The sequence below is a fragment of the Spirilliplanes yamanashiensis genome (assembly GCF_016863475.1).
Taxonomy (GTDB): Bacteria; Actinomycetota; Actinomycetes; order Mycobacteriales; family Micromonosporaceae; genus Spirilliplanes; species Spirilliplanes yamanashiensis.
This window is the reverse complement of the sequence record NZ_BOOY01000010.1, coordinates 1-57,244: the sequence shown is the minus strand read 5'-3', so window position 1 is coordinate 57,244 and position 57,244 is coordinate 1. Positions and strand designations below refer to the sequence as shown.

Sequence of the window (57,244 nt, the reverse complement as noted above, 5' to 3'; positions counted from 1 at the left end):
ATCGTCCGGGTCGTCCGGCTCGTCGGTCAGCGTGCGCAGTCCCGCGAACAGCTGGGCGGCGGCGAACAGCGCGACGACGGCCAGGCCCAGCGGCAGGTAGTCCCGCTCGTGCAGCCACACCACCGGCAGGCCCACCAGGGGCACCCGCAGCCGGGCGATGCCGGTGACGTTCGCCGGCGGCACCGGCGCGGTGTCCTCCGACCGGTTCGCGTCGCCGCGGGTCACGTACGTGCCGTCCTCGTTCACCCGCACCACCCGGTGCAGCAGGTACCGCGACGGCCGGGACGGGTCGACGAAGCGCAGCACGTGCCCCGGCGCCGCCTGCTCGCCCTCGTCCAGCGGGGCGGCCACGACGATGTCGCCCGGCTGGATCGACGGCAGCATCGACCCGGTCAGCACCACCGACGGCGACCAGCCCACCGCCAGCGGCAGCAGCGTCCAGACGAACAGGCTCAGCACGGCGGTGCTGGCCGTCAGCACCGCCGCGGACAGCACCAGCCGCACGGTGAGCACGGCCGTCTCACCGCGCGTCAGGACGGGTCCGCGCGGCGCGGCGTGCCGGGCCACGTACCGGGGCCGCTGCTGCGCACGGGTCACGTCGTCCTCTTCGACCGTTTCGGCGCCGGATTGAGTGCCGGCGTGCCGCGCGCCACATTCCTTGAGGTCGGCCGCCAGGTGCCGATGGACAGGGCACAGATCCGACGTGGTGCCGAACACGGCCCGGTAAGCAGGAGGAGGCGAGAGATGGCAGGCAGGAAGAAGGGCCGGATCGGCGGCTGGATGGTGCCGACCGCGGTCGTCGCCGTGCTGGCCGGCGTGCTCGGCAGCGGCGTGATGGTGTGGAAGGCGTCCGAGGCGGCGTTCACCGCCACCACGGCGAACCCCACGAACAACTGGGCGGCGGGCTCCGTGGCGCTGGTCGACGACGACTCCGAGGCGGCCATGTTCAACGTCTCCGGGCTCACCCCCACCGGCGTCAGCACCGGCGAGAAGTGCATCGCCGTCACCTACAACGGCAGCGCCACCGCCCCGGTGAAGCTGTACGGCGCCGTCCCCGGCGGCACCGGTCTCGCCGGCTACCTGCGCCTGAAGGTCGAGATGGGCACCGGCGGCGGCTTCGGCAGCTGCACCGGCTGGACCGAGACCGTCGCGGACATCTTCCCGGACGCGCTCATGAGCACCTGGACCGCGACCGGCTGGGCGAACGGCCTGACCACGTGGACCCCGACCGGCACCGGCCAGACGCGGGTCTTCAAGTTCACCTACACGCTGGTCGACAACAACGCCGCCAACGGCAAGACGGCGTCGATGCCGTTCACGTGGGAGGCCCAGGCCTGATCGGGCCGACGGACGGTAGGGGCGCGCCGGTCACGGCGCGCCCCTCGCCGCGCGATTGCGACGGGGCGAGCGGGGTAACGGTCACCGACCGTCCCGCCATCTGGAGGAGGATCCCGCATGAGCCTGGACCGCGAGCTCGCCCCGGACCCGTACGACATCCTGCCGGCCGTCCCGTCGTTCACCCTGGACAGCACGGACGTCCACGACGGCGAGCCGCTCGACGAGCTGTTCGTGCACGGTAGCGCCGGCGGCAAGAACACGTCGCCGCAGCTGTCCTGGTCCGGCTTCCCGGAGCGCACCCGCGGCTTCGCCGTGACGTGCTTCGACCCGGACGCCCCCACGGGCAGCGGGTTCTGGCACTGGTCGCTGGTCAACCTGCCGGCGTCGGTGACCTCACTGGAGCGCGGCGCGGGCGACCTGCCGGGCGGCGCGTTCTGCGTGCGCAACGACTACGGCGACGCCGCGTACGGCGGGGCCGCGCCGCCGCCCGGCGACCGGGTGCACCGGTACGTCTTCGCGGTGCACGCGCTGGACGTCGACGCCCTCGACGTGACGCCGGACGCGTCGCCGGCGTACGTCGGCTTCAACCTGACGTTCCACACGCTGGCGCGGGCGACGTTGCGGCCGACGTTCCAGGTGCGGGCGTGAGAAAGCAGAACCCCGGCGGCCGCGTGGCGGCCGCCGGGGTGACGATTCGCTGTGAATCAGCTGGGGGTGCGCGCGACCACGAAGACCGACTGGCCGAACGGCGGCCGGACGACCTTCTCCATCGCCTTCGTCACCGGGAGCACGGTGGTGTCGTAGATCTTCACCATCGGCCCCTCCTTCGGGGCCAGCTTGAAGACGCTCGTGGCCATGTAGTAGCCGATGAGGCCGAGCGCGTTCGCGTAGTGCAGCTTCTCGATCTCCAGGCCGGCCTCGGTCATGGCCGCCCGCATCGTCTTCTTCGTGTAGCGGCGGACGTGGCCCGTCGCGATGTCGACCTGGCTCATGGCGAACATGAAGGCCGGGACGATGAGGATGATGCGGCCGCCGGGGCGGACCAGCTGCGCCATGCTGCGCAGCGCACCGACGTGGTCCTCGATGTGCTCGAGCACGTTGTACGACACGAGGGCGCTGTGGTCGGCCGTCTCGGTGGTCGGCAGGAGCATCTGCCGCACCTCGATCTTCGGCTCGGCAGCCATCCGCTCCTTGAGCAGGACGAGCCGGTCGGGGTCGGCCTCGGTCGCGGTGAACCGGGGGACGTGCGGAGCCCACTCGAGGGCGTAGTCGCCGAGGCCACTGCCGATCTCGATCGGGTTCTCACCGAGATAGGGGACGGCGAGCTCGATGAACCAGCGCCGGTGGTTGACGGCCGTCGCCAGGCCCTCGAGCACTTCGGACTGGATCCGCTGGTCTCCAGTGATGTCTGCCATAGGTGGGTTCCTCGTCTTGCCGATCTGGTGACAGGCGGGACCGCAAGAGTTAACCACTCGCCGCTGTGAACCGCGAGTTGACCAAGGTCGTCCCGTCAATCCTTGGCCTGATTGATACCTACGTGCACCGATCCGGATCGTTGACCCGGTGCGGGTTCGGCCGACCATGAAACTTGTTCGTCTCGGCTCGATCACGCTGCGGTCGCTCGTCACGTTCACGTTACCAACCTCGGTTAGGCTCGCCGGTGCTATGACGATTACGGGTATTGACACGACAGGCGCATCGGTCGGTGGGGCTGCACCCCATCCTCGCGACAGCAGTGCGGTGGACGACCTCGACGCCGAACTGCGCACGCTGTCCACGACTGTCGACCGGCCGCTCGCCACCGAGCCGGACGTCGACCCGGAACCGCAGGTCAAGCAGCCGCTGTGGCGCTCGCTGACGCGCGTGGACGTCGCCGCGATGCTCAGCATGGTCGCGATGGCGCTGTTCCTCACGAGCCCGCTGTGGCTCAACCTCGATCACGAGTTGCGTGAGGATCCGCAAGATCAGGCATTCTTCGAGTGGATGCTGGCGCACGGTGCGCGCGTGCTCACCGACGGAGTGTCACCGTTCTTCTCCGACCGGCTGAATTACCCCGACGGGATGAACATGATGGCCAACACATCGGTGTTGGCCATCTCGTTACCGTTGACGCCCGTCACTCTCCTGTTCGGCCCGCACGTCGCGTTCAACGTGTTCCTCACACTCGCCTTGGCCGTCACCGGTATCGCGTGGTACCTGGTGCTTTCCCGGAAGTTTGTGACGTCGCGCACAGCGGCGTGGGTGGGCGCGATCTTCGCGACCTTCGCGCCGAGCATGGTGTCGCACGCCGGCGGCCACCCCAACATCGTCTCGCAGTTCCTGGTGCCCGTGCTCATCTGGCGCACCCTCGAACTGCGCCGCCCCGGCCGGGCCGTGCGCAACGGCGCCATCCTCGCCGGCGTCGTGGTGTGGCAGGCGTTCATCAACCTCGAGGTGCTGTTCATGACGGCCGTCGGGGTGGGCCTGTTCTGCGGCGTGATGGCGATCCAGCGCCGCCGCGACACCGCCGAGCGGGCCACCGTCCTCAAGGGCCTCGGGGTCACCGCCGCCATCTCGCTGGCCGCCCTCGCGTACCCGTTGTACGTGCAGTTCTTCGGGCCGCAGGCGTACCACGGGCTGTCGGAGTTCGTCCGCTACTTCGGCGCCGACCTGGGCTCGTTCACCGCGTACGCCCGCCGGTCCATCGCCGGCGACGACGCCACCGCCTCCCGGCTGGCGCAGAACGCCGCCGAGGAGAACGCGTTCTTCGGCTGGGGCCTGGTCATCCTCTTCGCCGGCCTGGTCGTGTGGATGCGGCGCAGCGTCGCCGTGCTCGCCGCCGCCGGGGTCGCCGTGTTCTTCGCGGCCATGTCCCTCGGCCCGCAGATCTACCTGAACGGCCGCCCGACCGGCGTCGCCGGCCTGTGGGCGTACCTGCACAGCGTGCCGGTGCTCAACTCGGCGGTGCCGACCCGGTGGGCGATGGCCATCGCGCCCGTCATCGCGATCGTGCTCGCCCTGGGCTGCCAGCGCGCCGTCGAGCTGGGCCGCCGCCAGCCCGCCGCCCGCGGCCCGCTGCGCCTGGCCATCTGCACCGCCGTCGCGATGGCCCTGGTGCCGCTGTTCCCGACGCCGCTGCCGAGCCGCCCGATGGACCCGGTGCCCTCGTTCATCACCTCGGACCAGTGGCGCGGCTACGTCGACGACCAGCACTCGCTCGTGGCCCTGCCGCTGCCCAACAGCTCCTACCCGGATCCGCTGCGGTGGGCGGCGTACACGAAGAACGACCTGCGCATCGCCCGCGGGTACGGCCTGTTCCCGGCGCAGAACCCGATGAACCCGAGCGACCGCACCGGCCAGTTCGAGGGGGGCTGGCGGCCGACCAGCGGCCTGTTCGCGTCCATCAAGGCCGGTTACCCGACCCCGCAGCTGACCGACGCGCGGCGCGAGATGACCCTCGCCGACCTGCGCTTCTGGAAGGCGGGCGTGGTCGTGCTGACCCCGCAGGACCGCGACATCGAGATGCGGCGGGCGATGAGCGAGATCATCGGCTTCCAGCCGACCTGGACGGGCGACGTGTGGATGTGGGACGTGCGCGCCCTCGTCGACGACCCGTCGGCCAGCATCACGACCGCCAGCCCGTAGCGACGACGACAGGAAGGCCGGGCCCCGTCGGGGTCCGGCCTTCGTCGTGTCGGGGTGCGGGGGTCAGGCGGTGCGGATGCAGCAGCCGGTGCAGACCTTCGGCTTCGGCAGGGTGAACGCCAGGCAGCACGTCCGGCGCTGCACGGTGAGCTGGCCGCCGGGGCCCGGCACCAGCTCGACGAGGTCGTCGACGCCGAGCGTGGCCAGCAGGGTGTGGATGGTCTGGGCGGTGGAGCCGGGCACCACGTCGGCGGAGCGCAGCACCGCGTGCGCGACGCCGGAGGCCAGGGAGCCGAGCAGGGTGCGCGCGCCCAGGCGGACCCGGTGGGCGTGCAGCGCGTCGAGCATCGGCTCGAGGTGGGCGGTGAGCAGGCTCGCGCGCAGCTCGGCCAGCAGCGCCGCCTCGTCGGCCACCACGCGCACGTTGGGTAGGGCGAGGGCGGCGATCGGGTCGGACGGCAGGACGGCGACGGTGATGTCGCGGTCGAGGCCGAGGGTGACCAGCGGGCGGTGGTCCTCGAAGTGGACGAGCACGTCCTCGGCGCGCAGCAGCGGCACCCGGCGGGCGGACGCCCAGCCGAGCACGGCGGGCAGCGCCAGCCAGTAGGTGTAGGTCTTCCACGCCAGGGCGGCGGCCGCGTGCGGCTGGGCGTCCCAGCGGCGTTCGGCGGCGCGCAGCAGCTCGGGCAGGTGGCAGGCGATGAGGTCGCTCGCGGTGCGCCAGCCGGCCCGGTCGTGCACGGTGAGGCCGGGGGCCAGGCCGGGCAGGTCGGTGGCGGTGCCGAACATGGCGCGCAGCGTGGCGGTGACGGGGGCGAGGGGCTGGGCGGCGGCGGCGCCGCGGTCGAGTGCGGTGGTCATCGCCGGGCCGGTCACCTCCCTCTGCACGTGGCTCCACTCCGAGCCGGACGCGTCAGCCTAGCTCCCTAAGGCAAGCCTAACCATAGGCTCGGGGGATCATCACACCGACCGTCCGTTTCCCGGCCGTGAAGATCACCGGAGAGTGACTGACCGGGGTCAGTGTGACCTAACCCGTGGATACGGGGTTGGGGAATCGTCAAGCCATCTGTCGGCAACGCGCTAGTCGGTTAGCGGCGTGGACCACGGGAACGGAGACTGGGAATTCCCGGCACGAAGGGGACAACCGTGATGACCACCTCGCCCGTCGAGCGAGCCGCTGAGACGTTCGCGGCCCTGCTCGCGCAGTGGCGGGTCGATCGCGGCATGACCAAGAAGCAGCTCGCCGCGCTGATGGGCTTCGACCCGTCGTACGTCAGCCACGTGGAGGGGCGCCGGCACCGCCCCACCGAGGACTTCGCCCGCCGCGCCGAGGCCGTCCTCGGCGCCGGCGGCGCCATCTGGCAGAAGTTCCAGGAGTACGACGAGCTGCGGCACTCCCGCAACTCCGTGCACCGCGACCCGCCCGTGCCCGAGCAGTGGATGCCGCCCGGCACCGGGCTCATCGTCGACCAGGAGATCGCCGAGCTGACGTACACCGACGGCGTGTACCGGTGCAAGGTGCGCCGCGACCTCTACAACGCCGGCAACGAGCCCGTCACCCGCTACCTGGTGCGGATCGCCGTCGACCGGTACCCGCAGGACTCCGAGCGCTCCAACCGGCACCACCGCGACCACCCGCTCACCTACGCGGAGCTCGACATCCAGGCCCGCTGCGAGGACGAGCGGATGGAGTGGCGCAGCAAGCAGGACCGGGACAACTTCAAGGAGGTCTGGCTGCTGTTCGAGAACGAACGCGGCCGCTTCCCGCTCTACCCGGGCGAGCGCACCACCATCGAGTACGAGTACACCGTCGGGCAGGAGAAGTGGGGGCAGTGGTTCCAGCGGGCCGTCCGCCTGCCCACCCGGCACCTCACCGTCCGGCTCAGCTTCCCGCTGGAGTTCGAGGCCCAGGTGTGGGGCGTCGAGGACTCCCTCGCCGCCGAGGCGCCCGTCCGCACCCCGCTGGAGCGGCACGCCGACGCCGAACGGTCCACGTTCGAGTGGCACACCGACACCCCCGCCCTCAACGCGCGGTACCGGCTCGAATGGCGCTTCCGCGGCAGCGCCGCCGCCACCGCCGCGCCCTCGGAGGGCCGGGCCAGCGCCCGGATGGCCGACGCCGGCATCGTGCAGCGCGGCGACGACCTGCTGCGCCGCCGCGCCCGGCCGTACGACCTGCCGCGCGAGGAGGCCGCCGCGCGCGACGCCGCCGTGCGGCTGCGCGCCACCCTCGACAAGCTCGACGAGCTGCACGTGTTCCGCAAGGGCGTCGGGCTGGCCGCGCCGCAGATCGGCCTGCCGTCCGCGATCGCCGTCGTGCGGCCGCCCGAGCGCGGCGCCGACAGCATCGTCCTGGTCAACCCGCGCGTCGTCGGCGAGAGCGACGCCACCGACGAGCGCTACGAGGGCTGCCTGTCCTTCTTCGACCACCGCGGCCTGGTCAGCCGGCCGCTGCGGATCGAGGTCGAGCACTCCCGGTACGACGGCACCCGCGTCATCACGTTCTTCGAACGGGCCATGGCCCGGCTCGTCGCCCACGAGATCGACCACCTGGAGGGCCGGCTGTACGTCGACCGGATGCCCGCCGGCGAACCCCTGCTGCCGGTCGAGGAGTACCGGCAGACCGGCAGCCCCTGGGCGTACTAGTTGAAGGTGTCGTAGCGGATGCGCATCGACGGCACCTGCAGCTCCGCCAGCGTGCGCAGCGTCGCCTTCACCATCGTGCCCGAACCGGAGACGAAGAAGTCGTGCTCCGACCACGGCCCGTACCGGGCCACCACCTCGGAGATCAGCCCCTGCTCACCGGGGAACGTCTCGTCCTCGCTGCACGCCGGCACCAGCGACAGCCACGGGTAGCGGGCCGCCAGCTTGTTCAGCTCCGCCAGGTCGTACAGGTCGTCGCGGTTGCGGGCGCCGAAGAACACGTGCACCCAGCGGGTCCGGTTGTACCGGGTCAGCTCCTCCACCAGCGCCTTGATCGGCGCCAGGCCCGTGCCGCCCGCCACGAACACCACGTCGCGGGTCGACCGGCGGTCCAGCGTCATCGAGCCCATCGGCGCGGCCAGCCGCACCATGTCGCCCGGCTTCAACCGGCGCACCAGCGCGCTCGACACCCAGCCCGCGCCGATCGCGCGCACGTGGAAGTCCAGGGTGTTGTCCTTGCGCGGGGCGTTCGCCGGCGAGTACGTGCGCCACATCCGCGGCTGGTACTTCGGCACCTCCACCGACAGGTACTGGCCCGCCCGGTAGTCGATCGGCTGCATCGGCGCCACCGTGAACGTGGCGATGTCGGTGCTGCGCCGCTCGTGCGCGATCACCTCCGCGTGCCAGTACGGCGGGTTCGTGTCCGCGTCCGCGCCGGCCAGCATCTTCGCGGCGATCACGCCGTACGCGTCCGCCCACGCCTGGTCGTACTCGATGCTCCACTGCTCGCCCGCGAACGCCCGCATCGCCTCGATCAGCGCGCCGCCCACCACGTCGTAGTGCTCGGGGCTGACGTGGAACTTGCGGTGGTCGCGGCCCAGCGCCTTCAGGTACTCGTCGAAGACCTCCGGGTCCTCGAGCGTCTGCACCGCCGTGACGATCGCGTTGAGCAGGCGGGCGCGCTGCACGTCCATCTGCACCGGGAACAGGTCCCGCAGGTCCGGGTGGGACAGGAACATCCTCGCGTAGAAGTAGCCGGCGACCTTGTCCTGCTGGTCCTCGACGAGAGTCCAGCTCTCCTTCAACAGCCGTGCGAGGTTACCCATCGAGGCCTCTCCGGAAGTGGCGGACGGTGTACGTCTGACCAATTCACGGTGCCCGCCCCGCACTGACCGCCGTCGCACCAACTGTGCGACAACCATCCATCACGCTCTGTGTCTGAGTGCGGCGGCGGTCGATGACCTGCGCGGACGGCCCCGAGTGCGACATTCGCCGCACCCGCGTGGCGGTGCGTCGCTCACCCGATCGCCTTCGGTACGGCGGCCCCCGGATGGCACAGTGGTCGGGTGGCAGCCGACGCATCGCCCTCCCCGCCGGTCCTACCCGGCTGGGCCCGCCCGCCCGCCGGCCGCGGCGCCGTGCACGCCGAGATCCTGCTCGTGCTCGGCCTGTCGCTCGGCCAGTCCGCCGTCTACGCGATCGTCTCGCTCACCGCGAAACTCACCGCCGAACAGCGCCTCGGCGACCAGACCGTCGCCATGAACACGTCCGCCTCACCGCGGCCCTGGCTCGACCTCACCTACCAGCTCCTCGGCATCGCCTTCGCGATCGTGCCGGTGCTGCTCGCCGTCCACCTGCTGCGCCGCGACCACCCCACCCTGTCGCTCGGCATCGACCGCCGCACCCCGATGCAGGACCTGGCCCGCGGCGCCGCCCTGGCCGCCCTCATCGGGCTGCCCGGCCTGGCCCTGGTGTACGTCGCCGGCCTGCTCGGCATCAACGCCAACCTGGTGCCCGCCGCCCTGCCCGACCTGTGGTGGGCCGTGCCCGTGCTCATCCTCGCCGCCGCCGAGAACGCCATCCTCGAAGAGGTCATCGTCGTCGGCTACCTCATGACCCGGCTGCGCGACCTCGCCTACCGCACCCCGGTGATCATCGCCGTGTCCGCCGCCCTGCGCGGCTCGTACCACCTCTACCAGGGCTTCGGCGCGTTCGTCGGCAACGCCGTCATGGGCGTCGTCTTCGCCCTGTTCTTCCTCCGGACGAAGCGGGTGCTGCCGCTGATCCTCGCGCACCTGCTGCTCGACGTGTTCGCGTTCGTCGGCTACACCCTGCTGCCGAAGGAGTGGCTGTCCTGGGTCTAGCGGTAGTGCGCCACCGCCTTGGCCCCCAGCTTCTCCACCGACGCCCGCGCCCCCAGCGTCGCCGCGACGAGCGCCGCCCCCGGCAGCAGCCGGTTCACGGTCCGCAGCGCGAACCACGTCACCGCCTGCCCGACCAGCGGCATCGCCAGCCGCTCCACCGGCCCGTCCGACTCCGGCCGCACCCCGGTGAGCCGCACCAACTCCGCGACCCGCTCCGGCGCCGCCGGATCGTGCCCGTAAGCGGCCGCCACCGACAGGACCAGCAAGGATTGGGCGTACGCGCTCGCGGCCGCCCCGGTCAACACCGCCGCCCCGCCGGACAGCGCCGCGACCGCCCCACCGACGGCCCCGTGCCGCCGAGCCCGCTCGACAGCCAGCCGCGCGACCGCATCCTGGTCCGCGTGCGGATACGCCTCCCGCGTCACCCGCACCCACGCGGCCGCCTTCGGCCCGAGCGCGGCCACGGCCGCCTCGGCGAGGGTCTCGGGGGCGTGCGCGGGATCGGCGGCGAGCCGCCCCCACAGCCCGCCGTTGGCGCTCTCGGCCGGCTGCGCGCTCAGGGTGGCGTGCCGGCGGGGCACCGGGTCGGTGCGCTCGGCGGGGGGCTTGGGGCGCTGGTCGGCGAGGGTCTTCGGGTGCTTGAGGGTCGCCTGCCCGGTCGTGGCGGTCTCCGCCGCCTGCGGCGCCGGCTGCTGGGGGCCGGCCGGGGTGACGGGGTCGTCCTTGCCGACGGGGGCCTGGCGGGCGGCGGGGCGCTGCTCGGCCGGGGATTGCTTGGCCGCGGTGGTGGGCTGGACCTGCGGAAGCGGGGGGACCGCTAGCGGGCGGCCGGCCTTGGCGGCCTTGGCGGGCTTTGCGGCCTTTGCCGGGGGCGTGGGCTTGGCGTCGCCGGCGGGGGCCACAGCCTCCGACGGGGTGACCGTGGCCTCGAGCGGCGTGGCCTGGGTCGGTGCCTTCGGCGGGGTGGTCCCCTGCTGCGTGGCCTTGGTCGGCGCGGCCGGGGCCGCGGCGCCCGTCGGGCCTGCCTTGGGCTCGGCCGCCTTAGTCGGGTCGGCCTTGGTCAGGTCGGCCTTGGTCGGCGCGGCCGGAATCGTGGCCTCCGTCGGGCCTGCCTTGGGCTCGGCCGCCTTCGGCGGGTTGGCCTTGGCCGGCGCGGCCTGAGCCGCGGCCTCCAGCGGGGCTGCCTTGGGCGGGGCGGTCTGGGCCGCGGCCTCGAGCGAGGCTGCCTTGGATGGAGTGGTCTGAGCCGCTGCCTTCAGCGGTGTGGCCTGGGCCGGGGTGGCCTTCCGCGGGGCGGCCTTGGGCTGGGTGGCCTTCGGCGGTGCCGCCTTGGGCGGAGTGGTCTTCGGCGGTGCGGCCTGGGGGGCGGGGCCGGTCGCCTCGGGCGCCGCCGCCGGTGTGGCCGCTGCGGCAGTGGGTCCGGCCGAGGGCTCCGGGGCCGGGGGCTGGGGCTTCGCCTTCTTCGGCGGGGTGGGCTTGGGGCGCTGCTGCTTGGCGGGCGCCTGCTTGGCCGGTGCCTTCGGCCGCGGTGGCTTGCCGGACGGCGCCGCCGTCGCCCCGGGCTGCGGGGCTCCGGTGGTGGGGCGGGCGGCGGGCTTCGGCTCGGGGCCGTCGGGCGAGGAAACGTCAGAAGTGCCCGGAGCGCCCGTAGCGTCGCGGTTGTGAGGTTGCCGGAAGGCGACCGCCGGCGGCCGGGCCGGGGGGCCCGGGCGGTCGTCGCCTGCCGTGGGTTCCGCGCTGCTGAACGTGGCCTTCGGGGTGCGGGAACGGGGCACCTCGCGCCGGTTCTCGGCGCGGCTGTCGTCCGTGGACCGGTCTGCCTCCATGCCGACGGAGCCTAGCCCGGAGATCGCCGTTCTTCCTGTTGAAAGCCCTCGGGTCGCCGACATCGGTGATCTCGGCGACCGCAGGTGGGTGACCCTGCGCGGACGGTGACATCGACGGGCGGCCGGGTCCCGGCATCGCCGGGCGCGGGAGCGCGCAACGTAGCAGCTCACCACGCCGACGACGCCCCCGTCACCGATCTTCGGGAGCAGGAGGTTAGTCTCTTTGCTGACGGTGTGGGGGGCACGGTATCCTCAACCGTCGGTGGTCCCTGGGCCGCCGGGGAGACTTCGCCTAGTCCGGTCTATGGCGCCGCACTGCTAATGCGGTTGGGGTCTTACAGCCCCTCCCGGGTTCGAATCCCGGAGTCTCCGCGTGTCGAGCCGGTGTGTATGCTGGCGGAGCACTGAGCGCCCGTAGCTCAATGGATAGAGCATCTGACTACGGATCAGAAGGTTAGGGGTTCGAGTCCCTTCGGGCGCACAGCAGGTCAAAGGCCGGTCTCCCGTTTCGGGTGACCGGCCTTCGTGCATCTGGACCCCACAGCTGAGCCGGACCGATCCGCGGCGTTTCGATGCACGCCGAGTGGCTTACGGCTGGATCGACGTGATGTTCGTGGGATTGGTGTGTCCAAGCGCGCCGTCGATGCGTTCTACCGAACCCCCTCTGGTCGTAGAGCGGCCGCGGCGATCACCTGATCACTGTCGGAGGTGACCATTACGGTGCGCTGCATGACGGCGAGATCAAGCGGGTGACAGCCGGGAGCCAACCACTGTTTGGCGGTGGGAAGCAGTACCAGCTGCACGCTGTCCCAAGGCATCCCGCCTGGGTCAGCTACTACGGCGCCAGCACGCCCGACCGTGACGGCTACGGGGCATGGGCCGCCGCGATGCGGCAGTGGCAGCGCCGTTGGGGTGCCGAACTGGTCGCCGCCTGGGGCACGATGCTGCAGTTCGTGGTCAGTCGGCAACCACCGCCAGGCGAGCGGGCGTGGGAACTGGCCGGCCAGCACATGGCGCTCGGGCAGAGCCTCATGATGGGCCTGACACAGTGGCAGCTCGCGTTCGCCCTGGCGACCGGTGACGCCTGGTTCCTGCACAGCCGGCCATGACTCGAGTGGCGCGGCGGAATGAACCCAAGCGGCCTGATGGATGCGGCTGGTGCTGATTCGTGGCCGGGCCGGCGGCGTACCGTTTGGCGTATGGGCGGAGGCGATGGGGCAGCGGTGCCGGGCCGGGGCGGACCGGGCCCGCACGATGCGCACCTCGACCGCGAGCAGGTCGCTGACCTGCGGGATGAGGCCGCCGACGAGCGGGACCGGTTGCCGACCGGCGGGAGCGGATCGCCGATGAGCGGGACCGGATCGCCGACGAGCGGGATCTGCTGGCGGACGAGCGGGATCGGGTCGCCGACGAGCGGGACCGGATCTCCCATGATCGGGACGCCGAGGCCGGGCGGCGGGAGGAGCGCCTGGACTCCCTGGAACAGCGGCTCTACATGCGGGGGCGGTCGCTGGGGGCGCGGGTCGCCGACCGGGTCGCCGAGACGTCCGAGGCCATCGAGCGGGGGCGGGAGGCCGTCGACCGGTCGCGGGCCAAGGTGGATCGCAGTGCCGCGTCGTTGACGGACACCGGGCGGGGGTTCGAGCGGGATCAGGCGCACGTCGACCGCGAGGCCGCCCGCAGCGAGCGCGACCGGGGGCGGCCCGCGCGGGCCGATTGAGGCGGTCCGGCAATGAGACCGGGAAGCGGGCCGGGAATCGGCGTCTGTCCGGATAGGTCACCCTGCTCATCCACTGTGAAAGGATCAGCGGCGCGATCGGTGCCGCCTTCCCAGGCATTCGCAACGGTGGTTAGCTCACACGTGACTCAGCGTCGCACCGATCGTCGCTGAACGCTTCTCACGCACCCTCCAGACCGCAGCGCCGACGTCGTCGCGGTCCGCCCTTTCGCGGGCCGGGAAGGAGATGCTCATGTTCACCGATCACACCGACGGGCCGCTCAGCCGCCGCGCGCTCCTGCGTTCCGGTGCCGTGGTGGCCGCGGCCGCCGGCACCGCGGGCGTCATCGCCACGCCGGCCGAGGCCGCGCCGGACGACCGGTCCGGGTCTCCGGGCCGGCGGCGGGTGCCGGTCGACCGGATCAGCATTCAGCTGTACACCGTGCGGGACGTGCTCGCGGCCGACCCGGCCGGCACGATCGCGGCGCTGGCGCGCATCGGGTACCGGCGGGTGGAGCTGGCCGGGACGGCCGGGCTGACGGCGGCCGCGTTCCGGGCGCTGCTCGACGCGAACGGGATCCGCGCCACCTCGGGGCACTTCTCGATTCCGCAGCCGTTCGACGAGGCCGCGTGGCGGGCGACGCTCGCCGACGCCCGTACCCTGGGCTGCCAGTATGTGGTGCACCCGTTCTTCGGCGCGGGTCAGGGCGGGCCGATCCGCGACGCCGCCGTGTGGCGGGCGTTCGCGCAGGACCTGAACCGGGCCGGTGCCATGGCCCGGCAGGCGGGGTTCCGGTTCGGGTACCACAACCACCAGCTCGAGTTCCTGCCGCTGGCCGACGGGTCGGGGCGGACCGCGTTCGACCTGCTCATGGCGGTCGCCGACCGGCGTCTCGTTCACCTGGAGCTCGATCTGTACTGGTCGTGGCGCGGCGCCGCCGACCCGGTGGACGTGATCCGCGCGCACTGCGGCCGGGTGCTGCAGTTCCACTGCAAGGACATGAACGTCGACAGCGGGTTCGCCGACCTGGGCACCGGGCTGATCGACTTCCGGCGCATCTTCGCGCACTCCCGGACGGCCGGGGTGCAGGAGTACATCGTCGAGCGCGACGACGCCGGCACCGGTGACCGGGAGCCGGAGGACGCCCTGGACACCGCCGCCGTCGGGTACCGGTTCTTACGTTCCATCCGGTTCTAGGCGACGGCCATGGCCGACCGCCGAACCACGCGGCGCCGCACCACCGTCGCCGTGCTGACCGCCACGTTCGCCGGGCTCGCGGGCCTGACGCCCGCGCCCGCCGGCGCACACCCCGGCCACGAGCCGGCGCCGGTGCCCGCCGACCAGTCGCCGTTCCAGAAGGTGACCCTGAACGACCGGCCGGGCGAACCGATGAGCCTGGCCGTGCTGCCCGACCTGCGGGTGCTGCACACCGCCCGCACCGGCCAGGTGCGGATCAACGACCCGCGGACGGGGCTGAACCCGCTCGCCGCCGACGTCCCCATCTACCAGCACGACGAGGAGGGGCTCCAGGGCGTCGCGATCGACCCCGACTTCCGGCGCAACAACTGGGTCTACCTGTACTACTCGCCGCCGGGCAGCACCCCGGTCGACGACCCGGACACCCCCGACGTGAACGAGGGCGACGCGCCGGTCACCGGCACCCAGGCCGACTGGGACCGGTTCCGGGGCGTGCTGCGGCTGTCCCGGTTCAAGCTGCGTGGCAACACCCTCGACCTGCGCACCGAGCAGCGGATCATCGACGTGCCGGTGGACCGCGGCATCTGCTGCCACGTCGGCGGGCAGATCGACTTCGACAGCCGGGGCAACCTGTACCTGTCGACCGGTGACGACACCAACCCGTTCGAGTCGGACGGGTACACGCCGCTGGACGACCGCCCCGGCCGCAACCCGGCGTTCGACGCGCGCCGCAGCTCCGGCAACACCAACGACCTGCGCGGCAAGCTGCTGCGCATCAGGGTCAGGCCCGGCGGCGGGTACACGATCCCGCGCGGCAACCTGTTCGCGCCCGGCACGCCCCGGACCCGGCCCGAGATCTACGCGATGGGGCTGCGCAACCCGTTCCGCTTCGACGTCGACCCCCGGACCGACCGGGTCTACCTGGCCGACTACTCGCCGGACGCCGACCACCCCGACCCGGAGCGCGGGCCGGCGGGCCACGGCCGCTGGATGGTCATCGACGAACCCGGCAACTACGGCTGGCCGTTCTGCGTCACCCCGGACATGCCGTACCGCGACTACGACTTCGCCACCGAGACGTCGGGGCCGGCGTTCGACTGCGCCGCACCGGTGAACGACTCCCGCCACAACACCGGCCGCCGGGTGCTGCCGCCGGTGGAGCAGCCCGAGGTCTACTACTCGTACGACGAGTCCCCGCAGTTCCCCGAGCTGGACGCCGAGGGCGGCATCGGCCCGATGGCCGGCCCGGCGTACGACTGGTCGGCGCGCAACCGGTCGCGGGTCAAGTGGCCGCGGCAGTTCGAGGGCAAACCGCTGTTCTACGAGTGGACCCGCGACTACATCAAGGCGTTCACCCTGACACACGGCGAGGTCACCCGCATCGAGGACGTCGCACCGGACATCGTGTTCGACAACCCGATGGACATGGAGTTCGGCCCCGACGGGGCGCTCTACCTGCTGGAGTACGGCACCGGCTACTTCGCCGAACTGCCCGAGGCGCAACTGGCGCGGATCGACTGGACCCGCGGCAACCGCACCCCGGTGCCGGTCGTGGCGGCGGACACCGAGGCCGGCCTGGCCCCGCTCACCGTGCGGTTCTCCAGCGCGGGAACGGCGGACGCCGACGGCGACGCCCTGCGGTACGCGTGGGACTTCGACGCCGACGGCCGGATCGACTCCCGGGCGCAGAACCCGTCGTTCACGTACACCGAGAACGGCGTCTACGAGGCCACCCTGATCGTCACCGACGCCACCGGCCGGCGCGCGTGGGCGTCCGTGCGGATCGTCGTGGGCAACACCATCCCGGTGGTGACGCTCACCGCCGAGCCCGCGGGCGGCACGTTCCAGTTCGGCGACGTCGTCACGTACACGGTGACGGTCCAGGACGACGCCCCGGTCGACTGCGCGCGGGTCACCGTCGCCTACGTCCTCGGCCACGACGAACACGGGCACCCGCTCAGCTCCACGGCGGGCTGCTCCGGCACCATCCAGACCTTCGTGGACACCGGCCACGCCGGCGCGAGCAACCTGCGCGGCGTCTTCGTCGCCAGCTACACCGACGAGCCGGAGGGCGGGCTGCCGCCGCTCAGCGGCTCCGACGAGGTGGTGCTGGTGCCCACCGCCCCGATGCCGATGGGCTGACGGGCAGGGGCAGCGGGGCGCCGTCCGGTGGGCGGCGCCCCGCTGCTCAGAGCAGGCCGCCGTGGGTGAACGTCATGCCGATCGACATCGGGTCGTCCTTGACCGGGCGGCGCGACGCGAGCACCGCGCCGGCGGCCGGGTTGGGCCAGCGCATGTGCAGCACCTCCCAGTAGCCGACGTTGTACATGTAGTTCGGGGTCGCGGCCGGGTCCTTCCGGTACGGGTACGTCGCCGGGTCGTGCACCCAGCCGGCGATGCGGTCGAAGGCCAGCCGGAGGGTGCGGCCGTTCGGCGCGCGGTAGTCGTACAGGTCGAGGCCGTTGGCGCGCATGATCTCGGCGGCCAGGGTCTGCGGGTGCAGCGCGAAGTTGGAGTAGAGGATGCCGGACAGGCCGTCGGCCCGGTGGACCTCCAGCGGAAGGTGGCCGTCGGCGGCGATCTGCTGCTCGACGAACTGCTTCCACCGGGTGGCGGCGCGGTCGAACAGCATGCGGTCACCGAGGTAGGCGGCCGTCGAGACCTCCAGCACCAGGCCCCAGTTGCCCCAGTTGTTCTGGTGGCTCATCGTGCTCATGCCGAGCGCCCGGGTGCGGAGGAACTGCGCGAACGCCTCCTGGGTGGCGGCCGGGAAGGACGGCGACGACCTCAGCAGGTGCGCCGCGAACGTCATCAGCGGGAACGAGTTCGAGAACGCCAGCGTGGAGTCCTCCGCGGTGCTGTACGTGCGGACCCCGTCGATCCACGTGGTGATCTGCCGTGCGGCCGCGGCGGCGTAGCGCTCGTCGCCCGTGATGCGGTGGACCAGGGCGAGCCGGTAGGCGGCGTTGGCCTGGCCGCGCAGCATCCCGAGCATCGCGTTGTGGCCGGCCGGGTCGTCGTAGTACCAGGGCACCAGCCACGTCCCGGGCACGGTCGGCTCACGGTCCAGGTCCTTGTCCGCGGCCGCCAGCAGGGCGTTCCATCCGGCCCGGGTCGGTTGCGTGCCGGCGGCCACCCGCTCCTTCAGCGCGGCGATCCGGCTGTTGGTGAGGAACACGGCCGAGCCGAACTCGGCCGACGGCGGGTACTCCAGCTGCGCCGACGCGACGAAGGCGTTGCGGTCGCAGGTCTTCGTCATGTGGTCGTTGACGAACGCGATGCGGACGGTGTGCCGGCCGGGGCCCACCGCGGGACCGACGGTGTGGGCGCCGTACTGCGTCGGGTGCTCGACCGAGACGGTGCCGAGGACCGTGCCGTCCACGGTGACGCGCAGCTTCGGCCAGCCCTCGCAGTGCGAGCCGGTCGCGCCGATGACGACCCGGCCGGAGCCCTCGACCGTGGTGGTCGCGACGCTCGTGTTGCGCACCAGCGCCGCGTGCCGGCCGGACGGCGGCACCGGCGTGCCCGTCGCCGGCTGGGACGCCGCGGACTCCAGGGTGAACGGGAACGGCGCGTCGGCGTGTGCCTGCCGGGGCCGGGCGACGCCGCCCGCCAGAGCCGTCACGACTGCCGTCGCCGCGACGGCGGCGACCGTGACCGTCCTCATGCGCACCCGGAGATCCTTCACGGCCGGGATCGTATCGGGGCAGGCAGTGGCGCGCTGCCCCGTGCGGGCGGCGCCGGGCGGGGCGGTGGGCACGGGCGCACGGCCACTACTATCCACACCCGAGAAGTTTTCGGGGGAGGCACGGGAATGCAGTCGGTCGGTCCGTACCGCGTCGTCCGGGCGCTCGGCTCGTGCCAGGTGGGCACCGTCTGGTGGGCCACCGACGAGCTGGGCCGCGGTCTCACCGTCGCCACGCTCGACCCGCGGGTCGCCGTCGACCCGCAGTGGCGCGACGGGTTCGCATCGACCGCGGCCGCGATGGCCGGGCCCGAGGGCGGCAGCATCCCGTACCACGCGGCCGACTTCGCGGCGCCCGCGCCGTGGGTGGCGTACGTGCCGTCGGCCGGTCCCGGCGCGGAGGGCGTGTTCCGCCGGCTGGGCATGGACTACCAGCCCGTGTCGGGCGACCCCGCGGCGGAGCCGTCGTCCTTCCCGTCCTCGCCGGCGGGGCCGGGTGACGGCGCCCTGGCGTGGCCGGAGCCGACGTCCGCGGCGCCGGACCCGCGGCAGTCGTCCGCCCCGCCGGACCAGCAGTGGGCCGCGGCGCCGGACATGTTCCAGGTCTCGGGCCCGCCGGACCAGTCGCCGTTCGCGCGGCGCATCCCGCCGTCGCCGCCGCCCAAGCGCCGCACCGGCCTGCTCGTGGGCATCGGCGCGCTCGTCGTCGTGCTGCTCGCCGTGGGCGGGCTCGTCGTGTGGCGGTTCCTCCCCGGCGGCGACGACCCGGTGGTGGCGCCGACGCCCGGCCCCACCGGCGTCCCGTCGGCGCCCGCCACCGTGGCGCTGCCCGCCGCGCCGCCGTCCCAGCCGGGCGCGGAGCCGCCGAAGGCGGGCGAGTGGCCCCGGCAGTGGGTGTCGTTCGTGCCGTCCGACAACATCAGCACCCTCACGGACCTCCCCGGCCTCGGCTTCACCGTCAAGGTGCCGCACGACTGGAAGTGCGCCCCGGCCGGTCAGTCGCCGGGCTTCGCCAAGTACACGTGCGGCATGTCGCCGGCCGGCGACGTCGAGGCCGGCGGCGAGCTGATCGTCCGGGACTGCGCCCAGCCGTGCCACGGCCAGCGCCAGGCGGAGATGCGCCGGGCCGAGGAGGCGTGGGGGCTGCGGTGGTCGAAGGCGGGTCCCAGCTCGTTCATCGTCGAGAGCAACGCCGTCCAGGTCGACGGCCGCACCATGTACGGGCTGGTGGTCGTCGCGTACTACCGCAGCGGCGCCGCCGGCACGATCGATCGGCAGCTGGTCCTGCGGATGACGGCGCACCCCGACAAGGCGAACACCGTGCGCCGGGTGGCGAACTACCTGCGGGACACGCTCATCTTCTGAGCGGCGCCGGCCCGCGCCGCCGGATCGGCCGCGGTGTCGTACGCGAGCCGGGCCAGTACGAACAGCGGCAGCCAGGCCAGGTACCCGGCCAGGGTGGTGGCGAGGTGCGAGGCCTCCAGCCAGGAGGTCCAGGCGAGCGCGACGAGGAACAGCGCGCCGGGCAGCCAGCCGTCGCGGGCCGCGCGCACCGCTCCGCGCCACACCACCGCGGCCAGGACGGCGAACAGGACGGTCGCGCACACGCCGCCGGTGACGAGGAACTGCACCAGGCCGTTGTGCGCGTGCCCGAACTGTCCACCCAGGTCGGCCGCCAGGCCGGGGTCCTGGAACAGGTCCGGGCCGTGGCCGAGCACCGGCCGGTCGGCGAACCGGTCCAGCAGCGCCTCCCAGATCTGGCCCCGCCGCGTGAACGCCGCCGGGTCGGTGGTCAGCAGCGGCGTGAGGACCAGCAGCACCACCCCGGCCGCGGCCGGGGCGGCCAGCAGGAGCTGCTGGGTGCGGCCCCACGCGCGGCGGTCGCCCTGCAGCCGGCGCCAGGTGCGCGACAGCCGCACCAGCGCGTACGTGCCGAGCACGGCCGCGCCGGCGAACTGCGCGGTCCGCGACCCGGTCCAGAACAGGGCGGCGAGGATCAGCACGAGGGCGGCGCGCCGCACCAGCACGCGGCGGACGCAGAAGACGAACGGCAGGCTCAGCGCCAGGACGATGCCCAGCACGTTGGAGTGCAGGAACGGGCCGGCGAGCAGCCCGCCCAGGAACACCGCCTTCGCGCCCGCGCTGTCGCCGGTCAGCATCCCGACCTCGGGCCACACCACCGCGAGCAGCATGGACACCGCCGCCGTGATCCCGCCGAGGACGCCGGCCGTGCCGAGCACGTCGCGCCGCGGCGGCTGCAGCCAGACCGCCACGGCGGCCAGCGGCAGCGCGACCGAGACCAGCCCCGGCATGCGGCCGCCGACGACCCCGGCCACCTCCAGCGCCAGCAGCGGGGCGAGCGCGAGGGCGAGCCAGGGCAGCCCCGCCCGCTCCCGGCGCAGCACGCCGCGGACGGCCAGCGCCGCCGCCACCAGCAGGAACCCGAGGCTGAGCGCGTCGCCGAGCAGCTCGCTCACCGGCGGGGCCACGTCCTCGCGGGAGTTGAACTCCGGCCGGCCCGTGCTGAACAGCTGGATGAGCTGGGGCAGCTGCAGCCGCAGCCAGGCGAGCACGAACAGCAGGCTCACGGCCGCCGTGGCGAGGCCGTCGCCGGTCCAGCGGGCCACGGCGGCGGCGACGCGGTCGGCGACGCTCTCCGGGCGCCGGTGGCCGGTGGCGGGCGCGCGCCCCTGAGCGGGCCGGGCGAGGACCTCGGTGGGCGGCTCGTCCGGGGTGCCGCCCCGCTTGCGGCGCAGCCGGGCCCGCAGGGCCGCGACGTCGTCGCGGTAGAGCACCGTCAGCATCCGCACGCTCCACGGGCCCGCCATCCGGCGGACCGCCGCGGCGCACATCGCCGCCGACACCGCGTAACCGGCGAGGCTGGCGCACGCGGCGCCCACCGCACCCCAGCGGGCCAGCAGGAACAGCAGCCCGATCGACACGACGCTGCCGGTCACCAGGGCCCGGGACGAGGCGCCGGCGCGGCCGTCGGCCAGCAGCGCGGCACTGAGGATGACCATGGCGGTGAACAGCACCGTGGCCAGGCACAGGATGACGGTGGGCCGCACCGCCGGGGCGAACGGCGCACCGAACACCAGCGGCACCGCGACCGGCGCTGCGGCGGCCAGCAGCCCGCAGACGACGACGGACCCGGCGACCGCCAGCCGGCCCGGGGCCGCGCTGCGGCGCGGGTCACCGGTGTCCGGCCGGCCCATGAGCACGCTGCGCGCCGCCGTGGCGACCACCATCGGGATCTCGGCGACGCTGACCGCGACGGCGTAGTAGCCGAGCTGCTCCAGGCCGATGACGGGCGCCCCGATCATCTGGTCGAGGCGGGCGCTGGAGATGGCGGCCAGCACGCCCGGCAGGCAGACCAGCGAGTACCGGACCAGCGACCGCACGGGCGCTCCTTCGACCGGCTCCGCCTCCGGCGCGGGGCGGCGGCGGAGCCGGACCAGGCCGACGACGACGGCCAGGCTCAGCGAGGCGAGGAACAGCCCGGCGGCGGCGTACGCGCTGAGGTCGAACAGCAGGCAGGCGGCGATGACCACGGCCGTGCGCAGCAGCGCGGGGACGACCTTGACCAGGTTCAGCCCGGTGATGTCCGACGACCCGGTGAGCACGCCGATGAACAGGTTGGCCAGGATGTGCAGCGGCGCCAGCAGGCTGAGCAGCACGAACTCGCGATAGTGGTCGGGGGGCACGACGACCAGGCCCGCCGGCACCAGCACGCCCACGCCGACCAGGCCGAGCGGCACGGTCGCGGCGAGGCTCACCTTGGCGGCGGTCCACCGGGTCAGCCGGTGGTGGCGCAGGTGGTAGCTCAGCGAGTCCTGCAGCCCGAAGGTGCCGAACCAGCCGCAGATCACGATCGGCAGGGTCAGCGCGGCGTACAGGCCGCGGCCGTCCGGGCCCAGCTCGCGGGACAGGAACGGGCTGACGAGCAGCCCGCTGATCGGGATCAGCAGGTTCGCCGCGGACGCCGAGACCAGCCTGCGGGCGGACATCAGCTGCCCGCGCGGGTGCCGTCGGGATCGAGGTAGCCGTGCCGCGCCAGCGCCCCGATCATGGCGCTGCCGAAGCGGGCCGCCGAGAACTGCTCCGCGACCAGCCGGTGCGCGACCGCGGCGCGCCGGTCCAGCTCGGCGCCGGACGTGTCGAGGATCTGCCGCGCCATCGCCGCCGGGGTGTCCGCCACGGCCACCGCGTCGGTGGGCGGCACCCCCTCGGCGCCGACCGGGGTGCTGAAGACGGGCACGGAGTGCGCGAGCAGCGTCAGTGTCTTGAGCTTCACGCCGGCGCCGCTCCACAGTGGCACGACCCCGGCCCGGGCGCTGGCCAGCACCGGCCGCAGGTCGTCGGCGAACCCCAGCACCTCCAGGCCGTCGTACGCCGCCAGCCGCGCCCGGACGTCGCCGGTGAGGCCGGAGCCGACCAGGGCCAGGGTGTGCCCGGCCGCCCGCAGCGCCGGCCACCCCTCGTCGAGGAAGCGCAGCAGCCCGAGCAGGTTCGACCGGTACGAGAAGCTGCTGAGCCAGACCAGCCGGCGCGGCACGGGGCGCGGCCGGTGGCCGTCGGGCAGCGGCACGCAGCTCGGCACGACGAAGTCGGCCCGCCGGCCGTGCGCCGCCAGCAGCCGGGCGTCCTCGTCGGCGCTGGTCACCGACACCGTCCGGCAGCGGGCCAGGGCGGTGCCCTCGAAGCGGGTGGACACCGCGGTCAGGAACCGCGCCCGCAGGCGGTGCGGGGCGGTCGTCGCCTCCGCGGCGTCCTGCCGGGTGCTGGCCGCGAGCACGTTCGCCTTGTCCCAGTGCCAGTCGAGCGTGGTGCCGGGGAAGTAGGCGGCGGCCGCCTCGCCGATCGCGACGGCGGCGCCGCCGCGGCCCGCCAGGTCGGCGTGCAGGGTGCCGCTGTACCGGGTGCGGACCCAGGCGGGCAGGCCGGCCAGCAGCGCCTCCTGGTGGCGCCCGAGCGGCCCGAGCCGGTTCAGCCGGTACGGGGTGGCCCGGTGGTCCCGGACCTCCACCCCGGGCAGCAGCCCGCGCAGCTGCTCGACCTCGGCGTCGGTGGTCTCCGGCCGGCGCACCGCGAGCAGCGTGTACCCGCGGACGGCGGCGACGGCCCGCAGCAGCATGAGGACGCGCACCGGGTCTCCCCGGTCCTGGGGGAGCGGGAAGAAGGTGGAGACGATGGTCAGTGCCACGCCGGCGTGTCCCCGCACAGGGCCCGCCAGTGCCGCAGCAGCCGCTGCGCCTGCAACGCGGGCGAGAACTCGTCCTGGATGCGGGCCCGCAGCATCCGGGTGCGCCGGTCCTGCGCGGCGGGGTCGGCGGTGATCTCCCGGATCGCGGCGGCCAGGGCGGCGGGGTCGTCCGGCGGCACCAGCCAGCCGCCGTCGGCGCCCACCAGCTCGGGGATGCCGGAGACGGCCGTGGTGACGACGGGGACGCCGCGGCTCGCCGCCTCCATCAGGAACACCGGGATGCCGTCCAGGTCGCCGTCGGGGGCGCGCCGGCAGGGCAGCACGGCGACGTCCGCGGCGGCCAGCGCCCGCGTCGCCACCTCGTGCGGCACCGCCCCGTGGAAGCGCACCCGGCCGGCCACGCCGCCCCGGTCGGCGCGGCGCCGCAGGTCGTCGAGCAGCGGGCCGTCGCCGTACACCTCGTAGCGGACGTCCACGCCGGCGGCGGCGAGCCGGGCCACCGCGTCGACGGCGGTGTCGACGCCCTTCTTGGCGATCAGGCGCGCCACCGTGACGAGCGTCGTGGCGCCGCCCGCCGGCCGCGCGGCCCGGTCGTGCTGCGCGCCGTCGAACGCGGCCCGGACGACCGAGTGCGGGATCCGGCGCAGGTCGGCGCCCCGCTCGGTCAGCTGCCGGGCGGCCGCGTCCGAGATGACGAACAGGTGCGACAGCAGCCGCAGCCGGCGGTCCAGCCCGGCGGGGTCGGTGTCGAGGAGGAAGTCGGCGGCGTGGGCCAGCGCAGTGGCGGGCCGGCCCAGCTCGCGGGCGACCAGGGCGGCGACCGCCGTGGGCAGGTTGACGAAGTGCGTGTGCACGACGTCCGGCCGGAAGGCGGCGACCCGGCGCGACAGCCGGACGGCGAAGGCGGCGGCGAGGACCGCGCGCGGCAGGTCCGACAGGCCGAGCGCACGCAGGTGCCGCACCAGCCGCACCGGGTGGCGCAGCGCGGCGGCGGCGACCTGCCCGGCCTCGCCGAGGCGGCCCGCGCCGCCGCGGGCGGCGAAGACCTCGACGACGGCCCCGGCGTCGCGGACGGCCCGGATCTCCGAGGTGATGAAGGTTTCGCTGTACCGCGGCTCGTGCAGCAGGACGTAGGCGACGCGGGGCGCCGGGGTGCCGGTCGTCATCGCTGCGCGCTCCACACCCGGCGGAAGAAGTCGGCGTGCGCGGCGGCGCACTCGGCGTCGGTGCGGACGCCGGGCGTACGGGCGGCCCCCGCCGCCAGGGCGGCGCGCAGCTCGGCCGACCCGGCCAGCGACCGCAGCGCCGCGGCCAGCTCGTCCGGCCGGTCCGGGGCGACGAGCAGGCCGTTGACGCCCGGGGTGATCCACTCGGCGGGCCCGCCGCCGTCCGTCGCCACGACCGGCCGGCCGTACGCGAGTCCCTGCAGGACGGTCTGGCCCAGCGGCTCGGGCCGGATCGAGGCGTGCACCAGGACGTCGACCGACTCGACGAAGGCGGCGACGTCGTCGACGTGGCCGTGGAACCGCACCTGCCCGGCGATCCCCAGCGCCGCCGCCTGCCGGTGCAGGCCCCGCAGGTACGCCTCCTCACCGAACAGGGGCGCGCCGGCGAGGTGCGCCTCGACGTCCGTGCCGGCGAACGCCGTGGCGAACGCGTCCAGGAAGACGTGCTGGCCCTTCCAGTGCTGGAGCCGGCCGACCATGCCGACGCGGCGCACCGCCGGCCGGGTGGCGGGCTCGGCGACCCGGCGGGTGATGCCGGCCGGGCTCTGGATGACCGCACCGGGCACATCGGAGCCGTGCTGGCCGGCGGCGGACCGCAGCGTCGACGCGGAGTTGGCGATGACGCCGTGGGCGTGCCGCAGGCCGAGCCGGGTGAACGCCGCGTGCCCGAAGCGGCCCAGGCTCTCGGGCGTCACCAGGTCACGCAGGTGCACGACGAGCGGCTTGCGCGCCGACCGGTTGGCGAGGGCGCTGACGATCGCCGCGGCGGCGGTGTTGGCGTGCAGCACGTCGGCCGCGCGGAACCGTTCGCTGCGGCGCAACGCGGCGGCGCCGGCCCGCAGGGCGGCCAGGTAGCGCGCGGCCAGCGCCGGGTTGCGGCTGCGGGTGCCGCCGGTCGGCAGGCCGGGCAGGCGGGGGTCGAGGCCGACGCCGTGGCCGGCCAGTCCCGCGAAGGCGTCCCCGTCGGCGGGGCTGACGACCGAGGCGGTCCACGCCGGCGCGGCGGACAGCAGGCGGGCCAGGGCGAGCTCGGCGCCGCCGCGGTGCGCGGTGTGGCTCACGTGCAGGACGTTCAGCGGGCGATGATCCGAAGGAGACGCTCCCACCGTCATCGCACAGCTCCCCGGATTCGACCACGCCGTCCCCGCGGCGCAAGCGGCGATGCTACAGGAGTGCGAAGCGCCCTCGCATACCCGACGACGGGGAGCGGGCTCACGCGCGCACCGACTCTCGCCTATGTTTCGGTGATGACCGACGACGTCGCGCTCCTGCTTCGGCGTGCGGGCTTCGGCCCCACCGCGGCGGAGCTGACGGCCGCCCGGCAGACGGGGTACGCGGGCACGCTGGCCGGCCTGCTCGACCCGCCCGGGCCCGACGTCGGGGCAGGCCGGGCGCCTGTGCCGGACCTGGGGCCGGACCCGTACGCGGCCGAGCCGAACCCGTCGGCGGCCCGGCGCGCGGCCGCCGACCGGCAGCGGGCCCGGCAGACGGAGCTGATCAGCCGGTGGTGGCTGGACCGGATGACCGTCGCCAACCAGCAGGCCCTGGAGAAGCTGCACTTCTTCTGGCACGGCCACTGGGCCACCTCGATCGACAAGGTCAAGAGCCCGCAGCTGATGCTCCGGCAGCACCTGACCATGCGCACCGCCCGCGATATCCGCGACATGGCGCACCGCATGATCGTCGACCCCGCGCTGGTGTACTGGCTGGACGGTCAGCTGAACACCCGGGCCGCCCCCAACGAGAACCTGGGCCGCGAGCTGCTCGAGCTGTTCCTGCTCGGCATCGGACGGTACGGCGAGGCGGACGTCAAGCAGGCCGGGCGGGCGCTCACCGGCTGGCAGCTCGACCGCCGCAACGAGCGGCTGGTGTTCCGGCGCGAGCTGCACGACGGCGGCGTCAAGACGATCCTCGGCGCGACCGGCCGGTTCGACGCGTCGTCGCTGGTCACCCTCGTGCTCGACCAGCCCGGCTGCCCCGGGTTCATCGCGTCGCGGATGTGGTTCCGGTACGCGTCGTCGGCGCAGCCCCTGCCGGCCGGCGTCCGGGACGCGATGGTGGCGGCGTTCCCGTCGCCGACGGCGATGCTGCGGGCCATGCTGGCCTCGCCCGCGTTCGCCGCTACCCGGGGCACCATGGCCAAGCAGCCCGTCGAGTGGCTGGTCGGCGCGATGCGGCAGCTGGGCCTGCGCCCGTCCGCGATGCCGCCCGAGACGTTCACGTCGGTCCTGCAGCACATGGCGGGGCTGGGCCAGCGGCCGTTCCGGCCGCCGAGCGTCGGCGGGTGGACGTCGGGCGCGGCGTGGCTGACGTCGGCCGCCGCGCAGCTGCGCCTCGCCGTCGCCGGCAAGCTCGCGGGCCTGGTGGAGACCCGCGGCCTGACCCCGGAGCAGGTGGCGGGGCTGCTCTGTGTGGACGGCTGGTCCGACCGCACCCTCGCCGTGCTGCGCACGGCGTCGAACCCCCGGCTCATGCTGGCCCTCGGCCTGGTGAGCCCCGAATACGTGGTGACCTGACATGGACCTCACGACGCGGCGCAGGTTCCTGATCGCCTCGGGCGTCGCCGGCGCGGGCGCCCTGGCGATGGGCGCGGGCGCCCTGGGCCTGGCGGAGCTGCTGCAGACCGCGGACCGGCCGGGGCCGGAGCCCGCCGGGGACAGGGCGAGCACGCTGGTGCTGGTCACCCTCTACGGCGGCAACGACGGGCTCAACACGGTGATCCCGTACGCCGACCCGGCGTACCACTCGGCGCGGCCCGAGCTGGCGTACGCGCCCGAGACGGTGCTCCGGCTGGACGACGCGCTGGGCCTCAACCCGAAGCTGCGCGGCTTCAAGCGGCTCTGGGACGACCGGCGCCTCGCCGTCGTGCTCGGCGTCGGGTACCCCCGGCCGGACCGCAGCCACTTCCGGTCGATGGACATCTGGCAGACCGCCGCCCCGGCCGCCCCGGCCACCACCGGCTGGGTGGGCCGCTGGCTGGACGGCACCGGCGCCGGGGTGGAGGCGGCGGTCAGCTTCGAGCCCGTGCTGCCGCCGCTGCTCGTCGGCCGGCATCGCATCGGCGCCTGCGTCAGCTACACCGGCCTGGCGCTGCCGTCGTGGATCGACCCCGCCGTCGTCACCGCGCTCGGCCGGCCGTCCCCCGGGGACACGGAGATGCAGGCCCGGGCCGCCGTCGCGTACGCCGACCTGCTGCGCATGGGCGAGGTCGTCGCGGGCCCCGACCCGGCGCCGGCCATCGGCGCCGACATGCCGATGAGCACGGCCACCGGCACCGGCGGCGACAACGCGCTCGGCGCCCAGCTGTCCCTCGTCGCCCGGTGCGTCGAGGCCGGCGTGCCGACCCGAGTCTACTCGGTCAGCCTCGGCGGCTTCGACACCCACGCCGACGAGCTGGACGGCCAGGAGATGCTGCTCGGCGAGCTCGACGGCGCGCTCACCGCGTTCGCCGACCGGATGGCGAAGACCGAGGCCGGCCGGCGGGTCGCGGTGGTCGTCTACAGCGAGTTCGGCCGCCGGGTGCGCGCCAACGCCTCGGACGGCACCGACCACGGGACGGCCGGGCCGGTGTTCGTCCTCGGCCACCACGTGGCGGGCGGCTTCTACGGCGAGCAGCCGAGCCTGACCGACCTGGACGACGGCGACCTCAAGGCGACCACCGACTTCCGGGACGTCGTCGCCACCGCCCTGTCGTCGGTCCTGGACGCCGACCCGTCCCGCTACATCGACGACCACCGGGCGACGCTCATGCCGTTCCTGCCGTACCCGTAGCCGCGTCAGTCGACGGGGCGAGGGCGTTCGCCCGGCAGTTCGACCTCGAGGCGTTCCTTGCGCACCTCGCCGACGACCATCCGCTCGTCGGTGTGGACGACCTTCGTCAGCCGCACCCGTTCCATCGGGACGATCTCCGTGGTGACGAGCGGGCGTTCCTGGTGCAGGGTCACCTCGTAGATGACGCCGCCCTGATCGCGGGTGAAGACGGCCGGGTCGCCGAAGACGTCCGGGTCCTCGACCGGCGGGGTGCTCGCCTCGGTGATCGGGATGCGTTCGACGAGGATCTCCTCGCGGCGCAGCGGGACGGTGATCTGCACGTCCTCGGTGATGACGCGCTTGCTGAGCCGGACGCGGCCGATCTCGTACAGTTCGGTGCTCGCGACCAGGCGTTCCTCGGAGCGGGTCATGGCGGTGTCGGTGAGGACGGCGATGAGCTCGTCGCGGCCGATGCTGTCCGCGCCCAGGATGCCGCGGCTGCGGGCGTGCTCGTGCAGCTGGTCTGTCGTCATGGCCTCGAGGTCTGCGGCGTTCACGGGGCCCTCCCGGAGCTCGGTGCGGCGTGTCCTTGAGCCGTAGGGCTACCCGTTCGGCGGGCGCCTACCCGTACCCGGTCGTGTCTATTGACAGTCGATAGGATGCGAGTGAGACTCGATCGGTGATCACGGAGCAGCGGGTGGTGGCCGTCCTCAAGGTGTTCCTCGTGCTGCTGTTCGTGATCCTGGTCGGGTTCCAGGCGGCGTGGCTGCCGGGCGAGTTCGCGCGGCTCGCCGAGCGGTCCGCCGACTTCGCCGGCGTGCGGTTGCTGATGACCGCCGGGTCGATCGCCGGCCTGCTGTGCGTGCAGGTGGTCATCGTGTCCATCTGGCGGCTGCTGACCCTCGTCGCGAACGACACCATCTTTAGCGACGCCTCGCTGGGCTGGGTCAACGCCATCGTCTGGGCGATCGGCGCCGCCTGGGTGATGCTGTTGGGCGTGTTCCTCACCGTCGTGATCAGGTGGCCGGACCCCGGCCTGCCGCTGCTGCTGTTCCTCGCGCTCGTCGGCGTCGCCGTGCTCGGGCTGCTCATGGTCGTGATGCGCGCTTTGCTGCGGCAGGCCACGACCCTGCGGACCGACATGCAAGCGGTGATCTGATGCCCATCGTCGTGCGCATCGACGTCGAGCTGGCCCGGCGCAAGATGAGCGTGGGAGAGTTCGCCGAACGGGTCGGCCTCACGCCGGCGAACGTGGCGGTGCTGAAGAACGGCCGTGCGAAGGCGGTCCGGTTCAGCACCCTGGAAGCGATGTGCCGGGTGCTCGGCTGCCAGCCCGGTGACCTGCTGGAATGGGTCGACGACCAGGACGCCGGCCCCGGAGGGGAGAGCCCGTGAAGTACCTCATCGCCCTCGCCGCGCTGGTCGCGGTCGCGGTCGGCGCCGCCGCCGTCGTGTACGGGGAGTCCGACGACTCCCCGGGCCTGCAGGCCATCGGCGTGGCGCTCGTCGTCGGCGTCATCGCCTACTACGGCCTGCGGTACGCCCGCCGCAGGCGCTAGCACGCGTGGACCCCGCGAAATCGGGGAATGCGCCGGTCATGGCAGACGACGAACGGCGCGAGCCGGCCACCCAGCGGGCGGCGGACAGCTTCGAGCGCCTGGCCGGCCTGGCCGACGCGGTGGCCCGCACCGCCGACCGGAGCGCCGAGGTGCACGACGCCATGGCCGACCACGAGCCCGGCGCCGCCGAACACGCCGAACGGGAACGCCGCCTCGCCGCCGCCGAGCGCGCCGCCGCCGAGGCGTACCGCAACCACCAGGTGCCGTCCGACGAGGTCCGGCAGGCGATCCGCGACGCCGGCACCCCGTCCGCCGACGGCTCATCGATTGCCGGGCGCCGCGGGCGTCTGATGTGGTGACGGACATGTCGCTGCTGGATGACCCCGCCCTGTTCGGCCGCCAGTGGGCCGCCACCTACGACCACCCCGGCAACCCCGACCCCGAGCCCGCCGCCGACTTCCTCGCCGGCCTCGCGGGCGCCGGCCCGGCCCTGGAACTCGCCATCGGCAGCGGCCGCGTCGCCCTGCCCCTCACCCGGCGCGGCGTCGCCGTCGAGGGCATCGAGGCGTCCCAGGACATGATCGACCTGCTGCGCGCCAAGCCCGGCGGCGCCGACCTGCCCGTCGTGGTCGGCGACATGGCCGACGTCGCCGTCGACGGCCCGTACCCGCTGGTCTACCTGGTCTTCAACACCCTGTTCAACCTCACCGGCGAGGGCCGGCAGGAGGACTGCTTCCGCAACGTCGCCCGCGTCCTCGCCCCCGGCGGCGCCTTCGTCGTCGAGGCGTACGTGCCCGACCCGGCCGACATGGACCGCGAAGAACAGCAGGTGCAGATCCGCGACGTCACCGAGGAGTCAGTCACCATCCGCCTGCACAGGTACGACCGGCAGGCCCAGACGTTCGTCCGCCAGACCGTGACGTTCACCGACGGCGGCGTCCGCCTCCAGCCCTTCGGCATGCACTACCGCTGGCCGGACCAGATCGACGCGCTCGCCGCCCAGGCCGGGTTGCGGCTGGAGGCCCGGTACGCGAGCTGGGACCGGGCGCCGTTCGGGCCGGACAGCCGCGACCACATCTCGGTGTACCGCAAACCCTGACCCGGACGGCCCAGGGCAGGCCGATATTCGGTACGCCCGGCCACCGGCAGGCCGCTAGCGTGACCGGCGTGACGCGACGACGACAGGGCCGCTGACCCCGCCCGTACCCCTGTCGTCGAACCCTGTCTGGAGCGCGTCGCCGTGTCCGTACCCTCGATCGCCGAGTCCTTCGACCGTGCCCTGCGGGCCGCCGTCCCCGGCCTGGTCGAGCCCGCCGTCCGGTCGTCCGGGCGGGCTGATCTGCAGGCCGACGGGTTGCTGGCGCTGGCGCGCCGGCGGGGGGAGGATCCGCAGCGGCTGGCCGGGGTGGTGGCGGGACGGATTCCCGGGGCGGTGGCGGCCGGGCCCGGGTTCGTGAATCTCACCGTGCCCGAGGACGTCTTGCGGGGGCAGGTGGCGCTGCGGCTCGCCGACGGGCGGCTCGGGGTGGGGCTGCCGGAGGCCGGGACGACGACCGTCGTGGACTACTCGCAGCCCAACATCGCCAAGGAGATGCACGTCGGGCACCTGCGGTCGACGATCATCGGGGACGCGCTGGTGCGGGTGCTGGAGCACCTCGGCGGGACGGTGCTGCGGCAGAACCACATCGGCGACTGGGGCACCCAGTTCGGGATGCTGATCCAGTTTCTGCACGAGCGCGGCGACGGCGACTACCGGGCGGCGCGGGCGCTGTTCGAGGCGGACACGGCGTTCGCGGAGCGGTCGCGGCGGCGGGTGGTGGCGTTGCAGGCGGGCGATCCGGCCAGTGTCGCCGTGTGGCGGCGGCTGGTGGCGGCGTCGTTCGAGCATTTCACCGACGTGTACGACCGGCTCGGGGTGCGGCTGCGGCCGGCCGACGCGGTGGGCGAGAGCTTCTACAACGCGGCGTTGCCGCAGGTGGCGGCGGACCTGGAGGCGGCGGGCGTCGCGGTGGTCAGCGACGGGGCGCTGTGCGTGTTCGGCGAGGAGGCGTCGCCGCTGATCGTGCGCAAGAGCGACGGCGGGTTCGGGTACGCCGCCACCGACCTGGCCGCCCTGCGGCACCGGGTGGGCGTGCTGGGCGCCGACCGGATCCTGTACGTCGTGGACGCCCGGCAGGCGCTGCACTTCCGGCAGGTGTTCGCGGCGGCGCGGCGGGCCGGGTGGCTGGGCGGGCAGGCGGTGCACGTGCCGTTCGGGACGGTGCTCGGCGACGACGGGCGGCCGTTCAGGACCCGGTCGGGCGAGACGGTGCGGCTCACCGACCTGCTCGACGCGGCCGTCGCCGCCGCCCGGGACGTCGTCTCCGCCAAGAACCCCGGACTCGGCGGGGAGGAGCTGGCGGAGCGGGCGCGGCAGGTCGGCATCGGCGCCGTGAAGTACGCGGACCTGTCCACCGGGCGGACCCGGGACTACGTGTTCGACGTGGACCGGATGGTGGCGCTGACCGGCGACACGGGGGTGTACGTGCAGTTCGCGCACGCCCGGCTGCGGTCCATCCTGCGCCGGGCCGGCGCCACGCCCGCCGTGACGCCGGTGGCGCTGGAACCCGTGGAGCGGCGGCTGATCCTGCGGCTGGACGGGTTCGCGGCGGCGCTGGGCGAGGTCGCCGCCGGGTACGAGCCGCACCGGCTCTGCGGGTACCTGTCGGGGCTGGCGCAGGCGGTGACGGCGTTCGTGGAGACGTGCCCGGTGCTGCGGGCGCCCGCCGACGTGCGGGCGAACCGGCTGGCGCTGTGCACGCTCGCCGCGGACACGCTGCGCACCGGCCTGGACCTGCTCGGGGTGGCCACCCCGGACCGGCTATAGCGCCGGTCAGGGCTGCGCGCGCCGCCACGCCGCCGGTGGTGCGCCGACCTCGCGGCGGAACGCCGCCGCGAACGCCACGTCGGACGTGTAGCCGACCCGGCCGGCGACGGCGGCGACCGTCAGGCGTTCGTCGCGCAGCAGGGTGCGGGCCCGCTGCATGCGCAGGTCCAGCAGGTACGCCATCGGCGGCTGCCCGACCCGGCCGGTGAACCGGGCCGCCAGCCGGGTCCGGGACAGGCCGACGGTGGCGGCGAGCGACGCCAGCGTCCACGGCCGCGCCGGGTCGCCGTGCAGCGCGGCCAGCGCCGCCGCCACGTGCGGGTCGCGCAGCCCGGCCAGCCAGCCGGGCCGGTCGGTGACCTCGCCGTGGTGGCGGATGACGCGGGCGAGCAGCGCGTCCGACAGCCGGGCCATCACGACGTCGCTGCCGGGGCCGCCCTCGAACGCCTCGGCGCGCAGCGCCTCGACGTACGGGGTGAGCCAGGCGGGGCTGCGGCCGTCGGCGCCCGGCACGGTCAGCACCCGGGGCAGGCCGCGCAGCGCCGGGTGCGCGGGCTCGCCGGCCCGGAACACGCCGCACACCACGACCGTCCGGGCGCCGGGTCCGCCGCCGCTGAGCCGCGACCCGGTGGTACGCGCCGCCAGCTCGTACCCGCTGATCAGGTGCCGGGTGGTGCCCGCCCGCAGCTCGTGCGCGTCGCCGCGCGGCAGGAGCACCGTGTCGCCGGCGGCGAGCGGCTGGACGTCGCCGCCGGTGACCAGCTCGCACGCGCCCTCGGCGATGATGTGCACGCCGCAGACGCCGGGCTGGGCGAAGCCGATGCGGAACGGCCGGCCCAGCTCGATCCACCGGTACGCGGCGCTGGAGAACCGCAGCTCGCGCAGCACGTCGCCCAGGACGTCCGGTGTGCTCTGCGGGACGGACACCCATGGATTGTCCCGCCGGCCGTTCCTACGGTCGAGCCATGACGATTCTGGTGACGGGGTCCACGGGCATCGGCGGGGCGGTGGCGGCGGCGCTGCGCGGGCGGGGCCTCGACGTGCTGACGGTGGGCCGGGCGGGCGACGTCCGGGCCGACCTGTCGCTGCTGGCGGACACGGCGCGCGCGGCCGCGGCGGTGCCCGGTCCGCTCGACGCGATCGTGTGCTGCGCGGGTGGCCTGTCGACGGTCGCGGAGCCGACGGCGGAGGGCCTGGACCGGGCGATGGTCCTCAACCACCTGTCGCGGCACATGCTGGTCGGCCGACTGTTGCCGCGGCTGGCCCCGGCGGGCCGGATCGTGCTGGTCGCGAACGCGGGCAAATACCGCGACACGCTGGACCTGTCCCGGCTGGGCGAACCGGTGGGGCGGGGCCTGGCGGTGTCGGGGCGCACCCAGTTCGCCAACGACCTGCTGGCCGTGGCGCTGGCCGCCCGTACCCCGCATGCCGTGAGCTGTGTGTTTCCGGGCCTGGTGGCGACGGGGGTGTTCCGGGACGCGCGCGGGGTGCCCGGCGCGGTGCGGTCGGTGGCGGCGGCGGTGCAGCGGCGGTTCGGCGCGGACCCGGCGGTGGCGGCGGCGACGCCGGCGCGGCTGGCGACCGACGCGTCGCTGCCCGGCGGGTTCTACGGGCCGGGGTGCCGGCGGCTGCGGGTCCCGGCGCGGGTCTCGGCGGCGCGGGCCGACGCGCTGTGGGCGGCGAGCGAGCAGCTGATCGGCCGGGCGGCCGGGTAGCGGGAAGCGGCGCTGGTTCCCGCGGCCGGGGTCCGTCAGGCGGTGGCGGGCGCCGGTTCGGGCGCCTGCTTCGCGGCCGGGGTGCGGCGCCGGGCCAGCAGGGCGTCGAGGGACCACGGGCCGGCGCCCAGCACCGCGACGGCGAGGAACGACCAGGCGTACAGGGCGACGGTCACGCCGCCGTTCTCGATGGGGAGCAGGCCGTTCTGCTGGTGGACGACGAAGTAGGCGTACGCCATGGAGCCGGAGGCGAGGACCGCGGCGGGGCGGGCGAACAGTCCGATGAGGACGAGGCCGCCGCAGACGAGCTGGATGACGGCGGCGTACCAGTTGGGCCAGGTGCCCACGGGGATGGCCTCGCCGGTGCCGCGGTTGCCGCCGAAGAGGCCGAACAGGCTGGCGAGGCCGTGGCAGGTGAACAGCAGGCCGACGACGATGCGGAACAGGGACCAGACGGGCCCGGCGTAGCGCTGCGAGGTCATGGAGGGGCTCCTTTGGTTAGGGTTGCCTAAACCGACCCTAAAGGTTGAAGCCTCATCCTTCAATGGCCTGTCCCCATCGGACGGTCAGCTCGCGGCCGATGACCGACAGGGCGGCCGGGCGCACCAGGCCGGGGTGCAGGCAGTCCAGGTCGTGGTTGACCAGCTCGCCGGTCAGGTACGGCTGCCAGCCGCGCCGGTCCAGCCACGTCTCCGGGCGCGGGCGGGCCGCCGTGAAGAACAGCGCGCCGCCGTCGAACACCGCGTGCGTGTGCTCGCGCATCAGGCGGGCGTTGTCCACCACCACGTCCACCACGGACGCCAGCACCGGCTCGCCCAGCTCGGCCAGGGCGTGGCCGCCCGCGCGCAGCACGGCCAGCACGTCCGGCAGGGTCAGCGCCGGGACCGCGGACTCGTCCAGCCCGGCCATCGTGAGCAGGGCGCGCAGCGCGTCGGCGGCGTCCGGGGCGGGCAGGTCGCGCCACTGGTCGCCCGGGTACGCGTCGAGCAGCGCCAGCACCGGCACCTCGACGCCCCGCGCGCGCAGCCGCACCGCCACCTCGTGCGCCAGCACCCCGCCGACCGACCAGCCGGCCAGCGCCACCGGGCCGGCCGGGCGCACGGCCAGGATCTCGTCGGCGTACCGGGCGGCCAGGGCCGACAGCGACGGCGGCCGGTACGCCGGGTCGGACAGCGTCGGCGACTGCAGCCCGTACACGGCGACCGACGGCGGCAGGTGCCGCAGCAGGCCGGAGTAGCACCAGGCCAGGCCGCCCGCCGGGTGCACTACGAACAGCGCCGGGCCGGTGTCGGCGGGCCGCAGCGGCAGCAGCACGTCCAGCGCCGACGGCGACCCGGAGTGCAGGGCGGCGGCGAGCCGGGCGGGCGTCGGCGACGTGAAGATCGTGCCGAGCGGCAGGTCGGCGCCGAGGACGTCGCGGATGCGTCGGGTCAGCACCATCGCCAGCAGCGAGTGGCCGCCCAGGTCGAAGAAGCCGTCGTCGACGCCGACCCGGTCGACGCCGAGCGCCTCGGCGAACAGGCCGCACAGCGTCTCCTCGACCGGGGTGCGCGGGGCCGCCCCGGACGCGGTCGCCGACGGCGGCTCCGGCAGGGCCCGGCGGTCCAGCTTGCCGCTGGTCGTCAGCGGCAGGGCGGGCAGGCCGACGAACGCGGCGGGCACCATGTGGTCGGGCAGCGCCGCCGCGAGCCGGGCGCGCGGGTCGCCAGCCGGCTCGCCGACCAGGTACGCCACGAGCAGGCCGTCGCGGCCGGGCCACGGCACCACCGCCGCGGCCGTGACGCCCGGGTCGGCCAGCAGCGCTCCCTCGATCTCGCCCAGCTCCACCCGGAAGCCGCGGATCTTCACCTGATGGTCGGTGCGGCCGAGGAAGTCGAGGGCGCCGTCGTCGCGCCAGCGGGCCAGGTCGCCGGTGCGGTACATGGTCGCGCCGGGCGGTCCCCACGGGTCGGGCACGAAGCGTTCCGCCGTCAGCTCGGGGCGGTTCAGGTAGCCGAGCGCCACCTGGGTGCCGGCGATGAACAGCTCGCCGACCGCGCCCGGCGGCACCGGGCGGCCGCCCGCGTCGAGCACGTACAGGCGGGTGTTCCACACCGGGCGGCCGATCGGGACCGGGCCGGGCGGGGCGTCGGGCGCGCACTCCCAGAACGTCACGTCGACTGACGCCTCCGTCGGGCCGTACAGGTTGTGCAGCGGCGCGCCGACCTCGCGGTGGAACTGGCGGACCAGGTCCTCCGGCAGCTCCTCGCCGCTGCAGATCACCCGGCGCAGCACCGTGCCCGTCGCACCCGCCGACGGCAGGAACGCGCGCAGCATCGACGGGACGAAGTGCACGGTGGTGACGCGCTCGCGCACGATCACGTCCGCCAGGTAGGCCGGGTCCCGGTGGCCGTCGGGGCGGGCCACGACCAGCGTCGCGCCGGTGATCAGCGGCCAGAAGAACTCCCACACCGACACGTCGAAGCCGTACGGGGTCTTCTGCAGCACCCGGTCGTCGCCGGTCAGGCCGTACTCGGCCTGCATCCACAGCAGCCGGTTGACGATGCCGCGGTGCGGCACGAGCACGCCCTTGGGGCGGCCGGTGGAGCCGGAGGTGTAGATGGCGTACGCCGGGTCCTGCGGGGTGAGCGGTGCCGCGGGCGGCGTGTCCGGCAGGCCGTCGAGCGGGGGCAGCGACCGCAGCACCGCGACCGGGGCGGCGTCGGCCAGCATGAAGTCAAGCCGGTCCGCCGGGTAGGACAGGTCCAGCGGCAGGTACGCGGCGCCCGCCTTGAGCACGCCGAGCAGCGCCACCACCAGGTCGGCGGAGCGCGGCATCGCCACCGCCACCATCGCGCCCGGGCCCGCGCCGCGGGCGATCAGGTGGTGGGCGAGGCGGTTCGCGCGGCGGTGCAGCTGCGCGTACGTCAGCTCGGCGCCCTCGAAGCGCACGGCCGGGGCGTCCGCCGGGAAGGACTCCAGCAGGTCGACCAGGGTCGCGTCCGGCACCGGGTGCGCGGTGTCGTTCCACGTGCGCGTGACGAGCGTCAGCTCGGCGGGCGTGGTCACCGGCACGTCGCCGGCGGGCGTCGCCGGGTCGGCGGCGGCCAGCGTCGTCAGCAGGTGGATCAGGCGGTCGCGGTGCGCGGCGGCCTGCGCGCGGGTGTACAGGCGCGGGTTGGCGTCGACGTCCAGCTCCAGGCGGCCGTCCGGGGTCAGGCCCGCCTTCAGCTCCAGGTCGTCCACCGGGCCGGTCGCCAGGTAGTGGGTGTGCCCGGCGACGTCGCCGAAGTCCAGGTCGCGGTCGAACGGCTTGACGTTGACCTGCGGGCCGGTCAGCCGCCGGCCGCTGCCGACCAGGCCCAGGTCGCGCTGCAGGCGCTCGTAGCGGTAGCGCCGGTGGCGCCGCGTCAGCCGCAGCTCGTCGCGGACCCGCCGGGCCAGCCCGGCAAGGTCCAGATCGGGGGGTACGGGCACCCGGAGCGGGACGATGTTGACCACGGTCGACGGCACCCGGGCGGCCACGGAGCCCAGCCGGCCGGCGACGGGCACCCCGAGCACCACGTCGCCGGCGCCGGTCATCCGGTGCACGTAGAGCGCCGTGGCGGCGAAGACCAGCTCGGCCCACGTGACGCCGAGGCGCTCGGCGGCCGCCCGGACCGCGTCGCTCGCCTCGGCCGTCAGCTCGCCGCCGACGTGCACGTACCCGTGCCCGGGAGCGGCCGTGCCGTCGGTGAGGGACACGACGTCGCCCGCCCCGGTGAGGCGGTCCAGCCAGAACTCGCGGTCGGCGGCGGCCTTCGGCGACCGCTCGTACGCGGCCTCGTCGGCGAGCAGGTCGGTCAGCGGCGCGAACCGCGGCGCCGGGTCCTCGCCGCGGCCCAGGGCGGCGTACGCGGCGGCGACCGCCTCGGTGACCAGCGAGAACCCGAACCCGTCGAGCAGGATGTGGTGCGCCCGCAGGTACCACCGGGCGTGCCCGTCGCCGAGCAGCAGCAGCGCGTGGCCGGCCAGGTCGCCGCCGGTCAGCGGGCGCGGGCGGGCGGTCTCGGCGCGCATCCAGTCCACGGACTGCTTGCCCGGCTCGGCGTGCGCCCGCAGGTCGATGACGGGCACCGGCACGGCGGGCGCCGGGACCTGCCACACGTCGGCGCCGTCGGTCTCGAACCGGGTGGTCAGCACGTCGGCGGCCGCCGTGACCGCGCCGATCGCCGCGAGCAGCCGGTCGGCGTCGAGCGGCCCGCGCAGATCGACGTAGTGGGCGCAGGTGTAGACCGGGTTGTCCGGGTCGAGCTGCTGGGCGAACCAGAGCGCCTGCTGGGCGGTCGTGAGTGGTCGGCGGGGCGCGGACGTCATAGTTAGGTTAGGCTAACCGGTGTGACATCGACGGTCGACGAAGGGTCCGTGCCGCGGTCGTCGGTCCCGCCGCGCATCCCGCGCCCCACGCCCGCACCGCTCGCCGTCAGCCCCCGCGTCGAGGCGCTGCGCGCCGACCCGTCCACCGTGGACGACTTCTGGGCCGGCGTCCCGGCCACCCCCCTGGTCGAGCCCGGGCCCGACGGCGACGTCCTGCTCACCTTCCTGTGGCGCGAACGCCGCCCCACCCACGCCGTGCTCGCCCTGGTCAACAAGCTCACCGACCGGCACGACCTGGCCGCCAGCAGCATGGCGCGGGTGCCCGGCACCGGCGTGTGGCACCTGACGTACCGGGTGCGCGACGACTGGCTGGGCAGCTACCAGCTCGCCCCCGACGAGGGCGACACGCCCGCCGACCTGCGCGACCTGGCCGCGCGCGGCATCCCCGACCCGCGCAACCCCGACCGGCTGCCGCCCGCCAGGTCCGTCGCCGCCGCCCCCGGCGCCGACCGGCCCGAGTGGTGGCGGCCCCGCCCCGGCACCCCCGCCGGCGCCCTCGACACCGTCACCGTCGACGACCGGCGCGTGTGGCGGTACGCCCCGCCCGGCTACGACGCCGCCGCCGGGCCGTACCCCCTGCTCGTGCTCCTCGACGGCGACGTCTGGGGCCCCGCGCTGCCGGTCGCGCCCATGCTCGACAACCTCATCGCCGCGGGCCTGCTGCCGCCGCTGGTCGCGCTGCTGCCCGACAGCGTCGACCGGCCCACCCGCTTCACCGAGTACGCCTGCCAGGCGTCCACCGTGGAGTTCCTCTGCCGGCTGCCCGTCCTGTGCGGGCTGAACGTCACCGCCGACCCGGCCCGCACCGTCGTGGCCGGGCAGAGCCTCGGCGGGCTGATGGCCGCGTTCGCCGGGCTGCTGGCGCCGTGGCGGTTCGGCGCCGTGCTGGCCCAGTCCGGCGCGTTCTGGTGGCCCAGCACCGGCGAGCCCGAGCGCCTGACCCGCTCGTACGCCGTCGTCGACCGCCGCGACCTGCGCTTCCACCTGGAGGTCGGCCTCGACGAGTGGGTCAACGTCGGCCCGAACCGGCGGCTGCGCGACATCCTCGTCGAGGGCGGCTACCCGGTCACGTACGCCGAGTTCGCGGGCGGCCACGACCGGGCCTGCTGGCGCGAGCGCCTGCCCGCCGCCCTGATCGGGCTGTACGCGTGAAGGCCGCGCTGCGCGCCACCGTCGAGCGCCACGCCGGCCACCTCATGGCGCTCGGCGCCGACGTGTTCGCCCACCCCGAGCCCGCGTACGCCGAGCACCGCACCGCCGCCCTGGTCGCCCGCGAGCTGCGCGCCCTGGGCCTGACCGTCGAGGAGGGCCTGGCCGGCACCGGCGTGCGTGCCCGCGTGCGCGGCACCGGCGGCGGGCCCGTGGCCTGCGTCCTCGCCGAGCTCGACGCGGTGCGGGTGCCCGACCACCCCGACGCCGACCCGGCCACCGGCTACGCCCACGCCTGCGGCCACCACGCCCAGGTCGCGCACCTGATCGGCGTGGCCCGCGCGCTGGTGGAGACCCCGCCGCCGGGCGACGTGGTGCTGTTCGCGGTGCCCGCCGAGGAGTGGTCCGGGCGCCCCGGCGGCAAGCAGGAGCTGATCGCCGCGGGCGAGTTCGCCGGCGTCGACCTGGCCATGATGGTGCACGCCCGCGGCGACGGCGCCCCGCTGGGCATGACGTGGCGGCACACCGGGTTCACCCAGCTCGGCGCGGTGTTCCACGGCCGGGCGGCGCACGCCGCGGCCGCCCCGCAGCACGGCGTCAACGCGCTGGCCGCCGCCACCGTGGCCCTGCACGCCGTCGACGCGCAGCGCGAGGCGTTCGCCGACCACGTGCGCGTGCACCCGGTGCTGCGCGCCGACACCGCCCTCAACGTCATCGCCGACCGCGCCGAGGTGGAGACCATGGTCCGCGGCCTCACCACCGCCGACATCGCGGCCGCCGCGGAACGGGTGGAGCGCTCGTTCCGGGCGGGCGCGCTGGCCCTGGGCGCCACCGTGGACGTCACCACCACGCCGGGCTACGCGCCGCTGACCGTCGACCGCCGCCTCGGCGCGCTGTTCGCGGCGAACGCGCAGGCGCTCGGCGCGGGCTGGGCCGAGGACGAGGTGTCCACGGCCTCGACGGACGCGGGCGACCTGAGCGCCCTCATGCCGGTGCTGCACCCGACCCACGGCGGCGTCACGGGCGTCAACCACGCGGCGTCGTTCCGGATCACCGACCCGTACACCGCGTACGTGCTGCCCGCGATCGCCCTGGCCTGGACGATCGCGGACCTCGGCTCACCAGCGGCCGGTGCGCCGGCGGCTCGCCAGTAGCCAGACCAGGTAGACGCCGCCGAGCGCGCCGGTCAGGACCCCGACCGGGAGCTGGGTCGGGGCGAGGAGCCGCTGGGCGCCCAGGTCGGCCAGCGCGAGCAGGGCCGCGCCGGTCAGGCCCGCCGTCACCAGGTTGGCCCCGGCGGAGCCGGTGAGGCGGCGGGCGACCTGCGGGGCGGCCAGCGCGACGAACGGCACCGGCCCGGCCGACGCCGTGGCGACCGCGGTCAGGGCGACGGCAGCGATGAGCAGGCCGCGGCGGGTGCGTTCCACCGGCACGCCCAGGGCGGAGGCGGTGTCGTCGCCGAGGGCCAGGGTGGACAGTGGCCGGGCCAGCACCAGCAGCAGCGGCACGAGCACGGCGACGGCGACGCCCACCGGGACGACGTGCTCCCAGCCGCGGCCGTTGAGGCTGCCGGTGAGCCAGACCGCCGCCTGCATGGCGTCGCCGAGGCGGGCGCGCGTCAGCAGGTAGCCGTTGACCGAGGCCAGGACCGCGCTGACGCCGATGCCGACCAGCACCAGCTGGTGCGGGCGGACGACGCCGCGGTGCACGGCCAGCACGTACACCAGCACCGCGGCCGCCAGGCCGCCCACGACGGCGCCGCCGCCGACGACGGCCGTGCCGCCGCCGAGCAGGATGACGCCGATGAGGGCGCCCGTCGCGGAGCCGGTGGTGAAGCCGATGATGTCGGGGGAGCCGAGCGGGTTGCGCGACAGGTTCTGGAACAGCGCCCCCGCCACCCCGAACGCCATGCCGACCAGCAGCGCCGTCAGCACCCGCGGCAGGCGCAGCGAGTAGACGGCGAACTCGCCCGCCCGGGTGCCGCCGCCGGTGAGGGTGCGCAGCACCTCGGGCACGGTCAGGGCGTAGTCGCCGATGGTGAGGCTGACGACGGCGGTGCCGGCGGCGACCAGCGCGAGCACGGCGCCGACGGTGACGGCGCGGGGCGTGACGCGGGCCGACAGCGACCCGAGGCGGACGGCGGTCACAGGCGCGCGATCCCGATGCGGCGGACGATGGCGATGAACAGCGGCGCGCCGACCAGCGCCGTCACCACGCCGGCCTCCAGTTCGCCGGGGCGGCCGAGCAGGCGGCCCGCCACGTCGCTGGCCAGCAGCAGCGCCGGCGCGAGCACCGCTGAGTACGCCAGCACCCAGCGCACGTCGGGCCCGACGACCGCGCGGGCGGCGTGCGGCACGGCCAGCCCGACGAACGCGATCGGGCCGGCGGCGGCGGTCGCGCCCGCGCACAGGGCGACGGCGGCGACGGCGGCCGCGCCGCGGACCAGGGCCGGGTTGGCGCCCAGCGCGCGGCCGGCGTCGTCGCCGAGCGCCACCGCGTTCAGGCCCGGGCCGAGCAGCCCGGCGATCACGGCCCCGACCAGCAGGAACGGCCCGACCTGCCAGAACACGGGCAGGCCCCGGTCGGCGAGCGAGCCGACCGCCCAGAACCGGAACTGGTCGAAGGCGCCGGAGTCGAACAGCACCACGGCGGACGTGAACGCGGTCAGCGCGGCGGCGACCGCGGTGCCGGCGACGGCGAGCCGGGCGGGCGAGGCATCGGTGCCGCCCAGCAGGTACACCAGCACGAACGCGCCGCCCGCGCCGAGCAGCGCGAACCACACGTACGCCCCGGGCGCGGTCACCCCGAGCAGGCTCATCGCGGTGACGATGGCGGCCGCGGCCCCGGCGTTGACGCCGAGGATGCCCGGCTCGGCGAGCGGGTTGCGGGTCAGCGCCTGCATGAGCGCGCCCGCCAGCCCGAGCGCCGCGCCGACCGCGATGCCCAGCACCGTGCGGGGCAGCCGCAGGTCGCGCACGGCGATGGCGTCGGCGGAGCCGTCGTACGCGGTCAGCGCCGCCCACACGTCCGGCAGGGCGACGGCGCGCGCGCCCAGCGCCACGCTGGCCAGCACCGCGAGCAGCAGCAGGACCAGCGCGACGCCGAGGCCCGCGACCCGGACGGAGGTGCGGCGCCGGGTGGCGGTACCGATCACGCGGCGCTGCGTCGGCGGCGCCGGTCGGCGACGAGCAGCGCGGCGCCCGCGGCGGGCAGCAGCAGCGCGCCGGCGAGCCAGCCGCCCGCGTCGATGCCGGTCTTCGGCAGGGTGCCGCCGGTCGACGGCGCGGCGGTGCCGGTGGCCGTCGGGGTGGCGCCGCCGGACGACCCGGCGGTGACCGTCAACATGGCGCTGGCCAGGCTGCGGGCGGGCCCGTCGTTCTCGGCGCCGGAGCCGGCGAGGAACCGCAGCCAGTGCTGGCCGGTGCCGGTGCGGGCCGGGATCGTCACCGAGCCGGAGATCGCGCCGCTGTCGCTGGCGGTGACGTCGCGCAGGATGTCGACGTCGTCCAGCTTGATCGTGACGACCTGGCCGCGGCCGGCCTGGTTCTTCCAGCCTGTGCCGGAGAAGCGCAGCGTGGCGCCCGCCCGGGCGGTGGACGCGGCGAGCGAGACGGTCGCGCCCTGCGGGTTCGACGGGCGCGGGGCGGCGGCCGCGGGTGAGCCGACGGCGAGCGCGGCGACGGCGAGCGCGGCGACGGAGGCGGCGAGGCGACGGATCACGGTGACTCCTAGGAGGCGGTCATGGCCTCGGCGACGTCGCCGAGGATCACGGTGGCGGCCAACGGGCCGCCCGAGCTGGTCCAGGCGGAACCGTCCACCGGCACGACCTGCCGGTTGCGGTACGCGGTCAGCGCGGTGAAGCCGGGGGTGGCGACGGCGTCGTCGTCGAGCATGGTCTGGCTGGCCGCGCGCCCGACGGCGGCGGCGTCGCCGGTGTTGCCGCCGGCGGGGTTGGTGGCGCCGCCGAGGGTGCCGAAGAACATCCAGTCGGCGTCGAGCTGGTCGAGGTTCTCGCGGCTGACGGGCGACGAGTGGCCGGGGCCGTCGCGGTCCTGCGCGGGCGGGCGGCGCAGCCCCAGGTCGGCGAGGACCTTGCTGGGCGGCAGCTCGCGCAGCAGCAGCGACGGCTGGCCGAGGCCCCACCGCACGATGCTGACGGTGTCGTCGGCGCGGTCGCCGAGCTCGGCCTTCGTCTCGTCCACCCGGGACTGGTAGCCGGCGAGCACCTGCTGCGCCTCGGCCTGCTTGCCGAGCACCTCGCCGAGGGTGGTGAACGCCGCCTTCCAGTCCGCGCCGGTGGGGCTGACGTAGACGGTGGGGGCGATGGCGGCCAGCTTGCCGAGCACGGAGTCGTCGGCGGTGACGGTGCCGTCGGTGACGATGAGGTCGGGCTGGAGCGTGAGGATCTGCTCGAGGTTGGGCCCGGCGACCGAGGCGACGATCGGGATGCCGGCCGCCCGGTCCGCCAGGTAGGCCGACACGGCGCCCTGGCCGCGCCCGCTGGTGGTGCCGACGACGGTGACGCCGAGGGCGAGGGCGCCGTCCAGGGTGGGCTCGCTGAGGGTCACCACGCGCGCCGGGGCGGCGGGCACGCTGACCTGCTGTCCCCGGCCGTCGGTGACGGTGCGCCCGCCGTCGGTGGCGGCTGGTGCGTCGTTGGTGCAGGCGGCCAGGCCGAGCAGCAGGAGCGCCGCGGCAGCGGCGGGGCGGAGCTTCACGCGCGTCGTCGCCTTCCCGAGATGACATTGAGCACCCTGTCTTCCCAGGGCGGCATTAGGTTAGCCTAACCTGGCGTCGGTCATGGACGGAGCCCGATGGTCCGTGATCGATCCGACTCGGAAGGACCCGCCGTGCCGAACCCCCTCCACCGCCTCTCCGGTGGACTGATCGCCGCGCTCGCCGGCGCGACGGTGCTCGCCGTCGCCGCCCCGGCCCACGCGGCGGACCCCCGCCCCGACAACCCGAAGGGCGCCACCGTCGCGATCGCCGCGTCGACCGTCGCGCCCGGCGGCACCCTCGCGTTCACCGGCACCGGTTTCGTCAACGCCGACGGCACCGGTTCGAACGTCGTCGTCAAGGTCGACGACGGCCAGGTGCGCAAGGCCGACGGCGGCGACATCTTCGCCGAGGTCAAGGCGGCCGACACCACCGGCGCCGTCAGCGGCACCGTCACGCTGCCCGCCGGGGTCACCGGCGCCGGCCACTGGCTACGCATGCTCACCGGCGCCCCCGACGAGGTGCGCAGCCTGCACACCGCGCTGTTCGCCGTCGAGGCCCCGAAGGTCGCCGCGGTCACGCTCGCCGGATCCACGGTGGAGGCCGGCGGCACGCTCGCCGCGTCCGGCGTGAACTTCCCGCCCGCCGCGACCGTGACGGTCAAGCTCGACCGCGCCGCCACGCTGACCACGTTCACCAGCGGCGCCGACGGCAGCTTCGCCGACCGCGGGATCGCCGTCCCGGCTAGCGCCGCCGCGGGCCCGCACACGCTGAACTTCCTCGCCGCGGGCGGGGTCAGCGTCGCGGTGCCGTTCACCGTCGCGGCCGCGCCCGACCCGGACGCCCCCACCGCCGCCGTCACGATCACCACGTCGGTGCCGGACACGGGCGCCCTCGCGATCAAGGTCGGCGCGACCACCGTCGCCCTGTCCACCCCGCAGGTCACGCCCGAGCTGGACGCCCTGGTGGCCACCGGCGCGCTGCCCACGGTCACGGTCTCCGACCTGCGCGGCGTCGACGCCGGCTGGACCGTCTCGGGCCAGATCGGCGACTTCACCGGGGCGGCCGGGACGATCGACGGCCGGTTCCTCGGCTGGACGCCGAAGGTGCTCACCACCGCCACCGGCCAGACGGTCGCGGCGGGCGGCGCGGTGCCGGCCGGCACGGGCCTCAAGGCGGCCGCGCCGCTGGCGACGGCCGCCGCCGGCAAGGGCCGGGGCACCGCCACCCTGGGCGCCGACCTGCAGCTGCGCCTGCCCACCACCACCCTGCCGGGCTCCTACACGGCGACGCTCACCCTGACCGCGATCTGACGCGCGGCACCCCGCCGGGGCGCCCGCGTGGCGTCCCGGCGGATCGCCGGTCCACCCCCTCGAAGGTCTCCACAGTGCACGCACCCCCGCGTACGATCGCCGCCGCCGCGGCGGCCCTCGTGCTGCTCGTCCCGGCCCCGGTCGCCGCCGCGCCCGCCCCGGCGACCGGCGGCGCCGCCTGGTCCGTGCAGCCGTCGAGCCGCACCGGCCCCGGCAACCGGCCGTTCTTCGCCTACGACCTGGCGCCCGGCGGCACCGTCACCGACTACGTGGGCGTCACGAACCTGGGGTCCGCGCCGCTCACCCTGAACGTCTACGGCAGCGACGCGTTCACCACCCCCGCCGGCGGGTACGACCTGCTGCCCGCCGACCGGCCGCCGGTGGACGTGGGGAGCTGGCTGCGGCTGGCCCGCACCACTGTGACCGTGCCGCCCCGGTCGCGCGCCGACATCCCGTTCACCCTGACCGCGCCCGCGAACGCGAGCCCCGGCGACCACGCGGGCGGCATCGTCGCGAGCGTCACCAGCACCGCCGCCGACGCCTCCGGCCACTCCACCCGGCTGGAGCAGCGCGTCGGCGCGCGCATCTACCTGCGCGTCAACGGCGCGCTCAACCCCGGCCTGCGGGTGGACGGGCTGCGCGCCGCGTTCGCCCCGGGCTGGACGCCGTTCGCCGGCCGCCTGACGCTGACGTACACGGCGCGCAACACCGGCAACGTGCGGCTCGGCGCGGGCCAGACCGCGCGGGTCGAGGGCCTGTTCGGCCTGCCCGCGGGCGAGCGCGCCCTGGAGCCGCTGCCGGAGCTGCTGCCCGGCGCGGCGGTCGAGCGCACGGTCGTGCTGGAGGACGTCCCGGCGCTGGTGCGGCTCAGCGCCGCCGTGTCGCTGGCGGGCCACACCCGCTCGACGGCCGGCACGTGGGCGCTGAGCTGGTGGTACGCGCTGCCGCTGCTGCTCGTCGCCGGCGCGGTGGTGCTGCTGGTGCGCCGCCGGCGCCGCCGCGCGACGCCGCCGGGGACCGCGGCGCCCGCCCGGCAGCCGGCGGCCGCCCGGTGAGGCGCCGCGCCTGGGCGGTCCTGGCCGTCGTCGCCGCGCTGGCCGGCGCCGCCCCGGTTCCCGCCCAGGCGAAGGCGGACCCGGCCGTCGCCGTGTCGGTGCGCACCGCGCGGCTCGGCGAGACGGTGACCGCGCGGCTCACCGGCTGGCCGGCGGGCGTGGTGACGGTGGCGCTGTGCGGCAACGAGGCGCGCGGCGGTTCCGCCGACTGCGCCGTGGCGGCCTCGTCCGCAGCCGGGGTGCCCGCGGGCGGCGGCGCGTCGGTGGCGCTGCGGCTGGCCGCCCCGCCGGTCGGCTGCCCGTGCGTCGTGCGCGCGGCCACCGCGACCGGCGCGGTCACCGCGACCGCCGCGATCGACGTCGAGGACGTGCCGGACAACGCCACGGTGTCGCTCACCCGCCCGGGGGCGGGCGGCACCCGCACGCTGGCCGTGGACGCGGTGCGCGTGTCCGGGCGGTGGAGCCTGGGCGCGCTGCTCGGCGGCCCGGCCGACCGGACGCTGCGGGTGCAGCTGCGCAACACCGGCACCGCCGCCGTGGTCCCGGAGCTGTCGCTCGACCTGGGCCGGGCCGCGGGCGGCGCGTCGCCCGCCCCGGTGCGGGTGGCCGCGCTGCAGCCGGGGGAGGCGCGCGCGGTGGAGGTGCCGTTCACCGTCGCGGCGCCCGCGGTGGGCGCGTACGACCTGGCCGGGCGCGTGGACGGCGCGGACGCCACCGTCACGTTCGCGGCGCGCACGAGCGCCTGGCCGTGGCTGCTGCCGGTGGCGCTGCCGGCGTTCGTCCTGTTCTTGGTGGGCCTGCGGGCGGTCGCGCGGGCGCGGCCGTCGCCGCTGCGGCTGGGCGCCGGCACGCTGATCACGGCGGGGGCGGCGTGCGCGGCGGTGCTGGCGGTGCAGACGCTGGCGCCCGGCCGGGAGACGGCGAGCGCGCAGGCCGCGCTGGACGCCGAGGTGCGCGCACAGTGGACCGCCCCGGCGGAGGGCGTGACGACGACCAGCCTGGACGCCGCGCCGCCCGCGCCGGCCGCCGGCGAGCCGATGTCGGTGCTGCACGTGCCGCGGTGGCGGGCGCACTACACCGTGGTCGAGGGCGTGCGGACGGCCGACCTGCGCAAGGGCCCGGGCCACTACCCGGGGACGGCGCTGCCGGGCCAGGTGGGCAACATGGCGGTCGCCGGGCACCGCGGGCCGGTCGGCGAGCCGTTCAACGACATCGACCGGCTGCGCCCGGGTGACCCGGTCGTGGTGGAGACCGCCGTCGCGTGGCACGTGTACCGGGTGGAGCGGCACGTGGTCGTCACGCCGGACCGGGTGGACGTGGTGGCGGAGACGCCGGAGCGGCCGGGAGTGGCTGCGACCAGGGCGATGCTGACGCTGACGGCCTGCCACCCGCGGTACTCGTCGCGGCAGCGGTACGTGTCCTTCTCGGTCCTCGAGGAGTCGGTGTCCAAGGCGGAGGGTCGCCGTCCGGCCGCGCTGGGATAAGTGATCAGTCACGCAACGCATTGATATTTAGGTAAGCCTTAGTTAACTTCAGCGGCGAGTCACTTCGACCCCCGTCTCTTTCGGAGGAACCCACATGTCCGGTCGCCGCGGTATCAGCCGGCGCTCCCTCATCGCCGGCGCGGGCGCTGTCGCCGCCGTCTCCGCCACCGGCGTCGCGGCCGCCTCGCCCGCCGCGGCCGCCGGCTGGTGGGGCTACGGCAACCTGGTGCAGGCCGTCACCGACGGCTCCTGGCTGTACGAGCTGGCCGCCCTGCCGAACCTCGGCCGGGTCTACGCCGCCAACCCGTGGACCGGCACCGCCGACCGCCGCCCGCGGCACACCGTCAAGGTGATCAACGCGGCCGCCGACGCGGTGGTCGGCGAGATCGACCTCGGTGCGGCCGGCAGCCCCTTCGGCCTGACCGCCAACCCCGAGACCGACGTCCTGTACGCGGGCGACCAGGTGTTCTCCAAGCTCGTCTACCGCATCGACGGCCGGACGAACCGGGTCACCGCCACGGCCGACGTCGGCGGCGAGCCCCGCGGCCTGGCCGTCAACACCGCGACGAACAAGCTCTACGTGACCCTGACCAACCAGGGCCGGGTCGTCGTGCTCGACGGCGCGACCCTCGCCGTCGAGGCCACCATCGAGATCGGCCCGATCGAGCCCGCCAAGGTCGCGGTCAACTCCCGCACGAACACGGTGTACGTGTCCAACGCCAACCGCCGCGGCACCGACAGCTCCGTCACGGTCATCGACGGCGCCACCAACCGCATCACCGCCACCGTGCCGGTCGACCGGTACGCGCTCGGCATCGCGGTCAACGCCGCCGACGACCGGGTCTACGTCTCGAACTACACCAGCGAGACGCTGACCGTCCTCGACGGCCGCACGCTCGGCGTCGTCGGCAAGGCGTACGTGGGCGGCAGCCCGACCGGCGTCGAGTACAACCCGGTGACCAAGAAGGTCTACGTGACCAACTTCGAGCAGAAGGGCGCCGTGACCGTCGTCGACGACGTCACGCACGCCGTCACCCGGCTGCGCGTGCGCACGGCCGCCCTGGGCCTCGCCGTCGACGTGCGCAGCGGCGCCGTCTACGCGAGCAGCCAGACCGAGGGCTCCGTCTTCCAGCTCGACCGGCTCTGACGTGGCGGAGGCACGGGCGGTGCGCCGGAAAAGTGCCGCCCGTGCCCGCGCAGTGTGTCCGTCCTCATAGGACGTAGTTTCGTAGCACTCGCGTAACTCTCGCTCTCTAGCGTCACCCATCGACGACATCGCGCTGCACGACCCACCAGGAGGCCCCCGTTGCAGCCCTTGCGCCCCCGCCCCGCCGGCCAGCCCACCGTGACGGTGGTGATCCCCGCCCGCAACGAGGCCCGCAACCTCGCCGAGGTCCTCCCGCGCCTGCCCCAGGTGCACGAGGTCGTCGTGGTGGACGGCAACTCGGTCGACGGCACTGTCGAGACCGTGCGCCGGGTGATGCCCGCGGCCCGCATCGTCACCCAGACCCGCCGCGGCAAGGGCAACGCCCTGGCCTGCGGTTTCGCCGAGGCCACCGGCGACATCATCGTCATGTTCGACGCCGACGGGTCCGCCGACCCGGAGGAGATCGCGCGGTTCGTGGCCGTGCTGACCGAGGGCGCCGACGTGGCCAAGGGCAGCCGGGTCATGCCGGGCGGCGGCAGCGAGGACATCACCGTCCTGCGCGGCCTCGGCAACCGTGCGCTGACGTGGTTCACCAACCGGCTGTTCCGCACCCGCTACAGCGACCTGTGCTACGGCTACAACGCGTTCTGGCGCGACGTGCTGCCCAGCCTGGCGCTGCCCAGCCCGCACCCGGCTGGCGACGTGATGCGCTGGGGCGACGGCTTCGAGATCGAGACCGTGCTCAACTGCCGGGTGGCGGTGGCCGGGCTGACGGTGCGCGAGGTGCCCAGCGTCGAGCTGTCCCGCATCCACGGCGTCAGCAACCTGTCCGCCGTCCGCGACGGGCTGCGCGTGCTCCGGACCATCCTCACCGAACGCACATCCGCCCGGCAGAACCGGGCGATCGCGCGCGCCGTGCAGGCCGCCCCGCACGTCATCCCCGACCTCGTGCCGGTGCCGCGCCCGCACCACGAGCCGGTCCCGGCCGGCGCCGCGCTCGACGAGGCGACCGTCTGATCATGTCCCAACCCCCCGCCCGGGTGCTGGTCGTCGGCTCCGGCTTCCGCTTCACGTCCGGCATCAGCTACTACACGTGCCGGGTGGCGAACGCCCTCAGCGGCCGCGCCGGCACCAGCGTGCTGCTGATGCGCCGGCTGATCCCCCGGTTCCTGTACCCGGGGCGCCGCCGGGTCGGCACGACGGTCCACGAGCTGCGGTACGACCCGGCCGTGACCGTCCACGACGGCGTCGACTGGTACTGGCTGCCGTCGCTGGTCCGGGCGCTGCGGTTCGTCCGGCGGCAGGCGCCCGAGCTGGTCGTCCTGCAGTGGTGGACGGCCGCGGTGCTGCACTCGTACCTGGTGCTGGCCTGGTACGCGCGCCGCCGGGGCGCCCGCGTCGTCATCGAGTGGCACGAGGTGCAGGACACCGGCGAGGCCCGCGTCCCCGGCGTGCAGCGCTACGCCCGCGCGCTGGTCGGCCGGCTCATCCGGCTCGCCGACGGCCACGTCATCCACAGCGAGTTCGACCGCCGGCTGCTGGAGCAGAACTACCCGCTGGACGGCGCCCGGCACGTCGTCGTCCCGCACGGCCCGTACGACCACCACGCGGCCGCCCCGGCCGAGCGCGGCGACGACGCGTTCCACCTGCTCTACTTCGGCGTGATCCGGCCGTACAAGGGGCTGGAGGACCTGGTCGCCGCGTTCGACTCGCTGACCGACGAGCAGGCGGCCGGGCTGCGGCTCACCATCGTCGGCGAGACGTGGGAGGGCTGGCACGCGCCGCTGCAGGCCGTCGCCGCGTCCCGCCACCGCGACCGCATCACGGTCGTCAACCGCTACGTCGCCGACGCCGAGGTGGCCGGTTTCTTCGCCGCCGCGGACGCGGTCGTGCTGCCGTACCGGCGGTCGTCGTCCTCGGGGCCGCTGCACATCGCCATGTCCGCCGGGCTGCCGGTGATCGTGTCCGACGTGGGCGGCCTGCGCGAGGCGGCCGACGGCTACGCGGGCGCCCTGCACGTGCCGCCGGCCGACCCGGCGGCGCTGGCCGCGGCCATCACCCGGGTCACGGCGCTGCGCGGCGAGCGGTACGCCGACGTGCGCAGCTGGGACGACGTCGTCGACGGCTACCTGTCGCTGGCCGGCGGCGCCGAGCGGGTGCCGGCATGACCGACGTGGCGATCCGCACCCCGGCGTTCACCCCGGAGCCGGTGGTGGACGTCGACCTGGCGGCGCCCGCCGGCCTGCCGGGCGACGGCGGCCGCGCCTGGGTGGTCGTGCGCGACCACGGCCTGCCGGTCGGCATGCTCACCGTCGACCTGCCGGCGTCCGCCGGCGAGATCGCCGCCGCGTTCACCGGGCAGCGCGTGGCCGACCCCGCCGCGCTGCGCGCCGCCCGCGCACGGGCCCGCCGCGAGGGCGCCGCCGTCACCGCCGTCGTCTGCACCCGGGAACGCCCGGAGGCGCTGCGCCGCTGCCTGGCGTCGCTGGTCGCGCAGGACTACCCGCACGCGTCGATCCTCGTCGTCGACAACGCGCCCACCACCGACGCCACCCGCCGCGTCGTGGCCGGGTTCCCGTCGGTCCGGTACGTGACCGAGCCGCGGCCCGGGCTGTCCCGCGCCCGCAACCGGGCCCTCGCCGAGGTCGGCACCGAGCTGGTCGCCTGGATCGACGACGACGAGACCGCCGACCCGTCCTGGCTCACCGAGATCGCCCGCGCGTTCCTGGACCGCCCCGACGCCGCCGGACTGTCCGGCGTGGTCGTCCCCGGCGAGATCGAGACCCCCGCCCAGGCCTGGTACGAGGCGTTCGGCGGGCACAGCAAGGGCCGCGGCTTCACCGCCGCCGACTTCACTCCCGGCGCGATGACGCAGAGCCCGCTCTACCCGCTGCCGCCGTTCGGGGTCGGCGCCAACATGGCGTTCCGCACCGCCGACCTGCGCGCCGTCGGCGGCTTCGACACCGCGCTCGGCGCGGGCACGCTCGCCGAGGGCGGCGAGGACACGCTCATCCTGACCCGGCTGCTGCTCGCCGGCCGCCCGCTGATGTACCGGCCCGCCGCGCTGACCCGGCACTTCCACCGCCGCGAGACCGCGGGCCTCGCGGCCCAGATGCGCGGGTACGGTGTCGCGCTCACCGCCTTCTACACCAGCCTGGTGCTGCACCGGCCGTGGCTGCTGGTGCGCCTGCTGCGGCTCGCCCCGGCCGCCCTGCGCGACCTGCGCAGCGCCGACAGCCTGCGCAACGTCGGCCTGCGCGACGGCATGCCGGCCGAATTCATGGCGCTCAACCGGCGCGGCATGCTCGCCGGTCCCGCCCGGTACGTGCGCGCCTGGTGGCGGAGCAAGCGTGGCCGTTGACACGCTCGTGCGGCCGGTCGCCGTGGCGGCCCCCGCGCCGCCCCCGGCCCGCCGCACCTTCGCCCTGACGGCGGGCCCGGCCACCGCGCTCGCGTTCCTGCTGGTGGCCGTCGCGTTCGCCGGTGGGCGGGCGCAGGCCGGTTGGGCCACCGAGGTGTACTGGGCCGGTCAGCTGCTGCTCGTCGGCGTGGCCGGGCTGGCGTGCCTGCTGCCGCGGCTCACCCCGGCCGTGCGCGTCGGCACGCTGTTCGCGTTCACGGCCGCGCAGTTCGGCATCAAGGTCGCCTACTCCCCGGTGAACGTGAAGTTCGCCGACGAGCTGCAGCACTGGCAGACCACGCTCGGCATGCTCGACGCCGACCGGCTGTTCCCGACGAACTACAGCCTGCCCATCAGCCCGGTCTTCCCCGGCCTCGAGGTGCTCACCGTCGTCGTCATGCGGGTCACCGGGCTGGCGTTCTTCCCCGCCGCGATGCTGGTGTGCCTGGCGTCCACGATGCTGCTCACCGCCGGCGTGCTCGCCCTCGTGCGGCAGGTCACGCCCCGCTGGGACGTCGTCGCGCTGGCCACCCTGATCTACCTGACGAACCCCAACCACGGGTTCTTCACCTCGATGTTCCTCTACACCACCCCGGCGCTGCCGCTGCTCGCCCTCGCGCTGACCCAGGTGGTGAGCCTGCTGCGGCGGCCCGATCGGCCGGCCGGCCGGGTGCTGCTCGGCCTGCTGTTCAGCGGCGGCGTGCTCGTCACCCACCACCTCACGATGGTGGTGTGCGTGGCGCTGCTGACCGCCGCCGCGCTCGCCGCCGTGGTGTTCCGGCGCGCGGCCCGGGCGCTCGGCGCGCTGTGGCTCGGCGTGTGCGCGATGACCGCCGCGTGGGTCGCGTTCGTCGCGCCCGCCGCCGTCGGCTACCTCGGCGGGCCGCTGCTCGCCCTGCTGGAGACGTTCGCGCACCTCGGCGCGGCCCGGCCCGGGCAGGCGGCCGCCGCGTCCACCAAGCCGCTCACCGAGACGCTGCTCAGCGTGTCCGCGATCCTCGTGCTGGGCGGCGCGGCCGGGCTGCTCGGCCTGCTCGCCCTGCGCCGCCGCCAGTGGTGGGTCGCCACCCTGCTCATCGGCGTCGCCGCGCTCGAGGCCGCCATCGTGATCATCCGGGTGGTCAGCCCCCGCGGCGAGGAGCTGGCCGGGCGCTCGCCCGCGTACGTGACGCTGCTCGTCGCCCTGGTCGTCGCGCTCGGCCTGGCCCGGCTCGGCGTCGCCCTGCGCGGCGCGCGGTGGCACCTCGGCGCCGGGCTGGCGCTGCTCGTGCTGTTCGTCGGCGGCATCACCGCGGGCTGGCCGCCGTACTGGCTGCGCCTGCCCGGCACCTACTACGCCGCCGGGTACGAGGCGTCCGTCGACGCGCACACCCTCCAGCTCGGCTGGTGGTCCCGCGAGCACCTGCCCACCGGCGGCCGGTTCCTCGCCGACTTCGGCAACCAGAACGTGCTCGGCACCATCGGCGGCCTCGACCCCGTCAACAGCCCCGTGGAGATGTTCTACCGCCCCGGCTTCGACTGGGGCGACCGGTCCATGGTGCAGGCGCTGTCCATCCGGTACGTCGTCGTCGACCGGCGCATCGTCACCCAGCCGCCCGTGCGCGGCACCTTCTTCATCGGCGACCACCCGGACGGCCTCGACACCAGCGGGCCGTTCCCGGCCGGGTCACTGACCAAGTTCGACACCACCGACGGCATGGGCGTCGTCTTCGACGACGGGGTGATCCGCGTGTACGACCTCAGGAACAGCCGCTATGCGTGGTGACCGGATCTGGCCGCCGCTCGCGGTCGCCGCGTTCGCCCTCGGCGCGCTGCTCGACCTGCCCGAGCTGCGGGTGCCGGCCGGCCTCGTGCTGATCTTCCTCGCGCCCGGCTGGCTGGTGCTGCGCCTCGGCCGCGCCCCGCTCGCCGGGTGGTACCGGCTCGTCCTGGCCGCGGGCGTCTCGTTCGCCCTGGCCCTGGCGTCGCTGCTGGTGCTGGAACTGTTCGGGGTGCCGTCCACCGCCGGCGCCGTCGGCACGCTCGTCGCCGGGCTCACCGCCGCGCTGGTCGTCGCCGACCTGGTCCGCGACACCCCGCCCGCCGCCGCGCTGCGCCGGCTCCGCTCGCCCGGCTCCTGGCCGGTGCCCGCCACGCCGCTGCGCCCGCTGGTCGCGCCCGTGCTCGCCGGCGTCGTCACCGTCACCCTCGCCGGGGCCGCCTGGGGCATCTCCGCGCACACCGAACGCGCCGCCGCCGCCCGGTCGTTCACCCAGGTCGGTCTCGTGCCCGTCACCGGCACGCAGCGCGCGTTCACCGTCAGCGTCACCAACCGCGAGGGCGCCGGCACCGCGTACCGGGTCGTCATCGAGTCCCCGTCCGCCGACCGGCGGGTCGTGCCCGTCACCCTCGCCGACGGCGCCACCTGGAGCCAGGTCGTCGTCGTGGTCGCCAAGGGCACCCTCGAGGTCACCGTCCACGGCGGCAGCAGCGACACCCCCGCCTCCCACCGGACCGTGCGGGCGGTCGTGCTGTGAACCGGCTGCTCACCGCCCTGCGCGACAGCTCCGTGCTGCGCTCCGCCGCCGCCCTGTACGGCTCCACCGTCGTCACCGCCGGCCTCGGCTTCGCGTTCTGGGCCGTCGCCGCCCGGCTCACCTCGCCCGCCGAGGTCGGCTCCGCCGCGGCCGCCATCTCCGCCATGCAGCTCGTCGGCTCGTTCTGCACGTTCGGCCTCGGCAGCCTGCTCATCGCCGAACTCGCCCGCCGCCCCGCCGGCGCCGTCCGCGTCGTCAGCGCCAGCCTCGCCGTCAGCACCGTCGCCGGCTTCGCCCTCGCCTACGCCCTCGCCGCCGTCGCGGGCGGCCTGCTCGGCGTCGGCGGACCCCTGTTCACCACCTGGGCCGGGCAGCTGCTGTTCGCCCTCGGCGTCGCCGGCCACGCCGCCACCTCCGTGCTCGACCTGGCCCTCGTCGGCGCCCGCCTGTCCGGCCGCCAGCTGCTGCGCAACACCGTCTTCGCCGTCGCCAAACTCGCCCTGCTGCCCGTCGGCGCCGCCGTCGCCGGCCTGTCCGCGAGCTGGATCTACGCCGCCTGGCTCGCCGGCACCGTCCTGTCCGTCGGCGCCGTCCTCGCCCGCAGCACCCGCCCCCGCCGCTGGCTGCGCCCGCCCGCCGGCCCGTCCGCTTTGCGCGGCCTCGGCGGCCAGGCCGCCGGCCACCACGTCATCAACGTCTCCGCGCACGCCCCGTCCCTGGTCCTGCCCATGATCGTGGCGACGGTGCTGCACCCCGTCGACAACGCCGGCTTCTACCTGGCCCTGCAGATCGCCGGCTTCGCCTGGGCGGTGTCCGTCCACCTGTCCACCGCCCTGTTCGCCGTCTCCGCCGGCGACACCGGCCGCCTCCGCCGCGAACTCCTCGTCGCCATGCGCGTCTCCCTGCTCGTCACCGCGGCCGGCGTGGCGGGCAGCCTCCTGCTGGGAAGCTGGGCCCTGGGCATCCTCGGCCCCGCGTACGTCCCCGCCGCCCCTGCCCTCACCCTGCTGTTCGCCGCCTCCCTGCCGTCCGCGGTGAAGGCCCTGTACATCGCCGTGTGCCGCGTCCAGGGCCGCCTGCGCCTCGCCGCGGGCAGCGTCCTGGCGGGGTCCGCACTCGAGATAGCTCTGGGGGCGGCGGGCGCGCGGTGGGGCGTCACCGGGGTGGCCACGGGCTTCCTGCTGGCCACCGTGCTCCAGGCGGCGGCGATGTGGCCCCGCGTGGCGGCCGCGGCGGGCTACCGCCTGCGCCGCCGCCCACCCAAACCCTCCACCTCGGACGCTTCGGGCGACCCGGAGGATGGCGTGGCGGGTGACGTGGCGGGTGACGTGACGGGTGACGTGGTGGATGACGCGGCGGCGAGGCCGGCGAAGGAACCCGCGGAGGTGCGCCATGCCTGACCAGCACCCCACCCCGCCGCCGGCACCCACTCCGCCGACGCCGGCGCCTTCCGCTTCCTGGCCTTCCGCGTCGCGGCCTGCGGCTTCGACTTCCGGGCCTTCCATCTCGCGGCCTGCGCCTTCCGCCTCCGCGCCGTCCGCCTCGCGGTCTGTGGCTTCCGGGTCTGCGGCTCCC

At 75.1% G+C, this 57,244-nt stretch carries 49 protein-coding genes and 2 tRNA genes (1 of these 51 cut by a window edge); 33 read left to right on the top strand and 18 right to left on the bottom strand.

From position 1 onward, the window contains the following. Positions 1–597, bottom strand: the 5' portion of a protein-coding gene (locus Sya03_RS09055) for a signal peptidase I (protein WP_203937763.1). 120 nt of this gene lie to the left of the window's left edge; the window shows 597 of its 717 coding nt (coding positions 1–597); the start codon lies at positions 595–597; the stop codon falls past the left edge of the window. Positions 598–744: 147 nt separating this feature from the next. On the opposite strand from Sya03_RS09055, the gene Sya03_RS09050 reads away from it, so the two are divergent. Both Sya03_RS09050 and Sya03_RS09045 read left to right on the top strand, forming a co-directional pair. Continuing rightward, a complete protein-coding gene (locus Sya03_RS09050) occupies positions 745–1,338 on the top strand; it encodes a hypothetical protein (RefSeq protein ID WP_203937762.1) in 594 nt (197 codons plus the stop codon). Positions 1,339–1,455: 117 nt separating this feature from the next. Next, complete coding sequence (locus Sya03_RS09045; protein WP_203937761.1) at positions 1,456–1,986, top strand: YbhB/YbcL family Raf kinase inhibitor-like protein; 531 nt, start codon at positions 1,456–1,458, stop codon at positions 1,984–1,986. A 56-nt stretch (positions 1,987–2,042) separates the two neighbouring features. Here Sya03_RS09045 and Sya03_RS09040 read toward each other — a convergent pair whose 3' ends face one another. Beyond that, positions 2,043–2,753: a class I SAM-dependent methyltransferase gene (locus Sya03_RS09040; RefSeq protein WP_203937760.1), complete on the bottom strand. Its 711-nt coding sequence runs from the start codon at positions 2,751–2,753 to the stop codon at positions 2,043–2,045. A 325-nt stretch (positions 2,754–3,078) separates the two neighbouring features. Here Sya03_RS09040 and Sya03_RS09035 point away from each other — a divergent pair, with 325 nt between their 5' ends. Then, positions 3,079–4,962: a DUF6311 domain-containing protein gene (locus Sya03_RS09035; protein ID WP_239107246.1), complete on the top strand. Its 1,884-nt coding sequence runs from the start codon at positions 3,079–3,081 to the stop codon at positions 4,960–4,962. Positions 4,963–5,025: 63 nt separating this feature from the next. On the opposite strand, the gene Sya03_RS09030 is transcribed toward Sya03_RS09035, so the two are convergent. Next, positions 5,026–5,823, bottom strand: coding sequence for an IucA/IucC family C-terminal-domain containing protein (locus tag Sya03_RS09030; protein WP_203937758.1), 798 nt, complete (start codon positions 5,821–5,823; stop codon positions 5,026–5,028). Between the two features lie 288 nt (positions 5,824–6,111). On the opposite strand from Sya03_RS09030, the gene Sya03_RS09025 reads away from it, so the two are divergent. After that, positions 6,112–7,608, top strand: coding sequence for a peptide deformylase (locus Sya03_RS09025; RefSeq protein WP_203937757.1), 1,497 nt, complete (start codon positions 6,112–6,114; stop codon positions 7,606–7,608). On the opposite strand, the gene Sya03_RS09020 is transcribed toward Sya03_RS09025, so the two are convergent. After that, complete coding sequence (locus tag Sya03_RS09020; RefSeq protein WP_203937756.1) at positions 7,605–8,711, bottom strand: globin domain-containing protein; 1,107 nt, start codon at positions 8,709–8,711, stop codon at positions 7,605–7,607. The genes Sya03_RS09025 and Sya03_RS09020 overlap by 4 nt on opposite strands. A gap of 312 nt (positions 8,712–9,023) precedes the next feature. On the opposite strand from Sya03_RS09020, the gene Sya03_RS09015 reads away from it, so the two are divergent. After that, positions 9,024–9,749, top strand: coding sequence for a CPBP family intramembrane glutamic endopeptidase (locus tag Sya03_RS09015; protein ID WP_203937807.1), 726 nt, complete (start codon positions 9,024–9,026; stop codon positions 9,747–9,749). Here Sya03_RS09015 and Sya03_RS09010 read toward each other — a convergent pair. Next, a complete protein-coding gene (locus Sya03_RS09010) occupies positions 9,746–11,575 on the bottom strand; it encodes a hypothetical protein (protein ID WP_203937755.1) in 1,830 nt (609 codons plus the stop codon). The genes Sya03_RS09015 and Sya03_RS09010 overlap by 4 nt on opposite strands. A 281-nt stretch (positions 11,576–11,856) precedes the next feature. Between Sya03_RS09010 and Sya03_RS09005 the strand changes: the two genes are divergently transcribed. The 6 genes from Sya03_RS09005 to Sya03_RS08980 all read left to right on the top strand — a co-directional run bounded on the left by Sya03_RS09005 (position 11,857) and on the right by Sya03_RS08980 (position 16,632). Continuing rightward, positions 11,857–11,947 (top strand) — tRNA-Ser (locus tag Sya03_RS09005). Between the two features lie 36 nt (positions 11,948–11,983). Next, positions 11,984–12,056 (top strand) — tRNA-Arg (locus tag Sya03_RS09000). A 268-nt stretch (positions 12,057–12,324) separates the two neighbouring features. After that, a complete protein-coding gene (locus Sya03_RS08995) occupies positions 12,325–12,684 on the top strand; it encodes a DUF4253 domain-containing protein (RefSeq protein ID WP_203937754.1) in 360 nt (119 codons plus the stop codon). Positions 12,685–13,070: 386 nt separating this feature from the next. Continuing rightward, the gene (locus Sya03_RS08990; RefSeq protein WP_203937753.1) at positions 13,071–13,295 is read left to right on the top strand and encodes a hypothetical protein; all 225 of its coding nucleotides are present in this window, start codon (positions 13,071–13,073) and stop codon (positions 13,293–13,295) included. A gap of 250 nt (positions 13,296–13,545) precedes the next feature. Then, positions 13,546–14,490 (top strand): sugar phosphate isomerase/epimerase family protein, encoded by a 945-nt coding sequence (locus tag Sya03_RS08985; protein ID WP_203937752.1) that lies wholly within the window; start codon positions 13,546–13,548, stop codon positions 14,488–14,490. Between the two features lie 9 nt (positions 14,491–14,499). Beyond that, positions 14,500–16,632, top strand: a complete 2,133-nt coding sequence (locus tag Sya03_RS08980; RefSeq protein WP_203937751.1) for a PQQ-dependent sugar dehydrogenase — start codon at positions 14,500–14,502, stop codon at positions 16,630–16,632. A gap of 46 nt (positions 16,633–16,678) precedes the next feature. On the opposite strand, the gene Sya03_RS08975 is transcribed toward Sya03_RS08980, so the two are convergent. Then, on the bottom strand, positions 16,679–18,178 hold the full coding sequence (locus Sya03_RS08975) for an alginate lyase family protein (protein WP_203937750.1): 1,500 nt from the start codon (positions 18,176–18,178) through the stop codon (positions 16,679–16,681). 126 nt (positions 18,179–18,304) lie between these two features. On the opposite strand from Sya03_RS08975, the gene Sya03_RS08970 reads away from it, so the two are divergent. Next, complete coding sequence (locus Sya03_RS08970; protein ID WP_203937749.1) at positions 18,305–19,540, top strand: hypothetical protein; 1,236 nt, start codon at positions 18,305–18,307, stop codon at positions 19,538–19,540. On the opposite strand, the gene Sya03_RS08965 is transcribed toward Sya03_RS08970, so the two are convergent. The 4 genes from Sya03_RS08965 to Sya03_RS08950 are packed head-to-tail and all read right to left on the bottom strand — an operon-like array spanning position 19,513 to position 25,665. After that, the gene (locus tag Sya03_RS08965; RefSeq protein ID WP_203937748.1) at positions 19,513–22,182 is read right to left on the bottom strand and encodes an O-antigen ligase family protein; all 2,670 of its coding nucleotides are present in this window, start codon (positions 22,180–22,182) and stop codon (positions 19,513–19,515) included. The two genes, Sya03_RS08970 and Sya03_RS08965, sit on opposite strands and share 28 nt — an antisense overlap. After that, positions 22,182–23,378: a glycosyltransferase gene (locus tag Sya03_RS08960; RefSeq protein ID WP_203937747.1), complete on the bottom strand. Its 1,197-nt coding sequence runs from the start codon at positions 23,376–23,378 to the stop codon at positions 22,182–22,184. The genes Sya03_RS08965 and Sya03_RS08960 overlap by 1 nt, the downstream gene beginning before the upstream one ends. After that, a complete protein-coding gene (locus Sya03_RS08955; protein WP_203937746.1) occupies positions 23,369–24,544 on the bottom strand; it encodes a glycosyltransferase in 1,176 nt (391 codons plus the stop codon). The genes Sya03_RS08960 and Sya03_RS08955 overlap by 10 nt, the downstream gene beginning before the upstream one ends. Then, positions 24,541–25,665 carry a glycosyltransferase gene (locus Sya03_RS08950; RefSeq protein ID WP_203937745.1) on the bottom strand — a complete coding sequence of 375 codons (1,125 nt, stop codon included), beginning with the start codon at positions 25,663–25,665 and terminating at the stop codon, positions 24,541–24,543. Before Sya03_RS08950 ends, Sya03_RS08955 begins: the two co-directional genes overlap by 4 nt. A gap of 186 nt (positions 25,666–25,851) precedes the next feature. Between Sya03_RS08950 and Sya03_RS08945 the strand changes: the two genes are divergently transcribed. Beyond that, the gene (locus Sya03_RS08945) at positions 25,852–27,120 is read left to right on the top strand and encodes a DUF1800 domain-containing protein (protein WP_203937744.1); all 1,269 of its coding nucleotides are present in this window, start codon (positions 25,852–25,854) and stop codon (positions 27,118–27,120) included. A 1-nt stretch (position 27,121) separates the two neighbouring features. After that, positions 27,122–28,375 carry a DUF1501 domain-containing protein gene (locus Sya03_RS08940; protein ID WP_203937743.1) on the top strand — a complete coding sequence of 418 codons (1,254 nt, stop codon included), beginning with the start codon at positions 27,122–27,124 and terminating at the stop codon, positions 28,373–28,375. Between the two features lie 5 nt (positions 28,376–28,380). Here Sya03_RS08940 and Sya03_RS08935 read toward each other — a convergent pair whose 3' ends face one another. Further along, positions 28,381–28,911, bottom strand: coding sequence for a YsnF/AvaK domain-containing protein (locus Sya03_RS08935; RefSeq protein ID WP_203937742.1), 531 nt, complete (start codon positions 28,909–28,911; stop codon positions 28,381–28,383). Positions 28,912–29,033: 122 nt separating this feature from the next. On the opposite strand from Sya03_RS08935, the gene Sya03_RS08930 reads away from it, so the two are divergent. The 6 genes from Sya03_RS08930 (at position 29,034) to argS (ending at position 32,779) form a co-directional block, all read left to right on the top strand. Further along, on the top strand, positions 29,034–29,513 hold the full coding sequence (locus tag Sya03_RS08930) for a DUF2975 domain-containing protein (RefSeq protein WP_203937741.1): 480 nt from the start codon (positions 29,034–29,036) through the stop codon (positions 29,511–29,513). Then, on the top strand, positions 29,513–29,749 hold the full coding sequence (locus tag Sya03_RS08925; protein ID WP_203937740.1) for a helix-turn-helix domain-containing protein: 237 nt from the start codon (positions 29,513–29,515) through the stop codon (positions 29,747–29,749). Before Sya03_RS08930 ends, Sya03_RS08925 begins: the two co-directional genes overlap by 1 nt. Continuing rightward, complete coding sequence (locus tag Sya03_RS08920) at positions 29,746–29,913, top strand: hypothetical protein (RefSeq protein WP_203937739.1); 168 nt, start codon at positions 29,746–29,748, stop codon at positions 29,911–29,913. Before Sya03_RS08925 ends, Sya03_RS08920 begins: the two co-directional genes overlap by 4 nt. A 38-nt stretch (positions 29,914–29,951) precedes the next feature. After that, a complete protein-coding gene (locus Sya03_RS08915) occupies positions 29,952–30,272 on the top strand; it encodes a hypothetical protein (protein ID WP_203937738.1) in 321 nt (106 codons plus the stop codon). A gap of 5 nt (positions 30,273–30,277) precedes the next feature. Further along, the gene (locus tag Sya03_RS08910) at positions 30,278–31,012 is read left to right on the top strand and encodes a class I SAM-dependent methyltransferase (protein WP_203937737.1); all 735 of its coding nucleotides are present in this window, start codon (positions 30,278–30,280) and stop codon (positions 31,010–31,012) included. Positions 31,013–31,153: 141 nt separating this feature from the next. Next, a complete protein-coding gene (argS, locus tag Sya03_RS08905; RefSeq protein ID WP_203937736.1) occupies positions 31,154–32,779 on the top strand; it encodes an arginine--tRNA ligase in 1,626 nt (541 codons plus the stop codon). Positions 32,780–32,785: 6 nt separating this feature from the next. On the opposite strand, the gene Sya03_RS08900 is transcribed toward argS, so the two are convergent. Beyond that, positions 32,786–33,706, bottom strand: a complete 921-nt coding sequence (locus tag Sya03_RS08900) for an AraC family transcriptional regulator (protein ID WP_203937735.1) — start codon at positions 33,704–33,706, stop codon at positions 32,786–32,788. Positions 33,707–33,744: 38 nt separating this feature from the next. On the opposite strand from Sya03_RS08900, the gene Sya03_RS08895 reads away from it, so the two are divergent. Continuing rightward, positions 33,745–34,494, top strand: coding sequence for a Rossmann-fold NAD(P)-binding domain-containing protein (locus Sya03_RS08895; RefSeq protein WP_203937734.1), 750 nt, complete (start codon positions 33,745–33,747; stop codon positions 34,492–34,494). A gap of 35 nt (positions 34,495–34,529) precedes the next feature. Here the strand turns inward: Sya03_RS08895 and Sya03_RS08890 are convergent, their stop codons facing one another. Next, positions 34,530–34,976 (bottom strand): DoxX family protein, encoded by a 447-nt coding sequence (locus tag Sya03_RS08890; RefSeq protein WP_203937733.1) that lies wholly within the window; start codon positions 34,974–34,976, stop codon positions 34,530–34,532. A 52-nt stretch (positions 34,977–35,028) separates the two neighbouring features. Beyond that, entirely contained in the window at positions 35,029–38,829 is a 3,801-nt protein-coding gene (locus Sya03_RS08885) for a non-ribosomal peptide synthetase (protein ID WP_203937732.1), read from the bottom strand. Between the two features lie 21 nt (positions 38,830–38,850). Between Sya03_RS08885 and fes the strand changes: the two genes are divergently transcribed. Continuing rightward, complete coding sequence (gene fes / locus Sya03_RS08880; protein WP_203937731.1) at positions 38,851–40,041, top strand: enterochelin esterase; 1,191 nt, start codon at positions 38,851–38,853, stop codon at positions 40,039–40,041. Continuing rightward, on the top strand, positions 40,038–41,192 hold the full coding sequence (locus tag Sya03_RS08875) for an amidohydrolase (RefSeq protein WP_203937730.1): 1,155 nt from the start codon (positions 40,038–40,040) through the stop codon (positions 41,190–41,192). The genes fes and Sya03_RS08875 overlap by 4 nt, the downstream gene beginning before the upstream one ends. Here the strand turns inward: Sya03_RS08875 and Sya03_RS08870 are convergent. From Sya03_RS08870 to Sya03_RS08855, 4 genes are read right to left on the bottom strand one after another with little or no spacing between them, the layout of a single operon-like run. Beyond that, positions 41,157–42,185 (bottom strand): FecCD family ABC transporter permease, encoded by a 1,029-nt coding sequence (locus Sya03_RS08870; RefSeq protein ID WP_203937729.1) that lies wholly within the window; start codon positions 42,183–42,185, stop codon positions 41,157–41,159. The two genes, Sya03_RS08875 and Sya03_RS08870, sit on opposite strands and share 36 nt — an antisense overlap. Continuing rightward, positions 42,182–43,192 (bottom strand): FecCD family ABC transporter permease, encoded by a 1,011-nt coding sequence (locus Sya03_RS08865; protein WP_239107244.1) that lies wholly within the window; start codon positions 43,190–43,192, stop codon positions 42,182–42,184. The genes Sya03_RS08870 and Sya03_RS08865 overlap by 4 nt, the downstream gene beginning before the upstream one ends. Beyond that, a complete protein-coding gene (locus Sya03_RS08860) occupies positions 43,189–43,758 on the bottom strand; it encodes a hypothetical protein (protein ID WP_203937728.1) in 570 nt (189 codons plus the stop codon). Before Sya03_RS08860 ends, Sya03_RS08865 begins: the two co-directional genes overlap by 4 nt. 8 nt (positions 43,759–43,766) lie before the next feature. Further along, positions 43,767–44,756: an ABC transporter substrate-binding protein gene (locus tag Sya03_RS08855; RefSeq protein ID WP_203937727.1), complete on the bottom strand. Its 990-nt coding sequence runs from the start codon at positions 44,754–44,756 to the stop codon at positions 43,767–43,769. Between the two features lie 132 nt (positions 44,757–44,888). Here Sya03_RS08855 and Sya03_RS08850 point away from each other — a divergent pair, with 132 nt between their 5' ends. From Sya03_RS08850 to Sya03_RS08805, 10 genes are all read left to right on the top strand, one after another. After that, positions 44,889–46,067, top strand: a complete 1,179-nt coding sequence (locus Sya03_RS08850; RefSeq protein ID WP_203937726.1) for a WxL domain-containing protein — start codon at positions 44,889–44,891, stop codon at positions 46,065–46,067. A gap of 74 nt (positions 46,068–46,141) precedes the next feature. Further along, positions 46,142–47,122, top strand: coding sequence for a WxL protein peptidoglycan domain-containing protein (locus tag Sya03_RS08845; RefSeq protein WP_203937725.1), 981 nt, complete (start codon positions 46,142–46,144; stop codon positions 47,120–47,122). Then, positions 47,119–48,606 (top strand): class E sortase, encoded by a 1,488-nt coding sequence (locus Sya03_RS08840; protein WP_203937724.1) that lies wholly within the window; start codon positions 47,119–47,121, stop codon positions 48,604–48,606. The genes Sya03_RS08845 and Sya03_RS08840 overlap by 4 nt, the downstream gene beginning before the upstream one ends. Before the next feature lie 94 nt (positions 48,607–48,700). Beyond that, positions 48,701–49,753, top strand: coding sequence for a YncE family protein (locus Sya03_RS08835; protein ID WP_203937723.1), 1,053 nt, complete (start codon positions 48,701–48,703; stop codon positions 49,751–49,753). A gap of 159 nt (positions 49,754–49,912) precedes the next feature. Continuing rightward, on the top strand, positions 49,913–50,770 hold the full coding sequence (locus Sya03_RS08830) for a glycosyltransferase family 2 protein (protein WP_239107242.1): 858 nt from the start codon (positions 49,913–49,915) through the stop codon (positions 50,768–50,770). A gap of 2 nt (positions 50,771–50,772) precedes the next feature. Further along, the gene (locus Sya03_RS08825; RefSeq protein ID WP_203937722.1) at positions 50,773–51,921 is read left to right on the top strand and encodes a glycosyltransferase; all 1,149 of its coding nucleotides are present in this window, start codon (positions 50,773–50,775) and stop codon (positions 51,919–51,921) included. Further along, positions 51,918–53,114, top strand: a complete 1,197-nt coding sequence (locus tag Sya03_RS08820) for a glycosyltransferase family 2 protein (protein WP_203937721.1) — start codon at positions 51,918–51,920, stop codon at positions 53,112–53,114. The genes Sya03_RS08825 and Sya03_RS08820 overlap by 4 nt, the downstream gene beginning before the upstream one ends. Continuing rightward, on the top strand, positions 53,104–54,918 hold the full coding sequence (locus Sya03_RS08815; protein ID WP_203937720.1) for a hypothetical protein: 1,815 nt from the start codon (positions 53,104–53,106) through the stop codon (positions 54,916–54,918). Before Sya03_RS08820 ends, Sya03_RS08815 begins: the two co-directional genes overlap by 11 nt. Continuing rightward, positions 54,908–55,669 (top strand): hypothetical protein, encoded by a 762-nt coding sequence (locus tag Sya03_RS08810; RefSeq protein WP_203937719.1) that lies wholly within the window; start codon positions 54,908–54,910, stop codon positions 55,667–55,669. The genes Sya03_RS08815 and Sya03_RS08810 overlap by 11 nt, the downstream gene beginning before the upstream one ends. Continuing rightward, positions 55,666–57,069 (top strand): lipopolysaccharide biosynthesis protein, encoded by a 1,404-nt coding sequence (locus tag Sya03_RS08805; protein ID WP_203937718.1) that lies wholly within the window; start codon positions 55,666–55,668, stop codon positions 57,067–57,069. Before Sya03_RS08810 ends, Sya03_RS08805 begins: the two co-directional genes overlap by 4 nt. Positions 57,070–57,244 lie beyond the last annotated feature (175 nt).

What these genes read in the sequence shown, in the direction of transcription:
- Sya03_RS08820 (WP_203937721.1), top strand. Translation starts at nt 51,918, where the DNA reads ATGACCGACGTGGCGATCCGCACCCCGGCGTTCACCCCGGAGCCGGTG.
- Sya03_RS08910 (WP_203937737.1), top strand. Translation starts at nt 30,278, where the DNA reads ATGTCGCTGCTGGATGACCCCGCCCTGTTCGGCCGCCAGTGGGCCGCC.
- Sya03_RS08810 (WP_203937719.1), top strand. Translation starts at nt 54,908, where the DNA reads ATGCGTGGTGACCGGATCTGGCCGCCGCTCGCGGTCGCCGCGTTCGCC.
- Sya03_RS08825 (WP_203937722.1), top strand. Translation starts at nt 50,773, where the DNA reads ATGTCCCAACCCCCCGCCCGGGTGCTGGTCGTCGGCTCCGGCTTCCGC.
- Sya03_RS08925 (WP_203937740.1), top strand. Translation starts at nt 29,513, where the DNA reads ATGCCCATCGTCGTGCGCATCGACGTCGAGCTGGCCCGGCGCAAGATG.
- Sya03_RS09010 (WP_203937755.1), bottom strand. Translation starts at nt 11,575, where the DNA reads ATGGAGGCAGACCGGTCCACGGACGACAGCCGCGCCGAGAACCGGCGC.
- Sya03_RS09020 (WP_203937756.1), bottom strand. Translation starts at nt 8,711, where the DNA reads ATGGGTAACCTCGCACGGCTGTTGAAGGAGAGCTGGACTCTCGTCGAG.
- Sya03_RS08915 (WP_203937738.1), top strand. Translation starts at nt 29,952, where the DNA reads ATGGCAGACGACGAACGGCGCGAGCCGGCCACCCAGCGGGCGGCGGAC.
- Sya03_RS08835 (WP_203937723.1), top strand. Translation starts at nt 48,701, where the DNA reads ATGTCCGGTCGCCGCGGTATCAGCCGGCGCTCCCTCATCGCCGGCGCG.
- Sya03_RS08990 (WP_203937753.1), top strand. Translation starts at nt 13,071, where the DNA reads ATGCGGGGGCGGTCGCTGGGGGCGCGGGTCGCCGACCGGGTCGCCGAG.
- Sya03_RS08985 (WP_203937752.1), top strand. Translation starts at nt 13,546, where the DNA reads ATGTTCACCGATCACACCGACGGGCCGCTCAGCCGCCGCGCGCTCCTG.
- Sya03_RS08890 (WP_203937733.1), bottom strand. Translation starts at nt 34,976, where the DNA reads ATGACCTCGCAGCGCTACGCCGGGCCCGTCTGGTCCCTGTTCCGCATC.
- Sya03_RS08970 (WP_203937749.1), top strand. Translation starts at nt 18,305, where the DNA reads ATGCAGTCGGTCGGTCCGTACCGCGTCGTCCGGGCGCTCGGCTCGTGC.
- Sya03_RS08980 (WP_203937751.1), top strand. Translation starts at nt 14,500, where the DNA reads ATGGCCGACCGCCGAACCACGCGGCGCCGCACCACCGTCGCCGTGCTG.
- Sya03_RS09050 (WP_203937762.1), top strand. Translation starts at nt 745, where the DNA reads ATGGCAGGCAGGAAGAAGGGCCGGATCGGCGGCTGGATGGTGCCGACC.
- Sya03_RS09030 (WP_203937758.1), bottom strand. Translation starts at nt 5,823, where the DNA reads ATGACCACCGCACTCGACCGCGGCGCCGCCGCCGCCCAGCCCCTCGCC.
- Sya03_RS08940 (WP_203937743.1), top strand. Translation starts at nt 27,122, where the DNA reads ATGGACCTCACGACGCGGCGCAGGTTCCTGATCGCCTCGGGCGTCGCC.
- Sya03_RS08945 (WP_203937744.1), top strand. Translation starts at nt 25,852, where the DNA reads ATGACCGACGACGTCGCGCTCCTGCTTCGGCGTGCGGGCTTCGGCCCC.
- Sya03_RS09025 (WP_203937757.1), top strand. Translation starts at nt 6,112, where the DNA reads ATGACCACCTCGCCCGTCGAGCGAGCCGCTGAGACGTTCGCGGCCCTG.
- Sya03_RS08895 (WP_203937734.1), top strand. Translation starts at nt 33,745, where the DNA reads ATGACGATTCTGGTGACGGGGTCCACGGGCATCGGCGGGGCGGTGGCG.
- Sya03_RS08955 (WP_203937746.1), bottom strand. Translation starts at nt 24,544, where the DNA reads ATGACGACCGGCACCCCGGCGCCCCGCGTCGCCTACGTCCTGCTGCAC.
- Sya03_RS09040 (WP_203937760.1), bottom strand. Translation starts at nt 2,753, where the DNA reads ATGGCAGACATCACTGGAGACCAGCGGATCCAGTCCGAAGTGCTCGAG.
- Sya03_RS08965 (WP_203937748.1), bottom strand. Translation starts at nt 22,182, where the DNA reads ATGTCCGCCCGCAGGCTGGTCTCGGCGTCCGCGGCGAACCTGCTGATC.
- Sya03_RS08885 (WP_203937732.1), bottom strand. Translation starts at nt 38,829, where the DNA reads ATGACGTCCGCGCCCCGCCGACCACTCACGACCGCCCAGCAGGCGCTC.
- Sya03_RS09045 (WP_203937761.1), top strand. Translation starts at nt 1,456, where the DNA reads ATGAGCCTGGACCGCGAGCTCGCCCCGGACCCGTACGACATCCTGCCG.